Source organism: Streptomyces fulvoviolaceus, assembly GCF_000718165.1.
GTDB lineage: Bacteria > Actinomycetota > Actinomycetes > Streptomycetales > Streptomycetaceae > Streptomyces > Streptomyces fulvoviolaceus.
Window position 1 is genome coordinate 1 of sequence record NZ_JOEY01000047.1, and the last position, 56,005, is coordinate 56,005.

A 56,005-nucleotide genomic window follows, 5' to 3' on the forward strand; every position below is an offset into this window, starting at 1 on the left:
GGCGATCAGGTCGTCCTTGTCCTTGAAGTGCCAGTAGATGGAGCTGGCGGGCAGGCCGCACTTGGCGCTGACCGCGGCGATGGAGGTGCCGTCGTAGCCGCGCTCGCCCGCGATCTCCACGGCGGCGTCGAGGATGCGCTGGCGCGATTCCACCCCGTTCGCCCGCTTCCTGCGCGGCGCCTGCGGACTGCTCATGGAGGTGCCCTTCCTGTTGCGCCGGCTCTTGACCGTCTCCGACACCGACCTTACCGTAGCGTCTATTCCAATTGGAGTAAACGCTACAGCAAGAGCCGTGTAACAGGGACGACAGTGAGGTGGTCCAGTGAGTGAGAACAGCGCCGAGCGCAGAGCCGAGGACGGCGCCGAAGACCTTGCTTGTGACGTGGCGGTGATCGGTTATGGGCCGACGGGTGTGACCGCGGCGAACCTGCTCGGTGCGATGGGCCTCAAGGTGGTCGTGCTGGAGCGCGACGCTGAGGTCTTCGCCCGGGCGCGTGCGATCTCCACGGACGAGGAGGTCGTCCGGATCTGGCAGCGCGTCGGCCTGGCCGAGCGGTTGAAGCTGGACATGCTGGCCGAGCGGCCCTGCGACTTCGTGGACGCCAAGGGCCGTGCCTTCATCAGCGCGCATCCCACCTCGCGCGGACACGGGCATCCGCCGCAGATGTTCATCTACCAGCCGGCGCTGGAGAAGGTGCTGCGCGAGGGCGTCGACCGCTATCCGAACGTGCGGGTGTGGCTGCGGCACGAGTGCCTGCGGCTGCGCCAGGATGCCGACGGGGTGGAACTCACGGTGGTGGGCACCGCCGACGACTCCGTACGACGCCTACGCGCCGCGTATGTCATCGCGGCCGACGGCGGCTCCAGCCTCACCCGCGGCCAGCTGAACATCGGCTACGAGGGCAAGACGTACGAGGACCGCTGGGTCGTCATCGACACCGAGATGCTCAAGCCCTGGCCGGACCACGACCGGCTGCGCTTCCGCTGCGATCCCACGCGGCCCGCCGTGGACTGTCCGACCCCGCTCGGTCATCACCGCTGGGAGTTCCCGATCCTGCCGGGCGACGACGAGGAGTACCTGACCACCGACGACGCGATCTACGCCTTGGTGGCCCGGTACGGGATCAGCCGGGACAGCATCAAGATCCTTCGGGCCACGATCTACAGCCACCACGTCCGCTTCGCCGCCCGCTTCCGGGTGGGCCGGGTCTTTCTCGCGGGCGACGCCGCCCACGCCATGCCGCCGTGGATCGGTCAGGGCATGGCCGCCGGGGTGCGCGACGTGGCCAACCTGTGCTGGAAGCTCCATGCCGTGCTGCGGGGCGAGTTGCCGGAGGCGGTGCTCGACTCGTACGAGGCCGAGCGCAAACCCCACGTCAAGGAGGTCACCAAGCGGGCGGAGTTCGTCGGGCGGATCATCACCGAGCGGCGCCGGTCGGTGGCGACGGCCCGCAACGTCGTGCTGCGTACCCTCGACCGCATCCCGGGTTTCAGCCAGTGGCTGCAGGACGCCAACTGGATACCCTGCGCCCACTACGCCGCCGGCTTCCAGGCCCGCCCGCGCACCAAGTCGTCCGGGCACCAGATCCCCCAGCCCTGGGTGACCGGCCCGGACGGAGCCCGCGTACCGCTGGACGACGCGCTCGGCAGCCGGTGGCTGCTCCTGCACGCCCGGGCTGCGACACCGCAGCCGGAGTGGGACCGCCTCGGCGTCCCCTCGCTCACCGTGACGCCCGCCGGATCCCGGCCGGCCGAGGGCACGCTCGTCGACAGCGACGGAGTCCTGCTGCCCTGGATGGGCGAACACCGCGCGGCCACCCTCGCCCTGCGCCCCGACGCCTACGTCTACACGGCCGCGCCCACGGGCGACCGACTCCCGCCGCCACCGAACGGCTTCGCGCCAACGATCACGCCCCGCCCTGCCGTGACCACCGCCCACTGAGGAACACCACCATGACCACACAGACCGGCCTGCCGACGATGCACGAGACGACGTACGACATCGGCGGCAAGCACATCTTCGTCGCCGAGACCGGGGACGGCCCGGCCGTCCTGCTGCTGCACGGCGGCGGCCCCGGCGCCTCCGGCGTCGCGAACTACTCCCGCAACATCGCCGAGCTCGCCAAGGAGTACCGGGTCATCGTCCCGGACCTGCCCGGCTACGGCCGCAGCACCAAGGGCGTCGACGGTGCCGACCCCTTCGGGTACCTCGCCGACGCGATCCGCGGTCTGCTCGACCAACTCGGCCTGGACAAGGCGCACTTCGTCGGCAACTCCTACGGTGGCGCCTGCGCCCTGCGCCTCGCCCTGGACACCCCCGACCGGGTCGACCGCATGGTCCTCATGGGCCCCGGCGGCATCGGCACCACCCGCGCGCTGCCCACGCCCGGCCTCAATAGCCTGCTCAACTACTACAAGGGCGAGGGCCCCACGCGGTTGAAGCTGGAGAAGTTCATCCGCAACTACCTCGTCTTCAACGCCGCCGACGTGCCCGACAGCATCATCGACGCCCGCTACCGGGACAGCATCGACCCCGAGGTGATCGCCGACCCGCCGCTGCGCCGCCCGTCCGGCCCGAACGCGCTGCGCACCCTGTGGAAGATGGACTTCACCCGCGACGACCGCCTGTCCCGGCTGCCCGTGCCGACCCTGGTGCTGTGGGGCGCGGCGGACAAGGTCAACCGGCCGTCCGGCGGCCCCATGCTGGCCGACCGCATGCCCAACTGCGATCTCTACATGGTCGCCAACACCGGCCACTGGGTGCAGTTCGAGCGCGCCGAGCTGTTCAACCGGCTGTGCGCCGACTTCCTGGCGGGCCGCCGATGAATCCCGCCGCCTCGGTCTTCGGTTCGGTCCACCTCGGCTACATAGTCATTGAGACCAACCGCTTCGCCGACTGGCGCCGCTTCGGCACTGACGCCATCGGCATGCACCGCGACGACCTCGACGCCGGGCTGATGCGGTTCCGCCTCGACGACCAGGAGTGCCGCTTCCTGCTCCGGCGCGGCCCCGCCGAGGACGTCGTCGCCACCGGCTGGCACATCGACGACCACGCGACCTTCGAGCAGATCGAGGCCCGTGTACGCGCCCACGGCGTACCTGTCGTCGAAGGCACCAAGGAGGAGGCGGAGTTGCGCGGCGTCGAACGCCTTCTGCGCTTCCCCGGCCCCAAGGGCATCACCCAGGAGATCTACACCACGCCCGTCCTGACGCCCGAGCCGCTGCGGATGCTCGCCTCCGGGTTCGTCACCGGCGACTCGGGCATGGGCCACGTCGCGATCACGTCCACCAAGCCGGCTCAGCTGCGTGGCTACTTCAACACGGTCTTCGACGCCCGGCTGACCGACTACATCGACGAGACGATCAGCGGCGTCAAGCTCAAGATCCGCTTCCTGCGGGTCAACGAACGCCACCACTCCATCGCCATCGCCGCCGTCCGCGGCCTGCCCATCGACCCGATCCGCACCCGGGTGCAACACCTCAACATCCAGACGGCCACCCTCGACGACGTGGCCCAGAGCTACCAGCGGGTGCACGAACTCGGCTTCGACATGGCTCTGTCCGTCGGCCAACACACCAACGACAAGGAACTCTCCTACTACGCCCGCACCCCCTCGGGCTTCGAGTGGGAGGTCGGCTGGAACCCGATCGTCATCGACGAGACGACGTGGGAACCCAGTACCCACCAGGGAATCAGCATCTGGGGCCACACCCGGGTCGGTGAGACCATCGTCGACAAACTCGACCACTTCCGCCTCGGCGCTCGCTCCCTGGCCCGCCCGGAGAGGACCGTCCCGGCCCTCAGCGGGGCCGGCATCCCCGACGACTGACGCGACACGTCGGTCACCCCGCCCGTCGACGGGCGGGGTGACCGACGTGTCGGAGGATCAGGACGACTCGGCGCCGATCCTCGCCGCCAGGGCCGGGAACTGGGCCAGGGCGTTGAACCGTTCGACGGTCAGCCGCTCGGCGGGGGTGAACGTCTCGGCCAACTGCGGTGCGGGGTCGCCGGCCGCCAGGTACAGGGTGTTGGTGAACGGCCAGTCGGTGGCGAACAGGATGTGCTTCGGGCCGGCCAGTTCCCGTACCGACTTCATCGCCTGCGGTGCCGGTGACAGCGCGGTGTCGTAGAAGAGCTGGCGGAAGTGCGGGCTGCTGTCGTCGAGTCCCGCGATACCCAGTTGCTGGGCGACTGCCGGCGTCACGGTCAGCAGGCTGGTGCGGTAGGAGATGTACGGCAGAGTGCCGCCGGCGTGCGCGGCGAGCCAGCGGATGTGCGGATAGCGCCGGAGTACGCCCTTGTAGAGCAGGTTGACCAGCGCGCGGGTGGTGTCGAAGGTGAACTCGTACAGAAAGGGTGGCAGTCCCAGGTCCGGGAAGTGCTGGGGCGTCACCGGGTGTATGAAGACCATGGCCTTCAGCTCGTTCAACGTCTTCATGAGCGGTTCGAAGACTGGGTCGCCCAGGTACGTCCCGCCGTAGCTGCTGAAGATGCCCACACCGTCCAGCTTCAGCTCCCGCACGGCCCGCTTGGCCTCCGTCACGGCGTTGTCCACGTCCCGCTCGTCGGCGGGGCCGCCCAGCGGCAGGACGGCGAAACCGCCGAAGCGGCCCTTCAGGCGTGCTGACGCGGTGTGGACCAGGTCCCGGCTCATATAGGTGTTCAGGCGTTGCGCCATCGTCACCCTGTCCTCGGCGGCGGACAGGTACGTGACTCCTGGCTCGGAGACGGAGACCACCTGGGTCTGGATGCCGTACCGGTTCATGAAGCCCACCGCGAGCGTCGGGCTCCAGGCCGGTACCGGAACGCCGCCGATCTCGGTGATGTCGTGCTCTGTCAGCGACTGCCGGTAGAAGTCCGGGATCAGATGGCAGTGCACGTCGATGCGGTCCCGGCCGCGAGGTGCGGGGGCGTCGGAGGCCGAGTCGCCGGTGGCGATCGCACGTGCCCCGCCGAGGGCCGTCGCGGCGGCTCCCACCGGCAGGGCCGCCTTGAGCAGGCCGCGTCGCCTCACAGCGTGTCGGGCACTTCGTTCAGTACTGGCCATGGAACACCTCACCGGGGGGAGTGAGCGGAGGGGGGAGGTACGACTGTGCCACGACGAGCCCGCATTCCTGTAGTGCTCGCTACATGGTTGCCGTAATGGCCGCTACAGTAAGAGGAGCGCGTGTACGCGTCAAGGAGTGTCGCGTTCCGCTTCGCGGTCACGTGCCGGAGCGCAGGACCTTGACAGGCCCAGGGCTGCCGTCCGTACCGCCGGTGCAGGCTGCGCCGGCCGGAAGCGGCCGCGGGGTACGGCCACCGAGCGCGCCGCCACTGCCACCGGCCCGTCGAAGACGGGGGGTGCTCCGGTGCGGCGAGCAGGTGCATCGTGCGGCCCTTCGCTCTGGCCGCGCCGCGCAGGCCTTTGCCGTCCGCTGCGAGGCCGCGCAGCCCGGTCGTCTTCGGGCGTCGGTCGGCGAGCCGGCGGCCGACCGCCCGGTCCAGCGCATCGCCGTCGATGTGGGCCAGTAGCCGCCGGGCCATCGTTTCCGCCGGCAGGAACCGCTTCGGGAACAGTGGGTCGAGGCGTATGCCGAGGCGCCCCAGGATGTGTGGCGGGGCGGCCGCTCCAGCAGGCGCGGGACCTCGTCGGATACGGCCTCGGGATGCTCGCGGAGCTGGTCAAGGACGGGCGGGATCAGCGGTGATGCGTCGCCGAGCTGACAGAACGTCACGAACCGGGCATCACGCGACTGCACCGAAGCCCCGCGGTGCGATCTATCGAAAACTCTGATCTGAGCTATCGCGAATGTGAAACCACAAAAGCGCATGTTAGAAGTTTCAAGCGCATCGGAGTGAGTCACCCACATGGGGCTCCGACGTCGATCCCCCCACCGCTGGAGCTGTAGTGACTCAATATTTCGACATCCCGTTAACTTCCTGTGTGACAACGCTGTCTGTCGTGCTCGTCAGTCAACACGGTGTCACCCCGGCCTCTCTCTCCAAGGTTCCCGCCCGACTTGTCGAGGATCCGCGCGAGATTCGCCGGAGTGACGACGTTGTGCTGTTCTACGGCGCGAACATGGCGCGGGAGATGACGCGCTTCTTGGCAGAGGCGGAGAAGGGGCTGCCGCCCGCCATGGTCCTGGCGAACCGGCTCGACTGGGACGATGTCTCCCTGGCGTTCGATCGCGGGGCCATCAGCTATCTGCTGGAGAACCGGTATGCGTTCCTGCTCGACGAGGCGCTGCTGTGTACCGCCCGCGGCGCCAGCATCCTCGACCCCGCGATCGCCGCCGAGCGGCTCCGGAGGGCCTCACGGGCGAGGGCGGAGCCGTCGTGCATGGCGAACCTGTCCCCGCGGGAGCGGGAGGTCATGCACCTGCTCGCCTCCGGTCTCGGCGTCCGTGAGATTGCCGCCGAGACGTTCCTGGCCGAGAAGACGGTCAGGAACCACCTGAGTCGCATCTACGGAAAACTCCAGGTGCGCGGCCAGGCGGAGGCGATTCTGTGCTGGCTCGGGCACCTGGAGGCCCCCGCTGGCCCGTGACCCGCGGATACCGCGCGAGTCATGGATCGGGCCGGTTCCTGTGAACCGGCCCGATCCGTTCCCGTCAGGTGTTACCGACGAAGGGCCGGAGTCAGTTGACGTTCCAGACGCCGCCCGAGATGTCGCTCGGAACCTGGTGCCGGTCGTTGGCGAGGACACTCCTCGAGCAGCCGGAGTCGTACCAGTCGAAGTGCACGGTGTCGAGGGGCTCGACGTTGATGCCGCTGATCACGACGGTCGAGCCCGACGTGAACTGGACGGGGCCGACAATGCTTCCGGTGCTGCTGTCCGTCGCGTACACGCAGCCCGCTCCCGAGGGGACCACCTGGCTGGCGATGTTGATGTTGATCGTGGCGGCCGACGCCGGGGACGCGGCCAGGGCCACGGTGGCCGCCGCTGCGGCGATGGCCATGGGGAAGTGGAGCCGCTTGCGTGCGAGCTTCTTCATCGTCTTTCCGTTCTGTGTGGGGGGAGATTCCAGAGGGGGTGCTACGGCGGGGCTGCATCCTGTCCGGTCGACATGGAACATGGAGGACAGGAGAGGGAATTCGCCCGGCATGAGGAAACCTCTGCTTTTCTGCAGGGGCGGAGAATTCCAGGTTTGCTGAGCCGGACGTCCGCGGTCAGCTGGTGTAGAAGCCGTAGCGCTCCCTGTTGATGCCGAGGGCGACAATGGAGGCGTCCGTACCGATGACGGTCTTGTCGTAATCGACCGCGAAGAGGTAACTGATGCTACTGGCAAGGGACGTACCACTGCAGTCAGTGCTGGCGTAGGGGGTGAGCGTGACCGTGTTTCCGCCGTAGACGACACCCCCCGTCGGTGATGCGAACGCGCTTGTGTCGCGCCCGGAGACGTTCTGGCAGGCGCTCGCGCCGTTCGACTGGACCAACACGCTGTTGGTTCCCGCCGGAGTGTTCTCGTTGATGATGTAGAGCTGCCAGCTGGTCGAGGCATGGGCGGTGCCGACGCCCGCGATGGCGACCCCGGCGAACGTCACGCCGGCCAGACCGGCACCCATGGCGGTACGAAACGCCCGCCTCTTGGCAAGGCCGGTAATGAACGACATCAAGGAAATCCCTTCTGCGATGGAGGAATCCGCGGGTATCGGCTCTCACTCATAGCTGATGGACTTGTGCATGAGTGGTTTGGTCGACAAGCGGGTTCCTGGTCGGCTTTCTCGCCAACCGCTCATCCAGTATTGATGTCGCGGCTCGCGGAAAATAGAGTCAACTGACCCAATTTCGCTTCTCCCACCAAATGCGAGGTGCACTCGGGTCAGGGCCGATGCGTTCTTGCTCGGCGAGATGGGTGGATCGCCCGGAGATGTCGGCCTGTACGCAGTTTGCCTGGTTGGAAGCAATAGACGCGGCACCAGATGTTCAAGGAGCCTTGCCGGAATGAGGCGATGGAACAGGCCGCACCCGACGTACGGGCGGCGGTTGAGGAATTCCAGGAGCGGGAAGCGACACACGACGGTGGACCGGGAGCTGCATATTCCGCACTCTTGGACGTGCGACCCGGATCGCTGCCGGGCAGCGGGGCTCGGCGAGGACACCGTCTTCGCCACCAAAGCCGAAATTGGGCGATGTCGCCCGAGGATGTGGCGTCGGCAAGTCTGGCCGGGCTGCGCCTCGGTGAGACCGTCTGTGCCCCTGGTCTGGAGGCTCAAGACTCCGCCTCGGACGCCTTGCTCACCGCGGAGTGAACCGCCCCGGGTTCGGTAGAGATCTTGGTACGCCCCGGTTCTGATGGAGTCGGGTTGTTGGACAATTGACCGTCCAGCAGCCTTCGGAGGCCGTGATGCCCCGCAGCTATCCGCCCGAATTCCGCCGCAAGGTCCTCGATCTCGTCGCGTCCGGAAGGAAAGTCGCCGAGGTCGCCAGGCTCCTCGGCGTCAGCGACCAGACGATCTACGTCTGGCGTCGCCAGCACCTCATCGACACAGGTCAGTTGCCCGGCACGAACCAGCGACTTGTCCGAGCTCGCTACGGCCCGCAAACGTATCGCCGAGCTGGAGCCCGAGTTGGCCATCCACCGGCGGGCCGCCGAACTGCTGGGTGAGGTGACGTCCCCAAAAGGCGGTTCGAAGCCATCCGCGTGATGGCCCGTGAGCACCGGCCAGTGCAACTGGCCTGACGGGTGCTGCATGTTGCCGAGTCCGGGTACTACGCCTGGCGGGACCGTCCGTTGGCGAACTGCCTGGTCAAGCACGCCTGGCTGACCGAGGCCATCGTGGGCATCCACACCGCCTCCCGCGGCACCCGCGGGGTGCACGCCGAACTCCGTCTGGGCCTGAGCATCCATGTCAGCCGCCACACCGTGGAGCTGCTGATGCAGCGCGCCGGCCTGCACGGCCTGCCCGGCAACCGGCGCCCCGCGCCAAGCACGTCACACCCTCGGTTGCCGACTTGGTGGAGCGCAACTTCACTCGTCACGCCCGGACCAGTTACGGGTCACCGACATCACCGAGCACCCCACCTTTGAGGGCAAGGTGTACTGCGCGGTCGTCGCGTACACGTTCTCACGACGCGTTGTGGGCTGGTCAATTGACGCCTCGCCCACTGCGGCACTGACCACCAACGCCCTGGCCATGGCCATCGGCTGGCGACCTTGAACCAGTCGTAGGCGGACTGGCTGGTGACGTCGGCGTCCAGCAGCAGGGTGGGCAGGCCGAGGGCGACGGCGTAGCAAGGCGATGAACCAGGCCGAGGTGGTCTTGCCGGTACCGCCCCTGAGCATGCCGACGATGATGATGAAGGCGTCCCAGGCGTGGGCTGTGGCCGCAGTCAGGGTCTTGATACGGGTGTTCGTGTTCTCGGCGTCAGGTCCGCAGGAAACCTGTCATCTGTGCGCCGTTGGCCTCCGTCCTCGAGGGCACCGTGCGACGGCGGGCTGTTGACTGTCGGCTTGGTCTTACGGCGTGGCGCTCCTGTTGTGCTTCAACACGGGTGTATAGCAGGAAACCTGTGCGGGCAGTGCCGCCCGCGGGGCGAGGCCGGGGTGATCAATGGCGGGCGGGGCGCATGAGGAGTTGGCGCAGTACGGCCAGCTCGGTGATCTCGGTCTTGAACTGCTGCGTCGCGTGGGTCGACAGGTGGCACGGACTCAGGGATTCCCTCCGCCCGACGGCCATGCGGCGTGGACGGATGAGGCTGTCGATGAGCTCCTCTTCGAGATGATCAGTAGAAAGGGCGAGAAGTTCCTTCTGAACTGCTTCTTGAAGACGGTCGACGACACATCCCTGGAGAAGATGTTCTTCACATCGATCAGGAACTTCCTGATCGACCAGGCGAAGGGCACCGAGCGGGGCAAGCTGCGGCGGCGAATCGCCAGACGCCTCCGTGAAGCCGACCGTTTTCGCTCAGTGGCCAGTACGTCACCTCGGTGGGCCTTGGCCTCTCATCCGCCCGGCGCAGCCTGGCACGGCGAGCTCGAGGAACTGATCAGAGCCGCCTGGGAGGTGCGCGGGGTCTGGATCACCGCCTGGAACACCTCCGGTCCGACGCCCAGGCAGACCGTGCACGCCCTGATGGGAGTGCTTACCGGAGTGCTTGAGGCGGCGGGCGGCGCGGTCCGGGAAGAGGACTTGGCCAAGGTTCTGGAAGCCCGCTTCGATCTGCTCACTCCTGCACAGTTCACTGCGCTCTACGCGGACGACGGAGCGCTCATCGACTCCGTCACCGACCGGGAGCAGGGCGACGCCCCCGTGGCGGCCGAGACCATGGCCGGGGAAATCTGGGATGAGATGTCCCCACAGGAACGGTCACTGCTGTCCCTCCTGGAAGACGATCCGGCGGAGGTCTCCGTCCTGCTGGGCGTCGGACGCAACCAGACATCCGCGATCATGGATGCGCTGCGCGAGAAACTCGTAAGGGCCCTCACCACCAACGGTGGCGATCCCCGCGAGGTAGCCGCAGCGCTGCTGCGCCGCAGCGGCGATCCACCCTGACGTCCCGTGAGTGACGTCGTTTGTCCATAGTGGAAGAAGACTGCCGCGAGGGAATGGGGGCCGCCCGATGAATCAAGCATCGAGCAGCGCATATGAGCGGCTGCGCGCTGCAGCCGCCCAGATGCATGTTCCCGCTGCGGTCCGTAGAGCAGCCGCGGCCACGCCGGGTGACCCCCTGCCCGGGCAGATCTGGCGCGCCGTCTGGAACGATGCCGTCGAGATCGTCGCCGTCACAGCGGTCGATGACACCACGGCCCATGCCCTTCCGGTCTCCTTGGAGACCCAGTTCTACGACTCCGACACGGTGCTTCTGCCCGCCGAGGCATCCACCCTGGAGCAGCCGCTCGCATTGTGGCGCGGTCTGGGCCGCCGCCTTCCCTGGTATGTGCTGGACCGGCAGGTCAGCCAGCTGTCCATCCCCCTGGGGGCCGACGGTTCCCCCACCCCGGCCGGCACCGAGTACTGCTACGGCAGCCCGCTCCACAGCTCTGCAGTTCAGGCAGCCGAGTTCCGCTCCGTCCTCGCCGACGCCATGGACCAGCTGGCAACAGCGCGGTGGGCGCCTCAAGGCAGTGGCGACCTGGCCGCCCTGCTGAAACGGCATGGTCTTGGCCCCACTGAACTGATTCAGCGCCTGAGTATTCAGGCCCCCCGTGCTCTCGCCCTCCTTCGTGGGCAGGCCCCCCTGACCCCGGACGAAGCTCGTCTCCTCTCACCTGACCTCGATATGCCCGCGGACAGAGTCCTGGCCTGTAATCCGCCGCTGCCCGACCGTTTGGTACACGAGCTGAGCCGACCCGCCCGGCGTGTACAGGTCCGTCGGCTCGCCCGCCTCACCGGAAGCGCTGAACAGGACGCCCGTCAGCAGGCGCTCTTTGCCACCCTCGCACTGGCAGCGCGTCAGGATCGTCCCGCAGAAGCGGACTGGACTGCCCGGGTGGACCGCTTCTTCGACGTCCACCTCGGCACAGAGGGCGATTAATGAACTATCTGCGCCGCGCCGCAGCCCGCGCCCAGGCCACGGCCATGCTCACTGTCTTGGAGCGTGAACACCCCGGCGCCGCCCAGCAGCTGGGCCGCAGCGCCCTCGATGAACTGCGGCAGTGGCCCGGCCTCGACGTCAGGGACGTACCCGACGATCGCTCCGGCAACGGCTGCAGCGTCTCCGGCGCCTATTTCGCCGGCACTCCCGCCGTCCTCGCGGTCGCCAGCTCTGCCAGCCTGGCCCGCCGCGACTTCACCGGCCTTCACGAGTTCGGCCACCACCTGCAGCAGACCATGGTGGAGCTGATGGACGTTCTGCTGGCCGAGCATGACGGCGGTACCGCGCTGGAGGACGCGGCCTGCGATGCCTTCGCGGCGGACATCCTCCTGCCCGACACACTTGTCGACCGCCACATCACGGCTGCCGGTCCCACAGCGGACGCCGCTGTCGAACTGTGGCGGGCGAGCAATGCCTCCCGTATGGCGACGTGCGTCAAGACCAGCGAGCGGCTCCCCGCGCCCGGCCATATCCTGCTCCTCGACCGCGACGGCACCCTCGCCTTCGGTGCCTCCCACGGCCTGCCCCCACTGCGGCGCGGCAGCGACCAGAGCCACATCCCGGTTCTACGCACCGCCCTGTCGGGCCAGGGGCATGCCGAGGGACGTGGCCGACTTGCCTATCGTGACGGCGCCATCGCCGGTGAGGAGCTGTACCTGCAGACCGCGGACGTGGGCGGCTACGTCCTCGCCGTCGCCGTCACCGACCTCGCGCCCTGGAAGACCTTCGCGCCTTCCGTTCGATACAACGGACCCGAGCCCACCGAATACACCTGCGCCCACTGCGGGGAGGACTACACCTCCTACGCCCGCGCTTGCGCCCGCTGCGAGTCCGCCCCGTGCCCCGACTGCGGCCGCTGCGGCTGTGACCGTAAGGTGTCCGAACGCCAGTGCACGTCCTGCTTCGTCGTCCATCCGACAGCGATGTTCGACGGCGCCAGCAGCCACTGTCGCGACTGCGACTGAACCCTCGTCACTCCCGTCCCGCTACCGCAGAGTTGCGTCGTCTGTCCCCAGTGAAGGCCCCCAACCCCGGGTGTGCCTCGCAACATACGGGACCCCGGAGCCGGCACCGGGCACCACGATCTATCCGGCCGGCAGAAATCGAGCACGACAGAACGATGAACGACAGCACCAAGGGCGCCTTCAGCGCCTTCGACGAGGAGCTGAACCTCGACCCCGTCGAGCGCGTGAGCGCCCAGGAGCGGCACAGCGAGATCACCGAGTACCTTGTGGATGCCGGCCTGGCCATCGCGACGTTCCTGCAGGGCAGCTTTGCGCGTAAGACGATGCTCAAGCCGCTCAAGGACGTCGACATGGTCATCCGCATGCACCCGCGCCTAGAGAAGATCTTGCGCCAGCCCGGCGGACCCGCCCACGCGATGCGCCTGATCCGCGAGGTCATCTCCGAGAAGTACCCCGACGCTCTGTTCGACGTGGACGACGCACCCGCCCACGCCCTCCAGGTGACGTTCGCCGACCTGGACTTCACCTTCGACCTGGTCCCGGCGCTCGACGCAGAAGACGGCGAGATCGTCTACATCGCCGACCGGGACAACGACACCTTGGAGTGGTCCAACACCCGCACGCTCAACCGGATCATCAGCACCCGCAACCAGGCCACCGGCGGACGGTTCGTCCATCAGGTCCGCATGCTGAAGTCCTACAAGAAGGACCACCCCCTCCTTGACGACACCTGCGGGCTGCTGTGGGAGGCCTTCGCCTACGAGGCCGTCATCGGAGTGCTCGACCACTCCCAGGCCCTCGCCGCCATCCTGGCTCACGCCGCCCAGGCGGTCACCGTTCCGGTGCTCGACCCCACCGGCGTCGACGACCTCACCTCCGACTGGACGACCGCCGAGCGCAGCGCTTACGCCACCACCCTGGCCGCCGCCGCCCGACGGGCGGCCGAGGCGCGGCGCCTGGAGGGGGACGGCCAGCACACCGCCGCCATCGAGATCTGGCACGACCTGATCGGAGACCCCTTCCCGGAAGCCGAGGCACAGAGCGCCGCGGAGGCGCTGCGCGCCCTGGCGTCCGGCAGCATCACCTCAACCGGACGCGCCGTCACCTCCCAGCGCGGGCTGCAGCCCGCCCGACCGGCCCGGTCATGGCGTACCCGCTGAGCCAGGTGCTCGCCGGCCCCCCTGCGGCCGCCGACCACCTGCTCCATTCCGAAGCCATCTACGGCGTGGAGCAGGCCAGCGGCCGCACTGGGCCCGGCGGAGCCGCGCTCCTCGAACTCACTCTCCGTCCGCTGCCCGCGCTGAAGCGCGAGAACTACCCCATCGAACGCGTCCGTCTTGTCATCCGGCCCGACCAGACGGTGCACGCTTTCCCGCTCGGCTTGGTCGACCGTCTCTTCAAGCATCGGAACCCGCCACCCCTGAAGGACTTGTGCCTGCAGTACCCCGGAGACGACACGGCCCTGCGGTGGATCCCCGAGGACGGACTCGAACCGCTGGTCACGCTCGTCCACCGGCATCTGCTATACGAAGAGGCATGGCGCCGCACTGGCACTTGGCCGGCCGAAGACGCTCCGCACGGTGAGCCCTCCCATGGCACCCACCCGCTGCGCACACCCGAGATGCAACAGGAGGCTCGCCGATGGACGAGGTCACGCTCACCGCACCGGCGGCGACGTCCACGTCGCTGATGACCATCCTTGTCCTCGTCCTGAGTTCCTCCGTGGTAGCTGGAGCCCTTGGTCATATCCTCACCGGCCTGCGCGCCGGCGCTACGACTCGCCGTGATTGCTACGCCGACGCCGTGAAACTTCTCGTCGCCCGCATCGAATACCCCTACCGGATACGACGTCGCACCAGCGACGACCCCGACGTCCTCAGCGCGCTCGCGACCGCCGGACACGACCTTCAAGAACGTCTCGTCGAAGCACAGGCCTGGATCACCACCGAGAGCACAGTGCTCAGCGAGGTGTTCTCCCAGTGCCTCATTAGCCTCGATGGTCCTTTCAAACAGGCCTGCAACGACGCTTGGAACGCCGCGCCGATCACCGCCGCCGCCCAGATGAACCTAGGCAGCTTCGGTATGGGGAACCGACAGCACGTCGTCACTACCATGGAGCGCACCCTCACCTACCGCTTCGGGTCCCGCCGACTGATTCCGGCATTTCTGCTCCGGCACCTCCTCAAAAGACGGGGGCTCCTCACCTAGACCACGAGGAGTTTCGCGAGTAGCTGGACATCGTGCCTTGTGAGAAGCGACCAAGGTGGACACATGCAAGATCACCAGATCGGGGGCGGACTTCCTGCTCGTCAGCTGCCGGATCGGCTCCGGGCGGTCGGGCCGGGCTGGCACACGTTGCTCCTGCGGCTGCACACCCAGCTGGTTGCCCTTGGGACGGGCTACTCGGTCGATGACCTGAAGGAAAAGCTCGGCGCGGTCCGTATCCACATCACCGTTTCCTCCGTCCCCGTACGCTCCGGGATACGGGGCCTTGTCACTGCAGCCGAGGAGAAGTCCGCGACGGTCTGCGAGTTCTGCGGAAGCACCGGCAGCCCCGAGACAGATAGGCATCGGCTGACAGGTGCCGAACTGTCTTTGCGTAACTGTCCGGATGACGAGGAAGAGGGCGCCGAGGCTGTCGGCCCGTGCACGAACAGTCCATGTAGGGATTGTTCACGGGGTTCGCGTAGGGGCAATGTTCACGTGCTTGGACTGGTGACGCGCGCCCCTGGTCACCACGCAGAGCGTGTTCATCTCCGCCTGGCCCCTACACCGTGAGCGTCACGTCGTCGAGCGCGGGGCGGGTCGCCTCACCCGGGTAGCTGAAGCCGACGTTCTCGAACCGGATCTCGCGCGGATCCTCCGGCAGTGCGGCCCCGCCCACCGGGATCGCCCGCTCGGCCGCCTCGGTGTAGAGCCGCTGCAGATCGCCGACGAACAGGGCCTCCTCGTGCAGGGCGTTGACCTCCACGACGAGCGTGTCGAGGCTCTGCGAACCGGTGCGGATGGCGATCACGGCCGTACCCGCCACCGACAGCGCCATCGCACCGGCCAGCAGCAGCCCGCCCAGCGTCGCGTACGTCGCCGACGTCGCCAGGCCTGTCCAGCCCGCCGCGATCAGTCCCGTACGGGCCGCCAACCGCGCCAGCCGGGTCTGCTCCGCCTCCGCCGTCTCGGACATCGACCGGAAGTGCCGCAGCAGGAACGGACCCACCCCGTGCACCCGGATCTCGGGCGCCGCCTGGGGCTCGATCAGCAGCGCCCCGAGCAGCCGGCCCGCGCGCTCGTGCTGCACCCAGGCGTGGAACGACTCGTACCGGCGGCGCGCCATCGTCAGCGCGCTCCACGCGCTCGGCAGGGTCATCGTGACCAGCAGCGGCAGCAGCGCCGGGTGCAGCACGGTCAGTACGCCCGCCGCCGCGATCAGCGAGATCGCCGCGTTCACCACGCGCGTGGCGTACGAGATCATCCGGCGGGCCGAGGCGGCACCGTACTGCGCGGTGTCCAGCAGCTTGTGGAAGGCGTGGTCCTCGATCGCGGCCAGCTCCACGGCCGCCGCCCGCTCCAGATACCGCTCCGTCGCCACCCGCTCCACCTTGGGCTCGAGGCGCCCGGTGGCGTACGTCGACGCGGCCCGCAGCAGCGCTCCTACGAGCATGACGGCGGCCATCGTGACCAGTGCGGGGACGGCACCGCGCAGCCGGTCCTCCAGGGCGCCGCCGCCGATCAGCCGGCCCAGCACGCTGTTGACCGCGAGGAGGCTCACCGCCTGGGCCAGACCCCGGGCCAGCTCGGCGGCCAGTACGGTCCGCGCCGCGCCCCGGTCGGCCTGCCAGGCGAGCCGGAAACTGGCCGTCAGCAGGGACGGCAGCCGCGTGACCATGGCCCGGAAGCTCAGCTCCAGAAACGCGTCCGCGTGCGAGTTCCACCCCATGTCGTAGCGCAACGGACCGCCGAAGAGCAGCTGCTCCGACTCGGATACTTCGGGTTTCTCGGGGTCGCGCTTCTTCCCCACCCTTGACCTCCCCCGACCGTGGCCGAACGGCCACTATCGCGGGGCGGACCGTCGGCGGGCAGGGCGCATGGGGGAGAGGGTGGAATGCGCGGGCGCACACCTGTGGACGCCGGGCCGGACGGTTTCCCTGGGGGCGCGGGGCTGTATCGATTTGCGGCTCCGCCGCGTGGGCGCGACCAACCCCCACCGGCCCGCACGCCAAGGACGACGCGCAGGCCCCGGACCGCTACGCGCTGACGGGCCGAGACCAGGAAGGAGTAGTCCCAGTAACCCGGCACAGCGCCAGATACAGCGGTATCGGCGGCGTGTACGGAAGCGTGCCGTCCGGCCGGTGGATCAGGTCAGGGACACACGGGGCGTCATGGACGACCGCTCCGGTCACGTACTGCACGGGGGTGGGCCACTCCAGCGCGTAGTCGGAGTCGGCGGGAACGATCCACCACCAGTGCGCCTCATCGGCGTAGACGCACCCCACCCTCGGCAGTCGTGGCATGACCAGCGGGCCGAGCAGGGCCGGCACCGCCACCGCGTCGCAGCCCAGCGGGGCCGTCATGCCCTCCGGCACGGACAGGCGCCGCGGGACTCCCGCCGCGCGCAGCCCGCGTCCGAGGCGGACCAGCGTGTCCAGGGTCAGTACCTGGCCGCCGGATCCGATCCTCACGCCCATGCGCCCCCCGTCCCGTGGCCGCGCGCTTCCACTTCCGGTGCGGCCGCCGTGCCGTGCTGGGCCTCCGCCTCGTCCTCTCCCCCCGAGCCGCCGGACGGCCCGGGCTTCGGGCGCGCCCCCCACCCCAGGTCGCCCCGCGCGCCGGCGTCCTCGCGAGGCTCGTCGGCCTGGCGGGGCAGCTCCGCCCAGACCAGCAGGCCGGGGCCGTGCTCGTGGGCGCCCCAGGCGTGGCTCAGGGACTCGACGAGGAGCAATCCCCTCCCGTGCTCCTCCTCGGGCCGCTGCGGGGACGGGCACGGCTCGCCCGGAGCCCAACCCTCGTCACGGACGGCTATACGCACCAGATCGTCATCGTCGTGGAGCTCGCAGACCACACGACGGCTGGCGGTGTGCACGATGGCGTTGGTGACGAGTTCGGAGACCACGAGGGCCGCCGTGTCACACGTGTCCTCGCAGACCGACCAGCCGGTCAGTCTGGCCCTCGTCAGGCGTCTGGCCTGCGCGGGAGAACCCGGATGCGCGGCCAGCTCGAATCGGAACCGGCGCGCAGCAGCGGCCCTGTCGGGGCCCACTCCCACGGCAGCGCCGAGACCGGTGGGGCGGTCCGCAGTGGCGTCTGTTCCTAAGGGCGGGGACGGAATCACGCTTGCCACTATCGCCCCGGCGTGAACACTTGGCAAGTGTCACTCTGAAAAATGCAGAGTGCTGTATGACGCGGTGAAGCGCCGTGGCACACTGCTCGCAACAGCACGTCGAGCGGCGCCAGTTGGGATCACCGGAGACCCGTACGTATCCGTACAGATCTTCGAATAGGTCTTCGAATGGCGCCGTAGGGCTGTCAGCATGCTTTTCGAGGATTTTGTGTTCGAGGATTTGGTGGAGGTGGAGGGTGAGCGAACCGCGGTCCGCGCCGACGGTCGGCCAGGTCGTGCTCGGCCGACGCCTGCTGGACCTGCGGGAACGCGCCGGGCTCAGGCGTGAGGAAGCCGCCCGTATCCTTCGCGTCGCCCCCGCCACGGTCCGCCGTATGGAAATGGCCGAGGTCGGGCTCAAGATCCCGTACCTCCAACTCCTGCTGAAGGCCTACGGAGTCTCCGACGAGGAGGCCGATGGCTTCGTCCAGCTCGCCGAGGACGCCAACCGGCCCGGCTGGTGGCAGCGGTTCCACGACGTCCTGCCCGGCTGGTTCTCGATGCACGTCAGCCTGGAGGGCGCGGCCGGCCTCATCCGCCAGTACGAGCCGCACTTCGTGCCCGGACTGCTGCAGACCGAGGACTACGCGCGTGGCGTACTGCAGTCGGGCGCCATCGGCCAGACCAGCCCCGACGACATCGAGCGCCATGTCGCCCTGCGCATGGAACGCCAGGGACTGCTCACCCGTCAGGACGCGCCCCGTTTGTGGGTCGTCATGGACGAGACCGTGCTGCGCCGCCCCGTCGGCGGCCCGGAGGTGATGCGTGCCCAGATCGACAAACTGCTCGAGGTCACGAAGCTGTCCAATGTGACGCTGCAGGTCGCCCCGTTCGCCAACGGACCGCACCCCGGCACGTACGGACCCTTCGTGCTCTTCCGATTTGCCGTGCCCGAACTTCCGGACATGGTCTACAGCGAGTACCTGACCGGCGCCGTCTACCTGGACGCGCGTGCCGAGGTGGCGACCCACCTCGAGGTCATGGACCGCATGGCGGCGCAGGCCGCTACAGCACATCGCACGAAGGAGATCCTCAAGGATCTCCGCAAGGAGCTGTGAATGGATCGCATCAAGCCGCGCATACCCGTCTACAACGGCATGCCCGCCCGGGAGTTGGGGAGCGAAGGCTGGCACAAGCCGTGGAGCGGCGGCAACGGCGGCAACTGCCTGGAGGCGATGAAGCTCGCCGACGGCCGCATCGCCGTCCGCCAGTCCACCGACCCGGACGGTCCGGCGCTGATCTACACCACGGACGAGATGACGGCCTTCATCCAAGGGGCGAAGGCGGGGGAGGCGGACTTCCTGCTGTCATGACCTGCTTGGTGCTGAATTGATGGGTACTGATTAATGGTTGAGATCGACACCGGCAAGCCGCATCCCGCGCGGATGTACGACTGGTACCTCGGCGGCAAGGACAACTACCCCGTCGACCAGGCGATGGGCCGTCAGATGCTCGCCCTCGACCCGCGCGTGCCGGTGATGGCGCGGGTCAACCGGGCGTTCATGCAGCGGGCCACGCGCCGGCTGGCGGAAGACGGCGTACGGCAGTTCCTGGACGTCGGCACCGGCATTCCCACCGAGCCCAACCTCCACCAGATCGCTCAGCAGGTCGCGCCGGGGGCGCGCGTCGTCTACTGCGACAACGACCCGATCGTCCTGGCCCAGGCCGCCGCCCTGCTGAGCGGCACGGCGGAAGGGGCGACCGAGTACCTCCAGGCCGACTTCCGGGACCCGGACGCCATCCTGGAGGGCGCGAGGAAGGTCCTGGACCTCAACCGTCCGATCGCGCTCTCGCTCGTCGCGCTGCTGCACTTCGTCTCCGACGAGGACGGCGCGCACGAGCTGGTCCGCCGGCTGCTCGCCGAACTGCCCTCCGGCAGTTACCTGGTGGCCAGTCACGCGACGGCCGACTTCACGCCCGAGGAGTCGAAGGCGGCCACCGAGAAGCTCAAGGCCGCCGGTGTCACGCTGGCCCTGCGCTCCCGCGAGGAGTTCACCCGCTTCTTCGACGGCCTGGAACTCGTCGAACCCGGCGTCGAGGTACCGCAGTTGTGGCACCCCGAGCTGGGGGAGCCGGTGCCCGGGCAGGACGACGGGGTGATTCCGGGGTACGGGGCGGTGGGGCGCAAGCCCTAGTTCCGCCGGGTGCTACACCCACGACCACATGCGCCGGGGAGCGTCCACCAGCCGGCTGACGGCCACCACCGGCAGGGGCGGCTGCTTCGCTTCTTGCCGGCCCAGGCTGAGCCCGTAGTAGATCTGCTCGATCGACGGCGGTCCGACCGCGAGGTTGCGCCGGACCGCCGCTGCGGACGACTCCTCACCGGTCTGCACGAGATACGCCGCCGCCATCGTGCCCGTACGCCCGACGCCCGCGCCGCAGTGCACGAACACCGGCCCGGACGACTTGGCGACGACGTCCAGGAAGCGCTGCACCTGCTCGGACTTCGGCGTCTGCCCGTCACGGATGGGCAGCCGTACGACGTTCAGGCCGGCCTCGCGCGGTCCTGCGAGCTGGGACGCGCTGAGGTCCTCGGCGCGCAGGTCGACGACCGTGGTGAAGCCCATGCTCGCCAGCGACCGGTACCCGGCGGGGGAGGGGGCGGCGCCGCGCCACAGCAGTCCGTCGGTGTCGACCGGCTGGAAGTTGTGGATGCCCTGCACGGTCCGGGTGCCCGCCGGGGCACCGGTCTCCTCGCGTACCCAGTACGACACGGCGAGGATGCCCAGCGCGCCGGTGGCCCACAGGGCGAGGTAACCGACGGCGAGGCCGAGGAGGATGCGCAGGGTGCGCCGTTGCAGCGGGCGCTTGTGGAAGGCAGGGCGGGGCAGAGTAGCGGTGAGGACAGCCATGGGCGACCAGGGGGACTAGGGGACGCGGACGCCTTCGCATGGTAACCCGGGACCCGATGGGCCGTCTTGTCCGTGTACGCCCGCATATGTGGCCCTTATGTACAGCTCTTGTGTGCAGCCCTTACGGCCGCTCAGTCGTCGTCGGTGTCCGCGTCACCGATGCCGACCACCGTGAGGTGGGCCCGCTCCAAGGTCGCGTCCTCCAGGCAGCCGCGCAGCCGCATCCGGTCGTGGTCGGTGAGCGGGGGCCGTACGACACCGGCGAACAGGCCGTTGCCCAGGTCGCCGAGGGTCGCGTGGCTCAGTGGAACGGAGGTCGAGTCCCGGCAGCGCTCCCAGATCTGCTCCGCGGCCAGGGAGCGCCGCGCGGCCGTCATGTCCGTGCCGCGCATGTCGACCTGGACGACCACGGAGGTCGCGGCGCTGTCGTTCCTGTCCTCGTCCCGGGTCTGGGTGAGGTCGGCGAGCCCCGCGACGAGCGCGCCGAGCAGGGCGACGCCCAGCACGCCGACGGCGGTCACGCGCGCGGTGCGGCCCCGGGAACGGGGAGCGATCAGCGGCGGCAGGTCCTCCAGATCGTCGTGCGCGGCGGGGTCGGGCGCGGTGAGGACGGCCAGCCGTCCGGCGAGCCGCCGCTCGGCGGGCTTGGCCGTCGCCGACGCGATCCGCTGCACCACCCAGGCGATCCCGGACAGCAGCACACCGGTGACCATGAGCACCGGCACGAACACGTAGGTGCGCTCCGCCGGGTCCTCCAGCCACCGGAACCGGCCGCTGATCTCCGGCTCGGGCGCGCCGCGCAGCCTGGCCAGCGCGTCCTCCTGCCGTGCCGCCATCTCCCGCTGCCGCCGGTCCGAGTCGCGCAGCCGGTCCTCGATCCGGGTCAGCCGCCCCAGCAGCACGATGCCGAGCAGCATCACCTCGACGACCAGCAGCAGCACCCCGCACAACAGGGCCCGCTGCCACTGCCACCGGTACAGATAGACGACGAGGTACGTCCCCGTCCCGGCCGCGGCCAGGCCTGCGAAGACGTAGGCGATCTTCCTCATGGCGCGTCCCCCGGCTGTACGTCACCGCTCGTCCCGTCGACGGTCAGACGGGAGCCGGCCGGGAAACGCCGCACGGCGTCCGTGGCACCGACGACCGCGGGCAGGCCGAACTCCCGGGCCAGCACGGCGAGATGGGACAAGGGGCTGCCGGTCTGGGCGACCAGGCCGGTGAGGCCGGGCAGCAGCGGGGCGAGTGCGGGGTCCAGGGTGCGCACGACGAGCACCGCGTCCGGCGGCCGGGCACCCGTCCCGTCCCAGACCGTCCCGACCGCGCGTCCACCGGACACGCCCCGCCCCTCGTCCCCGTCACTCCGCTCGGCCACGACCGTGCCGTCCGCGAGCCGGAAGGCGTCCGGCAGCGGCGGCGACTCGGCCGACGGCACCCGCTCGGCCAGACCGCCGGGCAGCGCCCCGTCGTCGAGGGCGGCGACGAGCTCCGGCCAGCGCAGCAGCCCCACGCGCCCGTCGTCCAACGCCAGCCGCCGCGCCGCCTCCCGCACAAGCCTGACCTGCAGCTCCTGCACCCAGCGAATCCGGAGACGGAGGGCCTCGCGGGGCGGGAGGGCGGGGATGGGGGAGCGGTGTGGGGTGGGGCGTTCGCCCGCGGCGACCGCGAGCGGTGCGGGGTGGCCCGTGGGTGTCTGTTCGTGGCCAAGCTGCTCCACGGTCGGTGTCCCCGGCTCCGGTACGGCCGCGCCGGAACTCGGGGGCAACCTCCTCCGCCCCCGCACGCTCGGCGCGGTCAGCGCAAGGACCACGGGCTCCTCGGCGACCACTTGGTCGTCGGGCACGCCCCGGGCGCGGGCCTCGGACAGGGCGGTCAGGGCCGTACCCGCCGCCGTGCGGTTCTTCGGCGGGTCGCGCAACAGGGCGCCCGCGAGGGTCTCCTGGGCGTGCAGGGACACCAGGACCGCGCGGGTCCAGCGAAGCTCCGTGGCCAGGGCGGGCAAGGGGAGTGCGGCGGGTGACGGGATCCGCGCCAGGCGGGCGTCGACGTCGGCCACCAGGTCCGTCGCGAGGCCGGGGAGCGCCGCGCTCAGGCGGCCCACCCGCCAGGCCGAGCCGAGCCTGCGCGCGCCCGGCGCAGGGTTGAGCAGCGCGAGCCACCGGTGCCGCGGAGGCACGGTACCGAGCAGACGCAGGTCGGCCGCGGCCCGCCCGCCGACCGTGGTGACCACCGGCACGGTCCGCAGCAGCCGGCGCGGTGCGCTGCCCCCGATGTCCAGTGCGGCGGCGAGCCCGCGGGCCATGGGCGCCACCCACAGGTCCTCCTCCAGCGGTGCCAGCTGCTCCGGCAGCGTCTCGGCGACCGGACCGGGCCCGAGCAGCCGTGCCCGGCGCGGCGGCCGCGCCGCCATCGCCGTGATGGGCCGGCTCTGGAACAGCCACAGCCGTCCGTCCGCGTCGAAGCCGAACTCGATGTCCTGCGGCCCACCGAAGACCCGCCGGGCCTGCCGCGCGAGCCGCGCCAGGTGGGCCAGTTCGGAGCGGGTGAGCAGTGCGTCGGCCCGCGGCGGGTCCGTCCGCAGGAGACGTCCGTGCCGGCTCAGCCAGTAGTCGGTCCCGGCCTGCTCACCGCTGACCAGGGTGTCCGGCCCGCCGCGTACCGCGCTCACCAGCATCCGGTCGGCCCGCCCCTCGACGGGGTCGGCACCGAACATCACCCCGCCGACACGGGCGGTGAGCATCGGCTGCACGAGCACCGCCATCGGTGCCGTGGACCCGTCGGGCCGGTGCGCCGAGTCGAGCACGGTCGCCACCGCCGTACGGAAGGCCCGCCAGCCCCGCACGTCCAGCACGGAGGCGAACTGGCCCGCCAGGGACGACTCCTCCGTGTCCTCCTGCGGCGACGAGGACCGGACGACGAGGGAGCGGGCGCCGCCGTCCGAGAGTTCATTCCAGGCGCGACGCAGAGCGGTCTCGTCGGTGCCCGCGCCGTCGGGTATCACGAAGCCGGGGAGCACCGGCAGTCCGGCACCGACCGCGCGGGCGAGGTTCGCGGCCTTGGAGCCTGCTGCTCGGGGGACTGCGGCGACGGGCTGCTCCAGCGGGACGGTGGCCGGGCCGTACGCCTCGACCGGGCCGGGCGCGACCTCGCCCCGGCGACCGTCCCCGTCGCGTGCACCCTCTCCGTGACGTTCATCGAGCGTCGTCATCGAACACCCTCCAGGACCGGCCGCCAACAGGGGGGACGCGCTGGGGTGGCCCTGCGCCTGACGGCAGAACGAAGGATGGGGACGGACCGCTGCCGGACCCGGACCTGGCACGACCTCAGGAACCGGGGGCGACGGCAGCACGCCTCCTGTTTCGATGATCCCACCGCTGTTTTGATTCATGTAGCCCGGAAGCCACTTTTCGGTCATATCGCCGGAGAAATCCGGAGGGGGCAGGAGGGCGCCCGGGCGGCTGGTCCAGCCGCAGCAGTCCTGGGGTCGTTCCTGGGCAGGAGGGGGCGCGGGGCAGGCTCATCCGGAGGCAGGATCCCGTGGCTCGGCGGGCGGCGGGTTCGCCCGGAGACAGGGCCGCGTGGCTCACTCCGGCGGCAGCGCCCCGCACAGTGCCTCCAGCGCCGCCCCGTACGCGTGCTCCGAGGGCGTCGCGTAGCCCACGACCAGCCCGTCGTGCGCCGTCATGTCCGTCTCCGGGTGCCGGAACCCGGCGAGTCCGTCGAGGGCGATGCCCTGCCAGGCGGCGGCCTTGACGGTCGACGGCTCGGTGCCCGGCGGCAGCCTCAGTACGGCGTGCAGCCCGGCCGCGACACCGGTGACCTCGACGTGCGGCGCGTGCGTGGCGAGCGCCGCGACGAGACGGTCCCGGCGACTCCGGTACCGCTGCCGCATACGCCGTACGTGACGGTCGTACGCCCCGGAGGAGATGAAATCCGCGAGGCTCAGCTGATCCGGCACGCTCGCCCACGCCTCGCGCTCGCCCTTCGCCGCGAGCACGTCGCCCACGTACCGCTCGGGGAGCACCATCCACCCCAGCCGCACCGCGGGCGACAGGCTCTTGCTGACCGAGCCGATGAGGATCACCCGCTCGGGGTCGAGGCTCTGGAGGGCCCCGACGGGCTTGCGGTCGTAACGGAACTCCCCGTCGTAGTCGTCCTCCAGCACGACCCCGCCACGCGCGCGTGCCCAGTCGATCACCGCGGCACGGCGCTCGGCGTGCAGCGGTCCGCCGGTCGGGAACTGATGCGCGGGCGTGAGCAGTACGGCCCGCTCCCGCCCCAATTCGCTGACGCGTGCCCCGTGTTCGTCGATCGGGAGGGGTACGGTCCGGACCCCCGCTGCCGCGAGCAACTCCCGGTGGAAGCTCAGCCCGTACGCCTCCACGGCCAGCGGGCCGCGCAGGACCGCCGCTCCGATTCCTCCGAAGAGCAGCCGCAGCCCGTGCGCGAAGCCGGAACAGACGACGATCCGGTCCGGCTCGGTGCGCACGCCACGCGCGCGTGCCAGGTACTCGGCGAGGGCTTCCCGCAGTTCGACGCGGCCGGCCGGGTCACCCGGCCCGAACACCTCGTTGGGAGCCTGCTGGAGGGCCCGCCGGTAGGAGGCGAGCCAGGCCGCGCGCGGGAACGCCGACGCGTCCGGGGTGCCCTGCCGGAGGTCGTGCCGCGGTCCACGCGCGCGTGGAGGTTGTTTCGCGGGTGTTCCTACGGCGCCTCGCAGCGGCTCCGCTCGCTCGGCGACCAGGGTCCCCGAGCCCTGGCGGGCGGTGAGCCAGCCCTCCGCGACGAGCTCCGCGTACGCGTCGGCCACCGTGTTGCGGGCGACGCCCAGGTCGGCGGCGAGCGAGCGGTACGGCGGCAGCCGGGTGCCGGGAGCGAGCCGCCCGCCGCGCACGGCCTCCCGCAGCGCCCGGATCAACGCGGCCCTGCGCCCGCCCGGCCCGGACAGCTCCAGGTGCAGGTCGGCCCCGAGCCGCTCCGCGTAATTGACCCACGAATCCGTCATGGAAATGCACCCTACAGCCGGTCTTTCCGGCCCATAGATTGATCCACATGACAACGAACACGAACACGGTGACCCGGACCCGCCTGGACTTCGCGAAGACCGCCCCGAAGGTCTTCCGCGCCCTCATCGGCTTCGACGCCGCCGCCCGCGAGGGCCTGGACCCGGCCCTCGTCGAACTGATCCAGATCCGCGCCTCGCACCTCAACCACTGCGCCTACTGCCTGCACATGCACACGAATGACGCCCGCAAGGCCGGCGAGAGCGAGGACCGGCTCCACATGGTCGCCGTCTGGCGCGAGGCCCGCCACTTCTTCACCGAGAAGGAACAGGCCGCCCTCGCCCTCACGGAGGCGGTGACCCTGGTGGCCGACGGGGGCGTCCCGGACGACGTCTACGCCGAGGCCGCGGCCCACTTCGACGAGCAGGAACTGGCCCACGTACTGGCCCTGATCCTCACCATCAACACCTGGAACCGGGTGGCCTTGTCGACAGCGAAGGCAGCGGGCACGGACGAGCGGCGCTGAGCCGGGGCGGGCGGGCGCGGGTGAGTGGCGCTGAGCCGGGTCACGCGGGCGCAGGTGAGTGGGGCTGAGTCGGGTCGCGCGGACGCGGCGAGTGGTGCTGTGCCCGGCTCACGCGGTGGACAGGGGCGAGCGGCGCTGAGCCCGGCTCACACCGTCATCGGGCGGTCGTACGGTCCGATGGGTGCCGGAAGCCGCGAACTCCCCGTCAGGTAACGGTCGACGGCCGCCGCCACCGCCCGCCCCTCCGCGATCGCCCACACGATCAGTGACTGCCCGCGCGCGGCGTCCCCGGCGGCGAACACGCCGCAGGCACTCGTCGCGAACTCGGGGTCCCGCGTGATCGTGCCGCGGGGGTCCATCGCCAGCCCCAGCTGGTCCACGAGCCCGTCCCTGCGGTCGGGCCCGGAGAAGCCGAGGGCGAGCAGCACCAGGTCGGCGGGGAGCGACCGCCCGGTCCCCGCCACCGGCTGCCGCCGCGTGTCCACCTCGGTCAGGTGCAACGACCGCACCTGCCCGTCCGCGTCCCCGGTGAAGCGGAGCGTGGACGCCGCGAACAGCCGCGCGTCCGCGTCCGCCGCCGGCGTGGTCTCCAGATCGCGGGCCTCCTCGTGCGCCGCCGACAGCCGGTAGATCTTCGGATACGTCGGCCAGGGCTCGACGTCCTCGTCGCGCTCGGCGTCCGGCTGGGCGTAGATGTCCAACTGCGTTACGGACGCGGCCCCTTCCCGCACCGCGGTACCGAGACAGTCGGCCCCCGTGTCACCACCGCCGACGATGACGACGTGCTTCCCGGCGGCGGACATCGGGGAGGTCTCCAGATCGCCCTCGCACACCCGGTTGGCCAGCGGCAGATACTCCATGGCCTGGTGGATCCCGGCCAACTCCCGCCCTGGTACGTCGAGTTCACGCCACGCTGTCGCTCCCGTGGCGATCACCACGGCGTCGTAGCGCGCCCGCAGTTCCGCGGCGCCGATGTCCCGCCCGACGGCGGTGGACGTACGGAACTTGGTGCCCTCGGCGCGCATCTGCTCGATCCGCCGCTCCAGATGGTGCTTCTCCATCTTGAACGCGGGGATGCCGTACCGCATCAGCCCGCCGAGCCGGTCGTCCTTCTCGTACACGGCGACGGTGTGCCCGGCCCGCGTGAGCTGCTGTGCCGCGGCAAGCCCGGTGGGCCCCGAGCCGATCACCGCGACGGTCCGTCCGGACAGCCGGTCCGGCGGACGCGGCGGCGCGAAACCGTCCGTCCACGCCCGGTCGGCGATCGCGACCTCGACGTTCTTGATGGTGACCGCGGGCTGGTTGATGGCGAGCACGCATCCCGCCTCGCACGGCGCCGGACACAACCGCCCGGTGAACTCGGGGAAGTTGTTGGTGGCGTGCAGCCGGTCCGCGGCCGCCCGCCAGTCGTCCCGGCTGACCAGGTCGTTCCACTCGGGGATCAGGTTCCCCAGCGGACAGGCGTCGTGGCAGAACGGTATGCCGCAGTCCATGCAGCGGTCGGCCTGCTTGTTGATGATGGGCAGCAGCGCTCGGGGGACGTAGACCTCGTCCCAGTCCCGGACCCGCTCCTCGACGGGCCTACGGGCCCAGTCCTGGCGAGGCGTGGTCATGAATCCCTTGGGATCGGCCATGGCCGTCTTCCTTGCGTACGCGTGTGACGCTTTCGCGTCCGACGTGGCCGTGCGTCATCGGGCGGCACTCTTACGGCACTTCTGTGGCGCTTCCGTGGCACTTCTTTCGGCCACGATACGTCTCATCGGCCACGGGTGCCGCCCCACGGGCTCCCTCAGGTGAGAGCCAGCACATACGCCACCGCGGCGGCGGCCGAGGCGCCCATGCGGACGTGGTTCCACATCGTCCACTCGCGCACATACGTCGGCCAGTACGCGGCCGCCTCCGGGGTGCCCGGGTCCAGCTTGAGCAGGGTGTCGTTGCGCGGCACGTTCGCCACCATGGTCAGCCCGAACGAGCCGAACAGGTACAGCGCGCTGCCCACCAGCAGCTCCGCCGTCCCCTCGTCCGGCCACAGCACGAACGTCACCACCGCGATCACCGCACACAGCACCGCCGACCCGGCGAACACGGCCATGAACGCCGGCCGCACCGCGGTCACGTTGATCGCGTTCATCGCGGCGACGCCCTGCGCCGGCGGCAGCGCGGCGAGCCCACGCATCACGAAGGTCGAGAAGGCGCAGAAGACCCCGGCGGTCAGCCCGGTGCCGAGCACGCCCAGCACGATCAGGACGAAGTACGGTCCATCGATCATCACAACATCAACTCCCCCATCCAGCCGAGATCCTTCCCGGCACCACCCGTCATCACAAGTGAATCTCCGGTCGAGAACACCTGCCATGGCCGAGTCGCGCGGGGGCATGCGCGAGCGTCCACGCCGGGGCGTGGGGCGGGTGTCCTGGGTGTCCGTCGATCGGCCCGGCACCTCATGGACCGCCGCTCTCCACGCGCTCCCTGCTCACTCCCGCCACCCCCGCAACACCGCCTCGACATCCCTCGCGATCCGACGCCGCGCCTCATGCCGGACCACCCCGCTCATCAGCAACTCGTCGTACGGCGTGTCCACATGCCGTACGGACGCCACGACCGCCGAGGTCACCGCCCCCTCCGACAGCGCCCGCCCCGGCGCACTCCGGCCGATCCGCCCACTGCCCCGCGCGGAAGCATGCGTGGCGATCCCTCGCGCCCGGTCCGCCGGGCACCCCGGAAACAGCCGTCGTACCTCCGCCGCGAACGCCTCGGCGAACCGCACGTCCTCGGCCGCCCGCCGTGCGGCATCCCGCGCCCGACGCCGCCGCCGCGCCTCCGCGTCCGCCAGGCAGCGCTCCTCGGCCCGCGCCAGCCCCGCCTCCTCGACGAGGACGCCCTGCCGCTCGTAACGCCCCTTGCGCCGGTTGAAGCGCACGACGACCGCCGACAGCCCGCTCTCCTCCCGCGACCGCCGCGTCAGCGCCGTGTCGCCGCGCGGCAGGAACACCAGGTGCCCGAGATCGGCACAGTCCAGGCAGCGCGGCGCCCCGCCCTCGACGACGAGCAGCGACAGCGGCCCGCCACGGCACTCGGCACAGTGCCGCCTCCGCAGGGGCTGGACGACGAGAAGCCCGGTGCGAGTCGGGATCGGGGGAGTCGCGAGACCTGCCATGAGTGATTCATTCCCCTGACGGACCGCACACCGACACCCGCGTACGGTGCCGCGTCGGCGTCTCGATCTCGTCGAGCACCGCCACCGCGAGATCCGCGTACGACAGGACGGCCGCACCGTCGGGAACCCGCTCACCGCCGAGCCGGTACCGTCCGGTGCGCGCGGCGGCCTGCTCCAGCCCGCCGCCCGGCGTGAGCATCAGCCAGTCGACAGGGCCGTCGGCCGCCTCCCGCAGCCGCCGCAGACCTGCCGTGTGCGCCAGCGCGAACGGCCGTATCTCCGGCGGAAACACCGCGGGATCGTCCATCACCGGCCGCCCGTCCGCGCCCAGAAGGTTCGCGAACAGCCCGACGGCGACAAGCCGCCGTACCCCCGAGGCGGCGAGCCCGCCCAGCAGCGCGTCCGCCGCCTTGACGAAGAACTCCGGATCGAGCGAGTCGAAGCCCTGCTCCGGGCCGCTGAACGGCGACACGGCGTGTACGGCCGCGACATGTCCGCCCACCACGGCACCCACCGAACCGGGATCCGTCACATCGCCGCGCACGACGGCCACGCCGTTCGCCCTGAGGTCCGGATGCCGCCCCGGATCGCGCACCACTGCCGTCACCTCGTATCCCCTCCCGCGCGCCTCGCCCGTCACCGCCCGCCCGGCCCGTCCGCCGGCTCCGAACACCACGATCCCGCCCATGCCCAACCTCCTTGCCCAGCACCGCACTTCACGGCCCGAGCTGGACGTTAGGCGCGGGATGGCCGGTTACCGCAACGGAACCGGCGCTAGCCTCGGCCGATGACCGACTCCACCTCCACGTCCACCTCCATTCCCACTTCCACGGTCGGTGCCCGGCTCGCTCCCCTCGCCCCCGACATGTTCGACGCCGTCTGTCCCTCCTCCGTGATGCCGTTCCGGGTCGGTGACAAGTGGACCGGCATGGTCGTCCGCTGCCTCGAAGGCGGCCCGCGCCGCTTCACCGAACTCCGGGTCCCGCTCAGGGCCGTGACCCCGAAGGTCCTCAGCGAGACCCTGCGCGCGATGGAACGCGACGGCCTCCTGACCCGCACCGCGTACGACGAGAACCCGCCCCGCGTCGAGTACGCCCTCACCCCTCTCGGCCGCACCCTGATCCCCCTCCTCGACGCGGCCCGCGCCTGGAGCGCAACCCACCTCCCACAGCTGCTCGCCGCTCGCCGAGCCCACGAGCGCGACGCATCCTGACCGTGGCCTGACGCATCATGGGCCGTGTGCGACTCGAAGCGATCACTTGGGACCGGCTCGGCGACCTGCTGGCCGAGCGGCTGCTCGACCTGAAGCCGGCCGACGGCAGCCCCTGGCCCCGCGTCGCCTTCGACGGCGCCCCGGCGGCCCGCCCGGGAGACCTCGCCGAGCGCGTCGGCGAGGCCCTGCGCATACGGGGCCGCCCTTCGCTCGTCGTCGGCATGGAGGGCTTCCTGCGCCCCGCCTCGCTCCGCCTGGAGTACGGCCACCAGGACCCGGAGGCCTACTACGACGGTTGGTTCGACACCGGCGCCCTCTGGCGCGAGGTCTTCGGCCCCCTCGAACCCGGCGGCGACGGCCGCGTCCTGCCCGACCTGTGGGATCCTGCCACCGACCGCGCCACCCGCAGCCCCTACGTCCAACTCCCGCCCGGCGGCGTCCTGTTGCTCCACGGCCCCCTCCTGCTGCGCCACTGGTTCCCCTTCGACCTGACCGCGCACGTCCTCCTCTCCACCGGAGCGCTGCGCCGCCGTACCCCCGAGGCCGAGCACTGGACTCTCCCCGCCTTCGAGCGGTACGCAGACGAATCCGACCCGGCCGGCACGGCCGACGTCCTGGTGCGCGCCGACGATCCGCGTCATCCGGCGTGGAGCGGCTGATTCGATCAAACCCCTTTTCCATCGAACGCCTTTTATATGCGCGTGCATATAGTTACTGTGGCTCCATGACGACCTCCACAAGTGATTCCGTCTCCTTCGACGACTCGGTCCGTGCTCTCCTCGACGGCAAGAACTTCGCCAGCGTGGCCACCCTCGGCCGCGACGGCGGCCCGCAGAACTCGGTGGTCTGGATCAAGCGTGAGGGCGACACCGTGCTCTTCTCCTCCACCGACGGACGCCAGAAGGTGCGCAACCTCCGGCGCGACCCCCGCATCAGCCTCTCGGTCTTCGACCTCGCCAACCCCTACAGCTCGGTCGAGATCCGTGGCACCGCCGAGATCCTCGCGGACGAGGGCAAGCGCCTCCCGCACGAGCTCTCGCACAAGTACCTCGGCATCGACCCGCCCGCCGAGAAGGACGACGAGGTCCGCGTGATCATCCGCGTGGTCCCGCGGAAGATCGTGGGCTTCTCGGCCTGAGTGCCGTCGGCTCCGGGTTCTGGCCCCACCCGTTCCGGCGACGGTTACCGCACGGTTCCGGGTGCGGGGGCCCGACCGCGCGGCGAGAATGTAGGGCGCCGGTATCAGCGGTGCGTCCCGTGCCGCGCCGGCCGCCCGGCACCGGGAGGTACTCCATGACCACCGCCGGAGACATCATGCACCGGGGCGCCCAGTGGATCCCCGCCCACGAAACCCTGGACCGCGCCGCCCAGCTGATGCGTGAGCTGGGCGTCGGGGCCCTGCCCATCAGCGACGAGAACGAACGGCTCTGCGGGATTCTCACCGACCGCGACATCGTCATCGGCTGTGTGGCCATGGGCCACGACCCGGCCAAGGTGACCGCGGGCGAGATGGCCCAGGGCACACCACGCTGGATCGACGCGGGCGCCGACGTGGGCGAGGTGCTGTACGAGATGCAGGAGCACCAGATCCGCCGGCTTCCCGTCATCGAGAACAAGCGCCTGGTGGGCATGATCAGCGAGGCCGACCTGGCCCAGCACCTGACGGAGGACCAGATCGCCGGCTGGGCCGAGAGCGTCTACGCGAGGACCTCGGGCCGCCTCTGACTCGTGTTCCGGACAGTGATCAGAGCCAGCCGTTGCGCCGGAAACCGCGGTACAGCACCAGACACGCGACGGATATCACGCCGATGATCAGGCCGTAGCCGTATCGCCAGTGCAGCTCCGGCATGTGGTCGAAGTTCATGCCGTACACACCGCAGACCATCGTCGGCACGGCGATCACCGCGGCCCACGCCGTGATCTTCCGCATGTCCTCGTTCTGCGCGACCGTCACCTGTGCGAGGTGCGCCTGCAGGATCGAGTTGAGCAGTTCGTCGAAGGCGGCGATCTGCTCCTTGGCGCGCAGCAGATGGTCGGAGACGTCGCGGAAGTAGGCCTGTATCTCCGGATCGACCACGCGGATCGGCCGGGTCGAGAGCTCCTCGATCGGGCGGGCGAGCGGGACCACGGCCCGCTTCAGCTCGAGGAGCTCGCGCTTGAGCTGGTAGATGCGCCCCGGGTCGGCCCGCGCGCCGTTCTCCGCGAACACGTCCATCTCGACCTGGTCGATGTCGGCCTGAACAGCGTCGGTGACGTTCAGATAGTCGTCGACCACATGGTCCGCGATCGCGTGCAGCACCGCGGCCGGACCCTTGGAGAGCTGCTGGGGGTCGGACTCCAGCTCCTCGCGCAACGGGCCCAGTGATCCATGCCGTCCGTGCCGCACGGTGATGACGAAGTCGCGGCCGACGAACACCATGATCTCGCCGGTGTTGACCACCTCGCTCGTGGCCGTGAGTTCCTCGTGCTCGACATAGCAGACCGTCTTGAACACCGCGAACAGCGTCTCGCCGTAGCGCTCCAGCTTCGGACGCTGGTGGGCCTCGATCGCGTCCTCGACCGCGAGCGGATGCAGGTCGAAGAGCTCCGCGATGCCCGCGAACTCCTGGTCCGTCGGCTCATGGAGACCGAGCCAGACGAAACCGTCACGGCTCTTGCGTACTTGCTCCACGGCGTCGACCAGGTCGTTGCCGGTGGGGCCCCGCACGCCCTCCCGGTAGGTCACGCAGTTGACCACGGAACTGCCCAGCGGGGAGCGAGCGTGGTGGCTCAGGTCGACGCGCGGGCGCCGCCGGGCCAGCCGTGCCACCTTGCGGAGGCCGCCGACCCTGCCGAGGCCCGTGACCTTCCGCAGATTCCCTGCCATGGACATCTGGATCTCCCTGCATGGATCTCCGTGCGACGCGTTTCTGCGCCCTGGCGGGCCAGTTTGCCAGGTCCGGGCAAGAGGCGGGTGAGCCTGTGGGTAGGGATCATTCCGTTTGGTTCCCGGCTGTGGACAACGGGTCCGCACGGTACGGCGTCGGTCGTCTCGGCGCAGTCGTCGCGTCGCCCCCTCCCGACAAGCCGGGCAACTGGGATGATCGAGGCATGACGCGAACCGACGGGTATCTCCTCGCCAACCGGCAGACCGAGGCGGGCGAGCGTTTCGACGCCTTCGCCACCCTCTTCGACCCCACGACCTTCCGGCACCTCGAAGGATTCGGCATCGGATCCGGCTGGCGCTGCTGGGAGGTCGGCGCCGGCGGCACCTCCGTGGTGTCCTGGCTGGCCAAGAAGGTCGGCCCGACCGGCAAGGTCGTCGCGACCGACATCGACACCTCACAGGTCACCGCGGCCGCCCGCCCGCCCATCGAGGTACGCGTCCACGACGTGGGCGCCGAGGAGCCGCCGGGCGAGGGGTTCGACCTGGTGCACGCCCGCCTCGTCCTCGTTCATGTGCCGGACCGGGAACGGGCGTTGCACTCGATGATCAAGGCCCTGCGCCCCGGCGGACGGCTCCTGATCGAGGACGCCGACCCCGCCCTGCAGCCCCTGCTCTGCCCCGACGAGCACGGCCCCGAGCAGCAGCTGGCCAACCGGCTGAGGCAGGGCTTCCGTCAGCTGCTCGCCGACCGCGGCGCCGACCTCGCCTACGGCCGCAGGCTCCCGGGCCTGCTCCGCGAGGCCGGCCTGCGCGGGGTGGAGGCCGACGCGTACTTCCCCGTCACCTCGCCCGCCTGCGCGGCCCTGGAGGCCGCCACGATCCGCCAGATCCGCGCCCAGCTGGTCACCGCGGGCCTTGCCACGGACCAGGACATCGACCGCCACCTCGCGAACGTCGCCACCGGTGCGATGGATCTGGCCACGGCTCCGATGATCTCGGCGTGGGGGCGCAAGGCGTAGGAGGGAAGCGGGGGTTGGCCTTGGCCGGGTGCCCTTCCGGATCGGTGGGACGTCGGCGGGTGTTGTTCAGGGCGCTCGGCGCGGGCGCGGTGGCGTTACTCCGGCACCGTCCGGGTGTCAGCGGGTGTTGCTCCGGCACTGTCCGGGTGCCAGCGGGTCACTCCGTCACCGTCCGGGCATCAGCCGCCGTCACTCCGGGGCAGGCGGCCTGCCGCCCACCCCTTCCACCGCGAGGGCACCCGCCCGACACCCCTCGGCCGCCGCGTCCTCGGGCTCGGCGCCCGCGAGCAGGGAGGCGAGGAACGCCCCCGTGAACGCGTCGCCGGCCCCGGTGGTGTCACGCGGCTTCGCCGGTACGGCGGGCACGCGGGCGCACACGGCGCCGGACCGCGCGACCAGCGCACCGTCCGCCCCCTGCTTGGCGACCACCAGCGGGACGTGGCGGCTCAGCTTGGCCGCCGCGTCCGCCGCATCGGGCAACCCGGTGAGCAGACACGCCTCGTCACGGCTGGGCAGCAGGACGTCCACCCCTTCGACGAGCGCCAGGAATCGGTCGACGCCCAGCCCCACGAGGAAGCCTGCCGACGCCGGGTCCAGGCTCACCGGCACGCCACGCGCGCGTGCCGCCTTCAGGGCCACCTCCACCAGCGCCCGGTTCGGCTCCGAGAACAGGAGGTAGCCCGACAGGTGCAGCCGCGCGACGCCGTCGAGCAGCGCGTCCGACCAGTCGTCCGGCTCCAGCCGCGACGACGCGCCGCTGTCCGTGAGGAACGTCCGCTCGGCGGCGGCCCCCGAGTCGACGAGGCAGATCACCGTCCCGGTCGGCGCCTCGGGGTCGACGACCAGATGGGGTCGTACTCCGCACGCGATCAGCTCCCGCTCGTGCCAGGCGGCCGCCTCCGCGCCCACCCGCCCGAGCAGCCGCACCTCGGCGTGGCCCTCGCGCGCGGCCCAGCAGGCCACATTGGCGCCCGCGCCGCCCGGCACCGTGCGGATCGTGGCGGCCGTGTCCGTGCCGCCGGCGAGCGGTCCCCGATGCCGGGCCACCACGTCCGTGATGACGTCCCCGACGACCAGCAGCGCGCCGTCGGGACGCACCGGGCCGGGCCGGTCGACAGCCGCACCCGGCCGGGGCAGCCCCGCTGTCACGCCCCGGCCCAGGCCGCCGCGATCCGTCCCGCCAGCCGTACGTTGCCGCGCACCGCCGCCAGATTGGCGTCCAGCGAGGCGCCGTCGGTGTGCCGGACCAGGTAGTCGAGCAGGAACGGCGTGACGCCCTGACCGGTGACACCCTCCTCCTCGCACGCCTGCAGCGCGGCGGCGAGCACACGCGCGTGCAGCTCGGGATCCAGCTGCTCCCGCTCGGGCACGGGGTTGGCGACGATCAGCGACGACTCGGGGCCGTCGAGCGTGTCCTGCGCCCGCATGACGTCCGCCACCTGCTGCGGGCTGTCCAGCCGCCACTCCACGGGGTGCCCCGAGTCGGACAAGTAGAAGCCGGGGAACCGGTCCGTGCCGTACCCGGCCACCGCGACGCCCAGGGTCTCGAGCCGCTGCAGGGTCGCGGGCACGTCCAGGATCGACTTCACCCCCGCGCACACCACGGTGATCCGCGTGCGCGCCAGCAGCCCGAGGTCGGCCGACTCGTCCTGGGTGACCGTCCACTCCCGGTGCACCCCGCCGAGCCCGCCCGTCGCGAACACCCGTACGCCCGCCAGGGCCGCCAGCAGCGCGGTCGCCGACACCGTGGTCGCCCCGCTCGCTCCCGAGGCCACCGCGAGCGGCAGGTCACGGTGACCCAGCTTGCGGATCCCGTCCTCGTTCGCGACCCGCTCCAACTGCTCCTTGTCCAGGCCGACATGGGGCCGCCCGTCCAGCACGGCGATCGTCGCGGGTACGGCCCCCTCCTGCCGTACGACGTCCTCCAGCTCCAGGGCCACCTGCAGATTGCGCGGGCGCGGCAGCCCGTGCGCGATGATCGTGGACTCCAGGGCCACCACGGGTCGACGCGCGTCGATCGCGTCGCGCACTTCTTCGGACATCACCAGCACCACGTGCCTGCCTCCTGTCGTTCGGTCTTCCCTCATCTCTGGCAGGCGGCACACCTGGTCAAACACAGGCGGCCTGTGGGGGAGGCCACTTGCGGCAGCCATGGACAGGGGCGCCCACCTGCGTGAGCACCCCTGTCCCGCCGGCTTTTTCAGTACCTCAGACCGGCTGTACGCCCTTCAGCGCCCCGTGCGGATCGAGCACGTACTTGCGGCTGGCGCCCTGGTCGAACTCGGCGTAGCCGCGCGGTGCGTCCTCCAGTCCGATCACCGTCGCGTTGACGGCCTTGGCGATGTGCACACGGCCGTGCAGGATCGCCATCATCAAGCTCCGGTTGTACGTCATCACCGGGCACTGTCCGGTCGTGAAGCGGTGGCTCTTGGCCCAGCCGAGCCCGAGCCGCACCTTCAGCGTGCCGCTCCTCGCGTCCTCGTCGACCCCGCCGGGGTCGGCCGTGACATACAGACCGGGGATGCCCAGCGCACCGCCCGCGCGCGTGATGCCCATCAGCGAGTTGAGGACGGTCGCAGGCGCCTCGGGGGCCTCCTTCCCGTGCGCCCGTGCCTCGAAGCCGACCGCGTCGACCGCGGCGTCCACCTCGGGCTCCCCGAGGATCTGCGCGATCTGGTCCTCCACGCTGCCCTGCGACACGTCGACGGTCTCGCAGCCGAAACTCCTTGCCTGCGCGAGACGTTCGGCATTGAGGTCGCCGACGATGACCACGGCGGCGCCCAGCAGCTGCGCCGAAGCGGCCGCCGCCAGACCCACCGGGCCCGCCCCGGCGACGTACACCGTCGACCCGACACCGGCACCCGAGCTGACCACGCCGTGGAAGCCGGTCGGGAAGATGTCCGACAGCATGGTCAGGTCGAGCAGCTTCGCGCGGGCCTCGTCCCGGTCCGGGAACTTCAGCAGGTTGAAGTCCGCGTACGGGACCATGGCGAACTCGGCCTGGCCGCCGACCCAGCCGCCCATGTCGACATAGCCGTAGGCCGCGCCCGGACGGGCCGGGTTGACGTTCAGGCAGATGCCGGTCTTGCGCTCCTTGCAGTTGCGACACCGCCCGCAGGCGATGTTGAACGGTACGGAGACGATGTCGCCGACGTCGATGAACTCGACGTCCGGACCCCGTTCGACGACCTCGCCGGTGATCTCGTGTCCGAGGACCAGCCCCTCGGGCGCGGTCGTCCGCCCGCGCACCATGTGCTGGTCACTGCCGCAGATGTTGCTGGCGAGCACCTTGAGGATCACACCGTGCCGGCACTTGCGGCCGACGTTGTCGGGTGCGACCCCCGGCCCGTCCTGGAGTTCAAGCGTCGGGCGGTCGATGGTCCTGACTTCCACCGCGCCCGGCTTGAGATACGCGACTGCCCTGTTTGCGCTCATGTCTGATCGCCGTCCCTTCGGCTCCGATCGGCTCCGAGCCCATGGATGCCAGTGGCTGTGCGCATGGCGGAGTCTGCTACCGCGTCGGCATTCCGACCAGCCGTCGCGCGCGGACCTTCGCGAAGGGATGCGGGTCAGAACGATGAAGGGATACGAGGACGAGGGACACGAGGACGAGGGACACGAGTCAGAACAGCGGCTCGGGCAGCACGCCCTCCAGGGCGAGCAGCTTGCGCTTGGTCTCCAGGCCGCCGCCGAACCCACCGATGCCGCCGTCGCTCTCGACGACCCGGTGGCAGGGCACGACGACCGGCAGCGGGTTGGAGCCCATCGCCGCCCCCACCGCCTGGGCGGCGCCCGGCTGACCGACCCGCCCGGCCAGGTCGCCGTAGCCGACGACCGAGCCGTACGGCACGCCGGAGGCCAGCTCGCGCAGCACCTGCCGGTTGAAGCCCGAGATCAGCGACCAGTCCAGCGGCAGCTCGAAGTCGTGCCGCTCACCCGCGAAGTACGCGTCGACCTGGCGTATCGCCTCGGCCAGCAGTGGGGATTCGGGTGCCTCCACGGGCTCGGTGCCCAGCCGGGACGCGAGCCGGTCCAGCGTCTTGTCGCGTACCGCCTCGTCGGCGTGGAAAACGACGTTGACCAGCCCCTCACCGGTGGCGGCCAGCAGAAGCGGGCCGATGTCGGTGTTGACGACGGCCCACACGATCTGCTGCTCGTCCTGCCCATGGCTGTTCATGCGATCCACCGTACGACCCGCCACTGACAACGCCCGGGGAGCGGGCGGCGGGCTCCCCGGGCCGGGCGGTGCTCAGGCCGTGCGCAGCGCCTTGAGCACCACGTCGGGCTTGTTGGTGATGATGCCGTCGACGCCGTGCCCCGCGACCCGCCGGGCGGTGGCCGTGCTGTTGACGGTCCAGGTGAAGACCTCCAGCGGCCTGCCGTGCGGCCCCGTGAAGGCGTGGACGGCGGAGACGTACCCCGCGGAGATCGAACTGTGGGAGGGATTGATCTGGTCGGCGAAGGTCGCGTACACGGGCAGGTCCGCCACGGCCGGCGTGCCGAGGAAGCCCGTCTTGACGGCGGGCTTCAGCTGGTGCACGGTCCGTAGGCTGGCAGCACTGAAGCTCTGCACGATCAGCCGCTTCGCGTGCAGCCGGTCCAGCCAGCCCTCGTTGCCGAGGACCTTGAGGGTCTGGCCCTCGATGCCCGGGTACAGCTCCGGGTTCTTGATTTCCAGGAGCAGCTTCTGGTGGTGGCGGTCGACACGGGCCACGTACCGCTCGAGCGTCGGCACGCGCGCGTTCGCGTACGCGGGGCCGAACCAGCTCCCCGCGTCCAGGCGCGCGATCTCGGCGGCGGTGAAGTCCTTCACCTTCCAGGGCGCACGGCCGGGGAAGACCTCCTCGACGTCGGTGGTGCGCTGCAGGCTGTCGTCGTGGACGACGACGAGCTCGCCGTCCCTGGTGCGCTGGACGTCGTTCTCGACCCAGCCGATGCCCAGCTCGTCCGCCTTGTCGACGGCGGCCAGGGTGTTCTCGGGCGCGTAGGCGGACGCCCCACGGTGAGCGATGACCGTGGGGCGTGCACTGTCCTGGGCCCGGACGTCGGAGGTGGGAATCAGGAGAGCGGCGGTCCCCAGGAGTGCGGTGGTCGTGGCGACAGCAGCGCGCGCGTGCATGCGTACTCCTCGCGTCGAGCGATCACAGACAGCTCAACTGTGACAGCAGAGGGTCAATGGCGGAGGGGTGCAGAATGGCCACAACCTGAATGGGGTTGCCCCAAGTCCGCACACCGGTGCCGCACAACTGGGGCAAGGCCGTGTTTCTTTGCCGGAAAATCGTTCGACCATTCTGGTGGGAGTCATACTCTCTGCCTCAGCCCTGACCGCTCGGGCGGTCCTGGGGAGGGGCGCATTTCAGGGAATTCCGGGACGTAAGAGGGCGGAAGGGTTGCCGCGCATGCAAGGCACGGTCGACGGATTCAGCTACGGACTCGTCACACCGCTGGTGGCCTACCTCATGGCGTGCCTGGGCGGTGCTCTCGGCCTGCGCTGCACCACCAGGGCGATGCTCGTCAGACAGTCCTGGCGCCCCGGCTGGCTCGCCCTCGGATCGGCCGCGATCGGCTCCGGCATCTGGACCATGCACTTCATCGCGATGATGGGATTCAAGGTCCAGCAGGCTCCGATCCACTACGACAAGCCGATCACGTTCGCGAGCCTGGGTGTCGCCATCGTCATGGTCGGCATCGGGATCTTCATCGTCGGCTACAAGGGCGCGACCGGAACGGCCCTGATGACCGGGGGTGCCATCACCGGTCTGGGCGTCGCCTCGATGCACTACCTGGGCATGGCCGGCATGCGCTTCAACGGAAAGCTGGAGTACAACACGCTGACCGTCTCCGCCTCCGTCGTCATAGCCGTCGTCGCGGCCACCGCCGCCCTGTGGGCCGCCGGACAGGTCAGAGGCTTCCTGTGGAGCGTGGGTGCGAGCCTCGTCATGGGGCTCGCCGTCACCGGCATGCACTACACCGGCATGGCCGCCCTCAGCGTCCACCTCCACGGCGCGACCTCTCCCACCGGGGGCGACTCGCCCGCCTCGCTGCTCGCGCCCATGATGATCGGTCCGCTCGCCTTCCTGCTGCTCGCCGGCGTTGTCGTGATGTTCGATCCGCTGATGGTCATGGGCAAGCCCGACTGGACCCCCACCGAGAACAAGCCGGGAATACCGGCTCGCGAGCTCGTCCCCCACCCCACCCGTCGGACCGCGCTGCGTCCCCGTCGGCAGTCGGGGCACCGGAGCTCCCGCACCCCGCAGAACCGCTGATCCGGCCACGTTGTCAGTGGCGGGTCGTACGGTGGACTCCATGCGGCCCGTTTCCCACATCGAACGCACGGTGGCGCCCTTCGAGGTCGTCAGCCCCTACCAGCCCAGCGGCGACCAGCCGGCGGCCATCGCCGAGCTGGCCAAGCGCATCGAGGCCGGTGAGAAGGACGTCGTCCTGCTCGGCGCGACCGGCACCGGCAAGTCCGCCACCACCGCGTGGATGATCGAGAAGCTCCAGCGCCCCACGCTCGTGATGGCCCCGAACAAGACGCTGGCCGCCCAGCTGGCGAACGAGTTCCGCGAGCTGCTGCCGAACAACGCCGTCGAGTACTTCGTCTCGTACTACGACTACTACCAGCCCGAGGCGTACGTCCCCCAGTCGGACACCTACATCGAGAAGGACTCCTCGATCAACGAGGAGGTCGAACGCCTGCGGCACTCCGCGACCAACTCGCTGCTCACCCGCCGCGACGTCATCGTGGTCGCCTCGGTCTCTTGCATCTACGGCCTCGGTACCCCGCAGGAGTACGTGGACCGGATGGTCCCCCTCAAGGTCGGCGACGAGATCGACCGGGACCAGCTGCTGCGTCGCTTCGTGGACATCCAGTACACGCGCAACGACCTCGCCTTCACCCGCGGCACCTTCCGCGTCCGCGGCGACACCATTGAGATCTTCCCGGTCTACGAGGAGCTCGCCGTCCGGATCGAGATGTTCGGCGACGAGATCGAAGCCCTCTCCACGCTGCACCCGCTCACCGGCGAGATCATCAGCGACGACCAGCAGGTGTACGTCTTCCCGGCCTCCCACTACATCGCCGGCCCCGAGCGCATGGAGCGGGCCGTCAACGCCATCGAGAAGGAGCTGGGGGAGCGCCTGGCCGAGCTGGAGAAGCAGAGCAAGCTCCTGGAGGCCCAGCGGCTGCGCATGCGCACGACGTACGACCTCGAGATGCTCCGCCAGATCGGCTCCTGCTCCGGCGTCGAGAACTACTCGATGCACTTCGACGGCCGCTCGCCCGGCTCCGCGCCGAACACCCTGATCGACTACTTTCCGGACGACTTCCTGCTCGTCATCGACGAGTCGCACGTCACGGTCCCGCAGATCGGCGCCATGTACGAGGGCGACGCCTCCCGCAAGCGCACCCTCGTCGACCACGGCTTCCGGCTGCCCTCCGCCCTGGACAACCGCCCCCTGAAGTGGGAGGAGTTCCAAGGGCGCATCGGCCAGACCGTCTACCTGTCGGCGACACCGGGCAAGTACGAGCTCTCGCGCTCGGACGGCTTCGTCGAGCAGATCATCCGGCCCACCGGCCTCATCGACCCCGAGGTCGTCGTCAAGCCCACCGAGGGCCAGATCGACGACCTGGTGCACGAGATCCGTAAGCGCACCGAGAAGGACGAGCGCGTCCTGGTCACCACGCTCACCAAGAAGATGGCCGAGGACCTCACCGACTACTTCCTGGAGCTCGGCATCCAGGTGCGCTATCTGCACAGCGACGTCGACACGCTGCGGCGCGTGGAGCTGCTGCGTGAACTGCGCGCCGGCGAGTTCGACGTCCTGGTCGGCATCAACCTCCTCCGCGAGGGCCTCGACCTGCCCGAGGTGTCCCTGGTGGCCATCCTCGACGCCGACAAGGAGGGCTTCCTGCGCTCCGGCACCTCCCTGATCCAGACCATCGGCCGCGCGGCGCGCAATGTCTCCGGCCAGGTCCACATGTACGCCGACAAGATCACCGCGGCGATGGAGAAGGCCATCGAGGAGACCAACCGGCGCAGGGAGAAGCAGGTCGCGTACAACACGGAGCGGGGCATCGACCCCCAGCCGCTCCGCAAGAAGATCAACGACATCGTCGCCCAGATCGCCCGCGAGGACGTCGACACCGAGCAGCTTCTCGGCTCCGGCTACCGCAAGGGGAAGGACGGCAAGGGCGCCAAGGCCCCTGTGCCCTCCCTCGGCAACAAGGCGGCAGGGGGCGGCAAGGCCGCCAAGGGCAAGGCCAAGGAGACGGTCCCGACCGACCGCCCCGCGGCCCAGCTCACCGAGCAGATCGAGGAGATGACGGAGCGCATGCGCGCCGCCGCCGCCGACCTCCAGTTCGAGATCGCGGCCCGGCTGCGCGACGAGGTCTCCGAGATGAAGAAGGAGCTCCGCCAGATGAAGGAGGCGGGCCTCGCCTGACCCGCGTCGAGCGGCCCGGCCGACGGTCCGGGCCGCTCCGCACGCGCTGTGTTGCAAGACCGACACAAAGTGCGGACCGACGTGCGTCACTGTCAGTGGCCCTGCGTAGGGTTCTGGTCAACCGCGGATGCCGCGGCAACAGGGGACGTTCGAGAGGGGATCAGCGCGTGACCGTCAACATGACCAAGGGTCAGGCCATCAGTCTGCAGAAGAGCGACGGAGGCAGCCTGACCGCGGTGCGTATGGGTCTCGGCTGGCAGGCGGCTCCCCGGCGCGGCCTGTTCGGCTCGCGCACCCGGGAGGTCGATCTCGACGCCTCCGCCGTCCTGTTCGCGGACAAGCAGCCGGTCGACGTCGTCTTCTTCCGCCACCTGGTGAGTGACGACGGCTCGGTGCGCCACACCGGTGACAACCTCGTCGGCGGCGTCGGCCAGGGCGGGGACGACGAGGCGATCCTCGTCGACCTGGCGCGTATCCCGGTCCACATCGACCAGATCGTCTTCACCGTGAACTCCTTCACGGGCCAGACCTTCCAAGAAGTGCAGAACGCGTTCTGCCGCCTGGTCGACGAGACCAACGGCCAGGAGCTTGCCCGCTACACGCTCGCGGGCGGCGGCCAGTACACGGCCCAGATCATGGCGAAGGTGCACCGCACGGGCCCGGGCTGGACGATGACCGCCCTCGGCACCCCGGCCAACGGCCGTACCTTCCAGGACCTGATGCCGGCGATCCTGCCGCACCTGTAGCCGACCACCGCGCGGCACACGACATCACACAACGACACAGGGGGAGAAGGCGATGACGGCCGAGCTGGTGCGGGGGCAGAACCACCCGCTCTCCCAGGCCCGTCTCGAGATCCGGGTCTCGGCCGGCACACCGATCGTGGCCGCGGCCTCGATCGGCGACGAGCACGGCAAGGTGCACGGCGTCGAGTGGGTGGCACACCCGGGCGCGCCCACACTGCCGGGTCTCGAGGTCTCCCGACAGGCGGCCGCCGACCATCGCCTCGCGGTCGACCTCGGCGCCGTACCCGAGTCCGTCCACCGGGTCAGCGTGCTGCTCGCCCTGCCCACCGGGGCGGGGCCGGTGCGCTTCGGCACGGTCGCCGCCCCGTTCGTCGCGGTGGCGGGTCTCGACGGCGACGAGGTCGCCAGTTACACCATCACCGGTCTGGAAGCCGAGTCGGCCGTCGTGGCCCTGGAGCTCTACCGCCGCCAGGACGCCTGGAAGGTGCGTGCCGTGGGCCAGGGCTACACGGGCGGCCTCGCCGAGCTCCTCACCGACCAGGGCGTGCCCCAGGCGCACCAGCTCGCGAGCGGCATCAACGACGCGGTGACCCAGGGCCTGGCCCGCTCGGTGCAGGCGCCCCCGCGACCGGCGGACGGCGACCGCTCCCGGCAGGCGGCCGCGGCACAGAGCCCGGACCAGGGCGGCCCCGCGGCCCAGGGCGTCACCGGCCCCGTACCGCCGCACCCGATGTCTCCGTACGGCACCCAGGCACCGGGCGTACCGCCGCAGCCGACGTCCCCGGACGGCGGCCCCGCCCCCGGCGGATCGCCGCAGCCCACCACGCCCTACGGCGGGCAAGGCACCCCGGCAGCCGGCTCGGCGCAGCCCGGATACACCCAAGAGCCCACGCCCGCACCAGAGCCCTCCGCGGCCACTCAGCCGTCACCCACCACCGGCGGCCCGATCGACTACAGCCACCCACGCCGGCAGAACGCGGCCCCGCCGCCGCCCCCGCCGAGCGCGCCACCGGCCCAGCCCGGACAGCCCGCGCGGCCCGTCGCCGGCGACGCGACCGGCTGGTCCATGGACGAGCGGCTCTACAACCAGGTGTGGGGGATGTTCGAGGACCTGGCCCGCAGCACGGCCGCCTACCGCAGCGCCGTCGACTTCGCCGACTCGCGCATGGAGAAGGAGATCGACCAGGCCCTGTCCGACCCGCGCAGCCGGATCGGCGGACAGGGCGACGCCGCGCGCGAGGCGGCCCAAGCCAAACACGCCCAGCTGGTCGATCAGGCCCGGGCGGCCTTCGACCGGGACCTCACCCAGCTCACCGCCGAGGTCGAGGTCGTCGAGCCCGCACTGCCCCTGGCGTTCGCCCGCTGGGACAACCCCGTCTGGCACGGCTATCGGGTCCCGATGGAGATCCCCATGGCCCTGCGTGTGGGCGACCTGCATCTGCCCGAGTGCGCCGAGCTGCGCATCCCGATGCTGGTGCGGTTGCCGTTGGAGCGCGGTCTGTGGATCGACAGCGGAGCCGCCGGATCGCTCGACGGCTCGTTCTTCGACTCCCACGAGCTGAAGCGCCTCGCCATGGACACGGCGGTGGCCCACGCGGCCCGGCTCCTCGCCGTCCATCCCGCCGGTGAGTTCACGGTGCACGTCATCGACCCGGCCGGTTCGGGTGCGCAGGCGCTCGCTCCGCTGGTGCGAACCGGTGTGCTCGCGAGCCCGCCCGCCGCCGGCGCCGCGGGTGTGGCGGACGTTCTGGCGCGGCTGACCGAGCGCGTCGACCTGGTGCAGATGGCGGTGCGCGCCGGCGCGGCCGATGCCCTCCCGCCCGGCCTCGACACCGCCGAGCAGCTGCTCATCGTCAACGACTTCCCGCACGGCTTCGACGACCGTGCCGTGACCCAGCTGCGCTATCTCGCGGACGAGGGCCCGGCCGTCGGCGTCCACCTGATGATGGTCGCGGACCGTGAGGAGGCCGCCGGTTACGGCCCCTTGCTCGACCCGCTGTGGCGTGCGCTTCTGCGGCTCACCCCGGTGCCCGACGACCACCTCGCCGACCCGTGGGTCGGGCACGCCTGGACGTACGAGCCCGCGCTCGTGCCGCCCGGCAGCCAGGTGCTCCAGCAGGTGCTCACCCAGGTCGCAGCCGCTCGTACCAAGTACACGTAAAGTCGCCTGACCAGCTTATTTGACCTTTATTTTGCCAATCGCTTTACCTTTCCTTGGTGATTGGGGTACCGTCTTCCTTACGGAGGGGAGTACTCCCTGTCGACTGCGGCGTACCCGTCAATACGGATCAGGCCTGATCCCGGGGCGCCGGCCCACCGTGGGTGGAAGAGACCTCCGGCAGCGCGACGACGCTGGTTACTTGCCGTTACGTATTGCCGGAGGAACAGTGGATGTTTCCGTGACCCTGTGGGTCCTGACGATCGTGGGCCTCGCCGCCCTCATCGCGGTCGACTTCTTCATCGGCCGCAAGCCGCACGACGTATCCATCAAGGAAGCCGGGATCTGGACGGTCGTCTGGATCGCCCTGGCCGGCCTCTTCGGGCTCGGCCTGCTGATCTTCAGCGGTGGCCAGCCCGCCGGTGAGTTCTTCGCCGGCTTCATCACCGAGAAGTCGCTGAGTGTCGACAACCTCTTCGTCTTCGTCCTGATCATGGCGAAGTTCGCCGTGCCCTCGCAGTACCAGCAGCGGGTGCTCCTGGTCGGTGTGCTCATCGCCCTCGTGCTGCGCGCGATATTCATCGCCGCGGGTGCCGCGATCCTCGCGAGCTTCGCGTGGGTCTTCTACATCTTCGGCGCGTTCCTCATCTACACCGCCTGGAAGCTCATCCAGGAGGCCCGGGCCGACGAGGAGGACGAGGAGTTCGAGGAGAACAAGCTGCTCAAGGCCGCCGAGCGCAGGTTCGGTGTGGCCGACCGCTACCACGGCACCAAGCTGTGGATCGAGCAGAACGGCAAGCGGGTCATGACCCCGATGCTCGTCGTGATGCTCGCGATCGGCACCACCGACGTGCTCTTCGCGCTCGACTCGATCCCCGCGATCTTCGGCCTGACGCAGGACCCGTACATCGTCTTCACGGCCAACGCGTTCGCCCTGATGGGTCTGAGGCAGCTGTACTTCCTCATCGGCGGCCTGCTCAGGAAGCTGGTCCACCTCAGCTACGGCCTGTCGGTGATCCTCGGCTTCATCGGCGTCAAGCTGGTGCTGCACGCCCTGCACGAGTCCGGGGTCCATGTCCCCGAGATCAGCATCCCGGTCTCGCTCGGCGTGATCTGCGCGGTTCTGATCGTCACCACGATCACCAGCCTCATGGCCTCCAAGAAGCAGGCGGCGGCCGAGGCGGCGCAGGCGCAGAGCGAAGGCGCTCCGAAGGACAGCATCGAGGCCTGACCCCGTCGGACGTAGGAAGAACCACCATCGGGAGCGGTGCGCGGCGAATTGCCGACCACCGCTCCCGGTGCTTGGTTGTCTTCAGAGCGCGTTCCCCGCCTCGGGGCGCCACGGCCGGCTGGAGACACCCATGAAGTTCGTACAGATCATCGACTTTGAGACCGAGCGCCTGGAAGACATGCAGAAGGTGCTGCAGGAGGCGGGGCAGCGCAACGCGGGCAAGGCGGGCGGCCCGACATACCGGATGCTCCTGAAGGACCGCGACAAGCCCAACCGCTATGTGGCGTTGCTCGAATTCGAGTCGTACGACGAGGCCATGCGTAACAGCGACGACCCCGAGACGAGCAAGCTGGCGGAGCAACTGGGTGCGCTGTCCATCGGCGAGCGTGTCTACACCAACCTCGACGTCCTGGAGTCGGGCGAGCTCAAGTAACCCCGGCGGAGTGCGGAGCCCGTTCGCCTCTGCGACGATCGCTGCATGATCGCTCGGCTCAGGTCGCTCACGACGCGGTGGACGTCCGTCGTGCCGGTGCTCGCGGTCGTCCTGCTGGTGTTCACCTGGGGGCGCGACCTGCCCGGCGCCATCGTCGGGGTCGTGACGCTGGTCCTCGCGGGGGCCGTCCTCGCCGCCGTGCACCACGCCGAAGTGGTGGCCCACCGGGTCGGTGAACCCTTCGGCTCGCTCGTCCTCGCCGTCGCCGTCACGATCATCGAGGTCGCCCTGATCGTCACCCTGATGGCGGACGGCGGCGAGAAGGGCTCGACCCTGGCCAGGGACACGGTCTTCGCGGCCGTGATGATCACCTGCAACGGCATCGTCGGCATCTGCCTCCTGGTCGCCTCGCTACGCCATGGCACGGCGGTCTTCAACCCCGAGGGCACCGGCGCCGCCCTCGCCACGGTCGCCACCCTGGCCACGCTGAGCCTGGTGCTGCCGACGTTCACCACGAGCAAGCCGGGCCCGGAGTTCTCCACCACGCAGCTCACCTTCGCTGCGCTCTCCTCGCTGATCCTGTACGGCCTCTTCGTGGCGACCCAGACCGTACGGCACCGCGACTACTTCCTCCCGATCACCCGGCAGGGCGAGGTGATCACCTCGGACGACCACGCCGACGCTCCGTCCGACCGCACCGCCTGGATCAGCGTCGGCATGCTCGGCCTGGCCCTGATCGGCGTGGTCGGCCTGGCCAAGGGTGTGTCACCGACCATCGAGTCCGGGGTCGAGGCGGCCGGTCTCCCGCATGCCGTCGTCGGCGTGATCATCGCCCTGTTGGTGCTGCTCCCCGAGACCATCGCCGCCCTGCGCTCCGCACGCCGCGACCGGGTGCAGACCAGCCTGAACCTCGCGCTCGGCTCGGCGATGGCCAGCATCGGCCTCACCATCCCCGCCGTGGCCCTGGCGACCGTCTGGCTCTCCGGCCCGCTCGTGCTCGGCCTCGGCTCCACCCACATGGTGCTGCTGGCCCTGACCGTGGTGGTGAGCTCGCTGACGGTGGTGCCCGGGCGGGCCACGCCGCTCCAGGGTGGGGTCCACCTGGTGCTGTTCGCGGCCTACCTGGAACTCGCGATCAATCCATAGCCGGCTCCGCCCGCACCACGGGCACGGGCCGCGTCTCGGGCAGCAGCGCGAAACACCCCAGACTGAGCAGCGCGATCCCCGTCAGATACGCGCCCACGCCCCACGGCACGCGCCCATCGCTCTGTTCGACGAGCGCCGTCGCGATGATCGGAGTGAGTGCGCCCCCGACGACCCCGCCGAGGTTGTAGCCGACCGCGGCGCCCGTGCAGCGCACCCGCGGCTCGTACAACTCCGGCAGATACGCGGCGATCACCGCGAACATCGTGATGAACGCGAGCATCGCCCCCAGGAACCCGAGGAACATCAACAGCGGCGCCCCGGTCGCGAGCAGTGCGACCATCGGGAACATCCACAGGGCGGCAGCCGCGCACCCGGCCAGACACAGCGGACGCCGCCCGTACCGGTCGCCCAGCAGGGCCGCCACCGGGGTGAGCGAGCCCTTCACCACCACCGCGGCCATGATGCAGGTCAGCATGACCGTACGGCTCACCCCGAGCCGCTCCGTCCCGTACGCCAGGGACCAGGTCGTCACGGCGTAGAAGATCGCGTATCCGACCGCGAGCGCCCCGGCCGTCAGCAGGACGAGCCGCCAGTGGTCGCGCGCGACCTCGACGAGCGGCACGCGCGCGTGGTCGTCGATGCCGAGGAAGCTGGGGCTCTCCGCGAGCGACGAGCGCAGCCACAGCCCCACCACGGCCAGCACCCCCGCCGCCCAGAACGGCACCCGCCATCCCCACTGCGCGAACTGCGCCTCGGACAGCGTGGCCGACAGCGCCAGCACCACGCCGTTGGCGAGCAGGAAGCCCACCGCGGGCCCCACTTGGGGGAAGCTCGACCACAGCCCGCGCCGTTCGGCCGGCGCGTGCTCCGCGGTCAGCAGGACGGCCCCGCCCCACTCCCCACCGAGCCCCAGTCCCTGCAGAAACCGCAGCACGAGAAGCAGTACGGGCGCGGCCACCCCGATCGTGTCGTACGTCGGCACACATCCGACCGCGACCGTGGCGCCGCCGGTCAGCAGCAACGAGCCGACGAGAACCGGCCGTCGACCGTGCCGGTCCCCGATATGCCCGAACAGCACCGACCCCAGCGGCCGCGCGACGAAGCCCACACCGAAGGTCCCGAAGGCGGCCAGTGTCCCCGCCACCGGCGAGAACGTCGGGAAGAACAGGGGCCCCAGGATCAGCGCCGCCGCCGTCCCGTAGACGAAGAAGTCGTAGAACTCGATGGCCGTTCCGGCGAGCGAGGCGGCCGCGAGCCGCAGCATGGAGGGTGCCCTTACGGTGCGTACGTCTTGCATGCCGCGTCAACTACCCACGGTGACCACGGGTTACGGGGGCGCGTGGGTGCGTCAGTAGGTGACCGTGATGCGCCGGGCCGGACCGTCGACGCGGACGAGACCGCCGTAGGGGATGACCAGTTGAGGGTCGGTGTGCCCGTAGTCCACGTCGAAGACGATCGTGGTGTCGGGGGCGTACGTCCGCATGGCGCGCAGCACCGCCTCGCGCTGCTCGGCCGCGTAACGGGCGCCTTCCTCGGGGCTGTTGGGCTGCTCGAAGGACCAGGTCTTGGCGCGGGCCATCAGGAGCGCGGAGAAGCGCTGGAGCAGGCCGCGCTCGCCCATGTTGCGCAGGATGCGGAAGACCTCCTCGCCGCTCGGCATCTCCTCGGAGGTCTCCAGGAGCAGCACGCCGCCGTCGTACTCGCTCAGGTCGTGCGAGATCTCACGGTCGGCCATCAGCAGCCATGCCACGATCTCCAGACAGCCGCCCCAACTCCTGCCTTCGACCACGCGGTCGGCGTTCACCCAGGTCCAGCCGGTGCCCGGCTTGGTCTCCGGCTTCGCCTCGAAGGTCGCCGGGTCCGCCCAGTCGCGGTTGACGTCGTTCCAGCGGTCGGCGGGCCCCAGCTCGTACTCGCCCGAGGTGAACAGCGCTGCCCGCAGCGACTCGGCGGTCAGCTGGTCCATGGCGACCGGCCGGCCCAGCGCGGTCATCACCGTCGCGCCGTGGTAGCCCACGATCCCCGTGTTGCGCAGATACATGAGCAGGTTCGTGTTGTCGCTCATCCCGAAGAACGGCTTCGGGTTCGCGCGGATCAACTCCCGGTCCAGCAGCGGCAGCACGGTGATCTGGTCGTCGCCGCCGATCGACGCGATGACCGCCTTGATGCCCGGGTCGGCGAAGGCGGCGTGGATGTCGTCGGCGCGCTCCTGCGGGGTCGCGCCCATCTTGCGGGTCGTCGGGTACTCGACCGGGACGAGGCCGTAGTCCTCGCGCAGCCGCTCCAGGCCCAGTTCGAAGGGCCGTGGGAACAGCTCGGGCAGGCCGACGCCGGGCGAGATGACCGCTATACGGTCACCGGGAGAGGGTTTCGGAGGGTACGAGATCGTCGTCATCCGAGGAGGGTAGGGCTCGCCACCGCGTCGGTGCACCGTGATAAACCGGGTCTGAGCAGCGGTCTTCAACGGATCGCCCCCTTACCCGGACCGGAGGAACCGTGCCCCGCACCCTGGCCAACGCCCCGATCATGATCCTCAATGGACCCAACCTGAACCTGCTCGGCCAGCGCCAGCCGGAGATCTACGGCAAGGACACCCTGGCGGATGTCGAGGCCCTGTGCGCCAAGGCGGCGGCTGCGCACGGCGGCACGGTGGACTTCCGTCAGTCCAACCACGAGGGTGAGCTGGTCGACTGGATCCACGAGGCGCGGCTGAACCACAGCGGGATCGTGATCAACCCGGGCGCCTACTCGCACACGTCAGTCGCGATTCTGGACGCACTCAACACCTGCGACGGACTGCCGGTGCTGGAGGTCCACATCTCCAACATCCACAAGCGCGAGACCTTCCGGCACCACTCGTACGTCTCGCTGCGCGCCGACGGCGTCATCGCGGGCTGCGGCGTGCAGGGATACGTGTTCGGCGTCGAGCGGGTCGCGGCGCTCGCGGGGGCGGCGCAGGCCGAGGCGTAAGTACCGCCCACCTGGCGGGCGCACCTTACAAGCGCCCCGCCTCCACGATCCGCCGCAGGAAGCGCTGCGTGCGCTCCTGCTGCGGATCGCCGAAGACCTGCTCGGCCGTCCCGCGCTCCAGGACCACACCTCCGTCCAGAAAACAAACCTGGTCGGCGACGTCGCGGGCGAACCCCATCTCGTGCGTGGCCAGCACCATGGTCATGCCCTCGTCCTTGAGGCCGCGGACGACGGCGAGCACTTCGCCGACGAGCTCCGGGTCGAGGGCGGCGGTGATCTCGTCGAGCAGCAGCAGCCGGGGGCGTACGGCCAGCGCGCGGACGATCGCGACCCGCTGCTGCTGTCCGCCGCTCAGCCGGTCCGGGTACTCGCCGGCCTTCCCGCCGAGCCCGAGCCGCTCCAGCAGCTCCCGGGCGTGCTCCTCGGCCTCCGCGCGGGCCACGCCGTGCACACGGCGAGGAGCGAGCGTGATGTTCTCCAGGACGGTCATGTGCGGAAAGAGGTTGTACGCCTGGAACACCACGCCGATTCGGCGGCGTACCGCGTCCTGGTCGACGCGCGGATCGGTGATCTCCTCGTCGTCCAGCCAGATCGCCCCGTCGTCGATCTCCTCCAGGAGGTTCGCGCACCGCAGCAGCGTGGACTTGCCGGAGCCGGAGGCGCCGATCAGGGCGGTCACCGTGTGCGGGGCGACCTCCAGGTCGACGTCCCGCAACACGACCGAGTCGCCGAAGGTCTTGCGGACCGATTCCATCCGCAGCACCGGTGCGTCGCTCATGTGGTCCCTCCCTGGGCCCGCTGACGGTCCATCCGTGCCGTCACCCAGTCCGTGAAGCGGGTCATCGGGATGGTCAGCGCCACGAAAACCAGGCCCGCGACGATGTAAGGCGTGTAGTTGAGGCTGCGGCCCACGATGATGTCGGCCGCCCGTACGGCGTCGATGGCGCCGCCGATCGACACGAGCCCGGTGTCCTTCTGCAGCGACACCAGATCGTTCAGCAGGGGCGGCACCTGGCGGCGCACCGCCTGCGGCAGCACCACGTGGCGCAGCGCCTGCCGGTTGGACAGACCGAGCGAGCGGGCCGCGGCGCGCTGGGAGGGGTGGATCGACTCGATGCCGGCGCGGAACACCTCGGCGACGTACGCCGAGTACGTCAGCGTCAGTGCCGTGCCGCCCAGCAGCACCGGGTCGACCGTCACGCCCTGCAACCGCAGCGCCGGAACGCCCAGGACGACGATCATGAGGTTAATGATGAGCGGAAGCCCGCGGAAGAAGTCCGTGTAGGCGGCGGCCAGGAAGCGGAGCGGGAAGAACACAGGACCGCGCAGCGTGCGCGCGATGGCGATGAGCATCCCGAGGACCAGTACGGCGACACCGCAGATCAGCAGCAGCCGGACGTTGAGCCACAGTCCTTCGAGGACCTTGGGGAACGCCTCGCGCGCGTACTGCCCGTTGAAGAACGTCTCCTTGGTGCGCGGCCAGCCGGGCGCGTTGACGACGACCAGGTAGAGGACGACGCCGGTGACCAGGGTCGAGAGCGCCGCGATCGCGGTGGCACGGCGGGCGCGGGAACGCTTGCGACGCTCCCGCTCGATCCGCCGTTGCGAGGGCGTGTACGCGTCCTCCTGGCCGGACTGGTCCTTCGTCACGGTCACTTGAGCACCGGGGCGTCGACGGCGTCCGACAGCCACTCCTGCTCGAGCTTGGCGAGCGTTCCGTCCTTGCGCAGCGCGTCCACGGCGGCCGTCACGCACGAGGTGAGCGCGCTGCCCTTGTCGAGCACGAGTCCGAACTGCTCCGGCGTACCGCCCTGGTTCTCGAACTGCCCGGCGATCGTCCCGTCCGTCACCTCGGCCGCGGTGATGTAGAAGGCGGTCGGCAGGTCGACGACGATGGCGTCGACCTGGCCGTTCTTCAGCGCGGACTTGGCCTGGTCGTTCTTGGCGTACGCGGCGGCCTCCTGCGTCGGCTTCACCACGTCCTCGATGTAGTTGAGGCTGGTCGTGCCGACCTGGGCGCCGAGCTTGAGGCCCTTCAGGTCCGCGATGCTCGTCGCCTTCGCGGCCTTGCTGCCCTTGAGCGCGATGACGGCCTGGCGCACGTCGTAGTAGCCGGACGAGAAGTCGACGGCCTTCTTGCGCTCGGCGCTGATCGACACCTGGTTGATGTCGAAGTCGAACGTCTTCTCACCGGGCGCGAAGGCCTTGTTGAAGGGGACGCTCTGCCAGACGACGGCACTCTTGTCGTAGCCGAGCTGCTTCGCCACGGCGTACGCGACCGCCGACTCGAAGCCCTTGCCGTTGGCCGGCTTGTCGTCCTTGAACCACGGCTCGTACGCGGGCTCGTCGGTGGCGATGGTCAGCTTGCCGGAGGTCTCGGTGGCCAACTTGCCCTTGGCGCACGTGGTCCCGGTCGACCCGGAAGCCTCGTCGGACGCCTTCTCCTCCGGCTGGGGAGCACAGCCTACGGCGGTGGCGAGCAGGGCTATGGTGGCGGCGGCAACAGCGCGGCGCAGCGCGTGCGGGGCAAGGTGCATGGCGGGAGAGTGACAGTCCACCATCCCGTTTGTCCAGGTCACAGCGGGACTTGTCCGCATAGTGGGAACGGGTGTTGCGTTCTTGTGAACACTTCCTGTGGCCGCGGGAATCTGCCCTCACGAGTCGCCGGGGCCGCCGGTCGAGGGCGGGGATCGAAAGACCGGCGGCCCGTACCGCGCAGGAGCCGTCATCCTGTGCGGGGCTGCCTCCAGTTGACTGCGCAACCACGTGCGCCGGGAGCGCGCGCGTGACACCGGCGTGTGCGAAGGGTTCACACGGGGCGCGTGCGTGGAGCTTGCGCAGGGCGCGCGTTGGGGGGTTCGCGCGGGGCGTGCGTCAGGGTGTTCATGCCGAGCGTGCACAGGGAGGTGCGCGCGGGGTGTGCGCAACGGTGCATGCGCGGGGCGTAAGTTCACCACGCCCGCACCAGCGGCGGGCCGCGCGCCCCCTGAGCGACCAGGCGCCCTTGAGCTCAACGCCCAGCGCCCGCGCTCACCACCCCCGTGCTCACCACCCCCGCGCGCGCCACTCCGGCAGATGCGGCCGTTCCGTGCCCAGCGTCGTGTCGTTGCCGTGGCCCGGGTAGACCCAGGTCTCGTCCGGGAGCGCGTCAAAGATCTTCGTCTCGACGTCGTGGATCAGGCTGGCGAAGGCCTTCGGGTCCTTGCGGGTGTTGCCCACGCCTCCCGGGAAGAGGCAGTCCCCGGTGAACACATGGGGATGCCCGTGCGGGTCGTCGTAGACGAGGGCGATCGACCCCGGTGTGTGCCCGACCAGGTGGCGCGCGGTGAGTTCCACGCGCCCCACCTTGACGACGTCGCCGTCGTCGACCAGGACGTCGGTGGGCACGGGGATGCCGTCGGCGTCGTGCCGGCCTGCGTACGTACGCGCGCGCGTGCCCGCGACGACCTCGGCGAGCGCCTGCCAGTGGTCGCCGTGCTGGTGTGTGGTGACGACGGACGCGATGCCGTCGTCACCGATCATGCCGAGCAGGGTCTCCGCCTCGTTGGCCGCGTCGATCAGCAGTTGCTCGTCCGTGGCCCGGCAGCGCAGCAGATAGGCGTTGTTCTCCATCGGGCCGACCGCGATCTTCGTGATCATGAGGTCTTTGAGTTCGTGCACGTCGGCAGGGCCGCCGACCGTCACCTGTCCGCTGTACGTCATGGCTGTCAGCCTATAGCGGGGGAGCGCACCGGGAACTGTCCACGTGCTACAGCGGAGGAAGCGCCGGCAGCGCACCGTCGTTCACCGACAGGCGGGAGCCGTCTCGGCGCCCGGCGAGCCAGCCGAGCAGGTCTGCCTGACGGCCGGTGACGGTGATCGCGGCTCCTTCCGAACGGCCGGTCGCGCTCCGGCGGCCGTCGTCCTCCTCGATCAGCAGGGCGGGCACATCGGGATGGCCCCGGAACCGCGCGGTGAGGAAGTCGATCTCGCGCCGGGTGAACTCCGCCGGGAGGTCCTCCAGCTCGTACCCGATGCCGAGGTCCACGTGGTGCAGCTCCACCTCGACCCAGCGCCGGAACGGCACCCGGGACGCCGAGTCGGTGACCCCGTTGCGCAGCTCGACCGTGCGGGACCAGTCCGCAGGCTCGGCCCCCGCGGCCTGGAAACGGGCCGCGCTGTCGCGCAGGTCGGCTAGGTGCGCGGCGAGAGGGCGCGGGGCGTCCCGCTCGATGTCGGCGTCACGCGCGTGTGCGGAGGCGTACATGGGGCGGCCCTCCAGAACGTTCACGAGCGCTTCGGCGTTCCGGGAGAGGTGGGCGAGGACATGGCCGCGGGTCCAGCCGGGCAGCCGTGACGACTGGGTCACGGAAGCGTTGTCCAGTTTGGCGGCTGCGATG

At 70.2% G+C, this 56,005-nt stretch carries 57 protein-coding genes and 1 pseudogene (1 of these 58 cut by a window edge); 29 read left to right on the top strand and 29 right to left on the bottom strand.

Annotated features, from left to right (window positions below; all coding sequences use genetic code 11):
- On the bottom strand, nt 1–195 hold a 195-nt coding region (locus IG08_RS0139840), incomplete at its 3' end, for a TetR/AcrR family transcriptional regulator (RefSeq protein ID WP_158812324.1).
- 127 nt (nt 196–322) lie between these two features.
- On the opposite strand from IG08_RS0139840, the gene IG08_RS0139845 reads away from it, so the two are divergent.
- The 3 genes from IG08_RS0139845 to IG08_RS0139855 are packed head-to-tail and all read left to right on the top strand — an operon-like array spanning nt 323 to nt 3,830.
- The gene (locus IG08_RS0139845) at nt 323–1,942 is read left to right on the top strand and encodes a bifunctional 3-(3-hydroxy-phenyl)propionate/3-hydroxycinnamic acid hydroxylase (RefSeq protein WP_030614833.1); all 1,620 of its coding nucleotides are present in this window, start codon (nt 323–325) and stop codon (nt 1,940–1,942) included.
- An 11-nt stretch (nt 1,943–1,953) separates the two neighbouring features.
- Complete coding sequence (locus tag IG08_RS0139850; RefSeq protein ID WP_030614836.1) at nt 1,954–2,826, top strand: alpha/beta fold hydrolase; 873 nt, start codon at nt 1,954–1,956, stop codon at nt 2,824–2,826.
- Nucleotides 2,823–3,830, top strand: coding sequence for a VOC family protein (locus IG08_RS0139855; protein ID WP_030614839.1), 1,008 nt, complete (start codon nt 2,823–2,825; stop codon nt 3,828–3,830). The genes IG08_RS0139850 and IG08_RS0139855 overlap by 4 nt, the downstream gene beginning before the upstream one ends.
- A gap of 57 nt (nt 3,831–3,887) precedes the next feature.
- Here IG08_RS0139855 and IG08_RS0139860 read toward each other — a convergent pair whose 3' ends face one another.
- A complete protein-coding gene (locus IG08_RS0139860; protein WP_052425056.1) occupies nt 3,888–5,015 on the bottom strand; it encodes an amidohydrolase family protein in 1,128 nt (375 codons plus the stop codon).
- Nucleotides 5,016–5,891: 876 nt separating this feature from the next.
- Here IG08_RS0139860 and IG08_RS0139875 point away from each other — a divergent pair.
- Nucleotides 5,892–6,533: a helix-turn-helix transcriptional regulator gene (locus tag IG08_RS0139875; RefSeq protein WP_234343083.1), complete on the top strand. Its 642-nt coding sequence runs from the start codon at nt 5,892–5,894 to the stop codon at nt 6,531–6,533.
- A gap of 91 nt (nt 6,534–6,624) precedes the next feature.
- On the opposite strand, the gene IG08_RS0139880 is transcribed toward IG08_RS0139875, so the two are convergent.
- The 3 genes from IG08_RS0139880 to IG08_RS63390 form a co-directional block, all read right to left on the bottom strand.
- Nucleotides 6,625–6,981: a hypothetical protein gene (locus IG08_RS0139880; protein WP_030614848.1), complete on the bottom strand. Its 357-nt coding sequence runs from the start codon at nt 6,979–6,981 to the stop codon at nt 6,625–6,627.
- 175 nt (nt 6,982–7,156) lie between these two features.
- Nucleotides 7,157–7,600, bottom strand: a complete 444-nt coding sequence (locus IG08_RS0139885) for a hypothetical protein (RefSeq protein WP_158812323.1) — start codon at nt 7,598–7,600, stop codon at nt 7,157–7,159.
- A gap of 599 nt (nt 7,601–8,199) precedes the next feature.
- Complete coding sequence (locus IG08_RS63390) at nt 8,200–8,682, bottom strand: hypothetical protein (protein ID WP_476713215.1); 483 nt, start codon at nt 8,680–8,682, stop codon at nt 8,200–8,202.
- Here IG08_RS63390 and IG08_RS59450 point away from each other — a divergent pair.
- From IG08_RS59450 to IG08_RS0139920, 8 genes are all read left to right on the top strand, one after another.
- Entirely contained in the window at nt 8,674–9,018 is a 345-nt protein-coding gene (locus tag IG08_RS59450) for an IS3 family transposase (RefSeq protein WP_106981116.1), read from the top strand. The two genes, IG08_RS63390 and IG08_RS59450, sit on opposite strands and share 9 nt — an antisense overlap.
- A gap of 7 nt (nt 9,019–9,025) precedes the next feature.
- Nucleotides 9,026–9,148 (top strand): hypothetical protein, encoded by a 123-nt coding sequence (locus IG08_RS63160; RefSeq protein WP_420823309.1) that lies wholly within the window; start codon nt 9,026–9,028, stop codon nt 9,146–9,148.
- A gap of 417 nt (nt 9,149–9,565) precedes the next feature.
- Nucleotides 9,566–10,483, top strand: a complete 918-nt coding sequence (locus IG08_RS0139895; protein WP_234343084.1) for a hypothetical protein — start codon at nt 9,566–9,568, stop codon at nt 10,481–10,483.
- Nucleotides 10,484–10,550: 67 nt separating this feature from the next.
- Nucleotides 10,551–11,465: a hypothetical protein gene (locus IG08_RS0139900; protein ID WP_030614856.1), complete on the top strand. Its 915-nt coding sequence runs from the start codon at nt 10,551–10,553 to the stop codon at nt 11,463–11,465.
- On the top strand, nt 11,465–12,490 hold the full coding sequence (locus IG08_RS0139905) for an ImmA/IrrE family metallo-endopeptidase (RefSeq protein WP_030614859.1): 1,026 nt from the start codon (nt 11,465–11,467) through the stop codon (nt 12,488–12,490). Before IG08_RS0139900 ends, IG08_RS0139905 begins: the two co-directional genes overlap by 1 nt.
- A 155-nt stretch (nt 12,491–12,645) precedes the next feature.
- Nucleotides 12,646–13,650, top strand: a complete 1,005-nt coding sequence (locus tag IG08_RS0139910; RefSeq protein ID WP_030614861.1) for a nucleotidyltransferase domain-containing protein — start codon at nt 12,646–12,648, stop codon at nt 13,648–13,650.
- On the top strand, nt 13,635–14,180 hold the full coding sequence (locus IG08_RS60815; protein WP_199820991.1) for a hypothetical protein: 546 nt from the start codon (nt 13,635–13,637) through the stop codon (nt 14,178–14,180). The genes IG08_RS0139910 and IG08_RS60815 overlap by 16 nt, the downstream gene beginning before the upstream one ends.
- On the top strand, nt 14,132–14,698 hold the full coding sequence (locus tag IG08_RS0139920; RefSeq protein ID WP_052425058.1) for a hypothetical protein: 567 nt from the start codon (nt 14,132–14,134) through the stop codon (nt 14,696–14,698). Before IG08_RS60815 ends, IG08_RS0139920 begins: the two co-directional genes overlap by 49 nt.
- Nucleotides 14,699–15,260: 562 nt before the next feature.
- Here the strand turns inward: IG08_RS0139920 and IG08_RS54870 are convergent.
- The 3 genes and pseudogenes from IG08_RS54870 to IG08_RS0139935 all read right to left on the bottom strand — a co-directional run.
- Nucleotides 15,261–16,505, bottom strand: a pseudogene (locus tag IG08_RS54870) (ABC transporter ATP-binding protein); the annotation flags it as partial.
- 226 nt (nt 16,506–16,731) lie between these two features.
- Nucleotides 16,732–17,172, bottom strand: a complete 441-nt coding sequence (locus IG08_RS0139930) for a hypothetical protein (protein WP_030614866.1) — start codon at nt 17,170–17,172, stop codon at nt 16,732–16,734.
- Entirely contained in the window at nt 17,163–17,852 is a 690-nt protein-coding gene (locus tag IG08_RS0139935; RefSeq protein ID WP_030614867.1) for an ATP-binding protein, read from the bottom strand. The genes IG08_RS0139930 and IG08_RS0139935 overlap by 10 nt, the downstream gene beginning before the upstream one ends.
- Before the next feature lie 209 nt (nt 17,853–18,061).
- On the opposite strand from IG08_RS0139935, the gene IG08_RS0139940 reads away from it, so the two are divergent.
- From IG08_RS0139940 to IG08_RS0139950, 3 genes are read left to right on the top strand one after another with little or no spacing between them, the layout of a single operon-like run.
- Nucleotides 18,062–18,922, top strand: a complete 861-nt coding sequence (locus tag IG08_RS0139940; protein WP_030614870.1) for a helix-turn-helix domain-containing protein — start codon at nt 18,062–18,064, stop codon at nt 18,920–18,922.
- The gene (locus IG08_RS0139945) at nt 18,923–19,177 is read left to right on the top strand and encodes a DUF397 domain-containing protein (RefSeq protein WP_030614873.1); all 255 of its coding nucleotides are present in this window, start codon (nt 18,923–18,925) and stop codon (nt 19,175–19,177) included.
- Between the two features lie 33 nt (nt 19,178–19,210).
- Complete coding sequence (locus tag IG08_RS0139950) at nt 19,211–19,999, top strand: SAM-dependent methyltransferase (RefSeq protein ID WP_030614880.1); 789 nt, start codon at nt 19,211–19,213, stop codon at nt 19,997–19,999.
- Nucleotides 20,000–20,011: 12 nt separating this feature from the next.
- Here IG08_RS0139950 and IG08_RS0139955 read toward each other — a convergent pair whose 3' ends face one another.
- From IG08_RS0139955 to pdxR, 4 genes are all read right to left on the bottom strand, one after another.
- Nucleotides 20,012–20,716 carry a protein-tyrosine phosphatase family protein gene (locus tag IG08_RS0139955; protein ID WP_030614883.1) on the bottom strand — a complete coding sequence of 235 codons (705 nt, stop codon included), beginning with the start codon at nt 20,714–20,716 and terminating at the stop codon, nt 20,012–20,014.
- A 131-nt stretch (nt 20,717–20,847) separates the two neighbouring features.
- A complete protein-coding gene (locus IG08_RS0139960; RefSeq protein ID WP_030614887.1) occupies nt 20,848–21,765 on the bottom strand; it encodes a hypothetical protein in 918 nt (305 codons plus the stop codon).
- On the bottom strand, nt 21,762–23,921 hold the full coding sequence (locus IG08_RS0139965; RefSeq protein WP_030614890.1) for a PEP/pyruvate-binding domain-containing protein: 2,160 nt from the start codon (nt 23,919–23,921) through the stop codon (nt 21,762–21,764). Before IG08_RS0139965 ends, IG08_RS0139960 begins: the two co-directional genes overlap by 4 nt.
- Nucleotides 23,922–24,296: 375 nt before the next feature.
- Nucleotides 24,297–25,718: a MocR-like pyridoxine biosynthesis transcription factor PdxR gene (gene pdxR / locus IG08_RS0139970; RefSeq protein ID WP_030614893.1), complete on the bottom strand. Its 1,422-nt coding sequence runs from the start codon at nt 25,716–25,718 to the stop codon at nt 24,297–24,299.
- Nucleotides 25,719–25,765: 47 nt separating this feature from the next.
- On the opposite strand from pdxR, the gene IG08_RS0139975 reads away from it, so the two are divergent.
- Nucleotides 25,766–26,242, top strand: coding sequence for a carboxymuconolactone decarboxylase family protein (locus tag IG08_RS0139975; protein WP_030614896.1), 477 nt, complete (start codon nt 25,766–25,768; stop codon nt 26,240–26,242).
- 146 nt (nt 26,243–26,388) lie between these two features.
- Here the strand turns inward: IG08_RS0139975 and IG08_RS0139980 are convergent, their stop codons facing one another.
- The 4 genes from IG08_RS0139980 to IG08_RS0139995 form a co-directional block, all read right to left on the bottom strand.
- Nucleotides 26,389–27,876 carry a glutamate synthase subunit beta gene (locus tag IG08_RS0139980; RefSeq protein ID WP_030614901.1) on the bottom strand — a complete coding sequence of 496 codons (1,488 nt, stop codon included), beginning with the start codon at nt 27,874–27,876 and terminating at the stop codon, nt 26,389–26,391.
- A 155-nt stretch (nt 27,877–28,031) separates the two neighbouring features.
- Nucleotides 28,032–28,511: an anthrone oxygenase family protein gene (locus IG08_RS0139985; RefSeq protein ID WP_030614903.1), complete on the bottom strand. Its 480-nt coding sequence runs from the start codon at nt 28,509–28,511 to the stop codon at nt 28,032–28,034.
- A 204-nt stretch (nt 28,512–28,715) separates the two neighbouring features.
- The gene (locus IG08_RS0139990; RefSeq protein ID WP_030614906.1) at nt 28,716–29,399 is read right to left on the bottom strand and encodes a DUF2293 domain-containing protein; all 684 of its coding nucleotides are present in this window, start codon (nt 29,397–29,399) and stop codon (nt 28,716–28,718) included.
- 7 nt (nt 29,400–29,406) lie between these two features.
- On the bottom strand, nt 29,407–30,087 hold the full coding sequence (locus IG08_RS0139995; RefSeq protein ID WP_030614909.1) for an NAD(P)-dependent oxidoreductase: 681 nt from the start codon (nt 30,085–30,087) through the stop codon (nt 29,407–29,409).
- Nucleotides 30,088–30,264: 177 nt separating this feature from the next.
- Here IG08_RS0139995 and IG08_RS0140000 point away from each other — a divergent pair, with 177 nt between their 5' ends.
- From IG08_RS0140000 to IG08_RS0140015, 4 genes are all read left to right on the top strand, one after another.
- Nucleotides 30,265–30,612, top strand: a complete 348-nt coding sequence (locus IG08_RS0140000) for a winged helix-turn-helix transcriptional regulator (RefSeq protein WP_043456394.1) — start codon at nt 30,265–30,267, stop codon at nt 30,610–30,612.
- A gap of 17 nt (nt 30,613–30,629) precedes the next feature.
- Complete coding sequence (locus IG08_RS0140005) at nt 30,630–31,271, top strand: nucleoside/nucleotide kinase family protein (RefSeq protein WP_030614916.1); 642 nt, start codon at nt 30,630–30,632, stop codon at nt 31,269–31,271.
- 65 nt (nt 31,272–31,336) lie between these two features.
- Entirely contained in the window at nt 31,337–31,750 is a 414-nt protein-coding gene (locus IG08_RS0140010) for a PPOX class F420-dependent oxidoreductase (protein ID WP_030614918.1), read from the top strand.
- A gap of 155 nt (nt 31,751–31,905) precedes the next feature.
- Nucleotides 31,906–32,337: a CBS domain-containing protein gene (locus IG08_RS0140015; protein ID WP_030614921.1), complete on the top strand. Its 432-nt coding sequence runs from the start codon at nt 31,906–31,908 to the stop codon at nt 32,335–32,337.
- Between the two features lie 19 nt (nt 32,338–32,356).
- On the opposite strand, the gene IG08_RS0140020 is transcribed toward IG08_RS0140015, so the two are convergent.
- Complete coding sequence (locus tag IG08_RS0140020) at nt 32,357–33,484, bottom strand: magnesium and cobalt transport protein CorA (RefSeq protein WP_030614924.1); 1,128 nt, start codon at nt 33,482–33,484, stop codon at nt 32,357–32,359.
- A 218-nt stretch (nt 33,485–33,702) separates the two neighbouring features.
- Between IG08_RS0140020 and IG08_RS0140025 the strand changes: the two genes are divergently transcribed.
- Nucleotides 33,703–34,497 carry a methyltransferase gene (locus tag IG08_RS0140025; protein ID WP_030614927.1) on the top strand — a complete coding sequence of 265 codons (795 nt, stop codon included), beginning with the start codon at nt 33,703–33,705 and terminating at the stop codon, nt 34,495–34,497.
- Nucleotides 34,498–34,686: 189 nt separating this feature from the next.
- On the opposite strand, the gene IG08_RS0140030 is transcribed toward IG08_RS0140025, so the two are convergent.
- From IG08_RS0140030 to IG08_RS0140050, 5 genes are all read right to left on the bottom strand, one after another.
- A complete protein-coding gene (locus IG08_RS0140030) occupies nt 34,687–35,634 on the bottom strand; it encodes a carbohydrate kinase family protein (protein WP_052425062.1) in 948 nt (315 codons plus the stop codon).
- 8 nt (nt 35,635–35,642) lie between these two features.
- Nucleotides 35,643–36,551 (bottom strand): pseudouridine-5'-phosphate glycosidase, encoded by a 909-nt coding sequence (locus tag IG08_RS0140035; RefSeq protein ID WP_030614933.1) that lies wholly within the window; start codon nt 36,549–36,551, stop codon nt 35,643–35,645.
- 154 nt (nt 36,552–36,705) lie between these two features.
- The gene (gene fdhA, locus IG08_RS0140040; protein ID WP_030614937.1) at nt 36,706–37,932 is read right to left on the bottom strand and encodes a formaldehyde dehydrogenase, glutathione-independent; all 1,227 of its coding nucleotides are present in this window, start codon (nt 37,930–37,932) and stop codon (nt 36,706–36,708) included.
- A gap of 187 nt (nt 37,933–38,119) precedes the next feature.
- On the bottom strand, nt 38,120–38,674 hold the full coding sequence (locus IG08_RS0140045; protein WP_030614939.1) for a methylated-DNA--[protein]-cysteine S-methyltransferase: 555 nt from the start codon (nt 38,672–38,674) through the stop codon (nt 38,120–38,122).
- Between the two features lie 72 nt (nt 38,675–38,746).
- The gene (locus IG08_RS0140050; protein ID WP_030614941.1) at nt 38,747–39,616 is read right to left on the bottom strand and encodes a glycerophosphodiester phosphodiesterase; all 870 of its coding nucleotides are present in this window, start codon (nt 39,614–39,616) and stop codon (nt 38,747–38,749) included.
- Between the two features lie 280 nt (nt 39,617–39,896).
- Between IG08_RS0140050 and IG08_RS0140055 the strand changes: the two genes are divergently transcribed.
- The 7 genes from IG08_RS0140055 (at nt 39,897) to IG08_RS0140085 (ending at nt 48,656) form a co-directional block, all read left to right on the top strand.
- On the top strand, nt 39,897–40,763 hold the full coding sequence (locus IG08_RS0140055; RefSeq protein ID WP_030614943.1) for an MHYT domain-containing protein: 867 nt from the start codon (nt 39,897–39,899) through the stop codon (nt 40,761–40,763).
- A gap of 40 nt (nt 40,764–40,803) precedes the next feature.
- Entirely contained in the window at nt 40,804–42,942 is a 2,139-nt protein-coding gene (gene uvrB / locus IG08_RS0140060) for an excinuclease ABC subunit UvrB (protein WP_030614945.1), read from the top strand.
- A 167-nt stretch (nt 42,943–43,109) separates the two neighbouring features.
- Nucleotides 43,110–43,688: a TerD family protein gene (locus tag IG08_RS0140065; protein ID WP_030614947.1), complete on the top strand. Its 579-nt coding sequence runs from the start codon at nt 43,110–43,112 to the stop codon at nt 43,686–43,688.
- A 52-nt stretch (nt 43,689–43,740) separates the two neighbouring features.
- Nucleotides 43,741–45,849 carry a TerD family protein gene (locus IG08_RS0140070; protein WP_030614949.1) on the top strand — a complete coding sequence of 703 codons (2,109 nt, stop codon included), beginning with the start codon at nt 43,741–43,743 and terminating at the stop codon, nt 45,847–45,849.
- 226 nt (nt 45,850–46,075) lie between these two features.
- Nucleotides 46,076–47,077 carry a TerC/Alx family metal homeostasis membrane protein gene (locus tag IG08_RS0140075; protein ID WP_030614953.1) on the top strand — a complete coding sequence of 334 codons (1,002 nt, stop codon included), beginning with the start codon at nt 46,076–46,078 and terminating at the stop codon, nt 47,075–47,077.
- 130 nt (nt 47,078–47,207) lie between these two features.
- A complete protein-coding gene (locus tag IG08_RS0140080; protein ID WP_030614956.1) occupies nt 47,208–47,510 on the top strand; it encodes a hypothetical protein in 303 nt (100 codons plus the stop codon).
- A 45-nt stretch (nt 47,511–47,555) separates the two neighbouring features.
- Complete coding sequence (locus IG08_RS0140085; protein WP_030614959.1) at nt 47,556–48,656, top strand: calcium:cation antiporter; 1,101 nt, start codon at nt 47,556–47,558, stop codon at nt 48,654–48,656.
- Here the strand turns inward: IG08_RS0140085 and IG08_RS0140090 are convergent.
- Complete coding sequence (locus tag IG08_RS0140090; protein ID WP_234343085.1) at nt 48,646–49,953, bottom strand: MFS transporter; 1,308 nt, start codon at nt 49,951–49,953, stop codon at nt 48,646–48,648. The genes IG08_RS0140085 and IG08_RS0140090 overlap by 11 nt on opposite strands.
- Nucleotides 49,954–50,004: 51 nt before the next feature.
- Nucleotides 50,005–51,051, bottom strand: coding sequence for a S66 family peptidase (locus IG08_RS0140095; protein WP_030614964.1), 1,047 nt, complete (start codon nt 51,049–51,051; stop codon nt 50,005–50,007).
- A gap of 101 nt (nt 51,052–51,152) precedes the next feature.
- On the opposite strand from IG08_RS0140095, the gene aroQ reads away from it, so the two are divergent.
- Entirely contained in the window at nt 51,153–51,626 is a 474-nt protein-coding gene (gene aroQ, locus IG08_RS0140100) for a type II 3-dehydroquinate dehydratase (protein ID WP_030614967.1), read from the top strand.
- 25 nt (nt 51,627–51,651) lie between these two features.
- Here the strand turns inward: aroQ and IG08_RS0140105 are convergent, their stop codons facing one another.
- The 5 genes from IG08_RS0140105 to IG08_RS0140125 all read right to left on the bottom strand — a co-directional run.
- A complete protein-coding gene (locus IG08_RS0140105; RefSeq protein WP_030614970.1) occupies nt 51,652–52,404 on the bottom strand; it encodes an amino acid ABC transporter ATP-binding protein in 753 nt (250 codons plus the stop codon).
- A complete protein-coding gene (locus IG08_RS0140110; RefSeq protein WP_030614973.1) occupies nt 52,401–53,282 on the bottom strand; it encodes an amino acid ABC transporter permease in 882 nt (293 codons plus the stop codon). The genes IG08_RS0140105 and IG08_RS0140110 overlap by 4 nt, the downstream gene beginning before the upstream one ends.
- On the bottom strand, nt 53,279–54,163 hold the full coding sequence (locus tag IG08_RS0140115) for an ABC transporter substrate-binding protein (RefSeq protein ID WP_030614977.1): 885 nt from the start codon (nt 54,161–54,163) through the stop codon (nt 53,279–53,281). Before IG08_RS0140115 ends, IG08_RS0140110 begins: the two co-directional genes overlap by 4 nt.
- Before the next feature lie 508 nt (nt 54,164–54,671).
- The gene (locus IG08_RS0140120; RefSeq protein ID WP_030614979.1) at nt 54,672–55,328 is read right to left on the bottom strand and encodes an MBL fold metallo-hydrolase; all 657 of its coding nucleotides are present in this window, start codon (nt 55,326–55,328) and stop codon (nt 54,672–54,674) included.
- Nucleotides 55,329–55,374: 46 nt separating this feature from the next.
- On the bottom strand, nt 55,375–56,005 hold the 3' portion of the coding sequence (locus IG08_RS0140125; RefSeq protein WP_030614982.1) for a maleylpyruvate isomerase family mycothiol-dependent enzyme. 56 nt of this gene lie beyond the right edge of the window; 631 of the gene's 687 nt are visible here — the last part of the coding sequence; the start codon falls outside the window, past its right edge; its stop codon occupies nt 55,375–55,377.

Coding starts and splice junctions, on each gene's coding strand:
- IG08_RS0140115 (WP_030614977.1), bottom strand. CDS start 54,163: ATGCACCTTGCCCCGCACGCGCTGCGCCGCGCTGTTGCCGCCGCCACC.
- IG08_RS0140105 (WP_030614970.1), bottom strand. CDS start 52,404: ATGAGCGACGCACCGGTGCTGCGGATGGAATCGGTCCGCAAGACCTTC.
- IG08_RS0139975 (WP_030614896.1), top strand. CDS start 25,766: ATGACAACGAACACGAACACGGTGACCCGGACCCGCCTGGACTTCGCG.
- IG08_RS0140095 (WP_030614964.1), bottom strand. CDS start 51,051: ATGACGACGATCTCGTACCCTCCGAAACCCTCTCCCGGTGACCGTATA.
- IG08_RS63390 (WP_476713215.1), bottom strand. CDS start 8,682: ATGCAGCACCCGTCAGGCCAGTTGCACTGGCCGGTGCTCACGGGCCAT.
- IG08_RS0139965 (WP_030614890.1), bottom strand. CDS start 23,921: ATGACGACGCTCGATGAACGTCACGGAGAGGGTGCACGCGACGGGGAC.
- IG08_RS0140085 (WP_030614959.1), top strand. CDS start 47,556: ATGATCGCTCGGCTCAGGTCGCTCACGACGCGGTGGACGTCCGTCGTG.
- IG08_RS0139985 (WP_030614903.1), bottom strand. CDS start 28,511: ATGATCGATGGACCGTACTTCGTCCTGATCGTGCTGGGCGTGCTCGGC.
- IG08_RS0139920 (WP_052425058.1), top strand. CDS start 14,132: ATGGACGAGGTCACGCTCACCGCACCGGCGGCGACGTCCACGTCGCTG.
- IG08_RS0139980 (WP_030614901.1), bottom strand. CDS start 27,876: ATGGCCGATCCCAAGGGATTCATGACCACGCCTCGCCAGGACTGGGCC.
- IG08_RS0139900 (WP_030614856.1), top strand. CDS start 10,551: ATGAATCAAGCATCGAGCAGCGCATATGAGCGGCTGCGCGCTGCAGCC.
- IG08_RS0140020 (WP_030614924.1), bottom strand. CDS start 33,484: ATGTCCATGGCAGGGAATCTGCGGAAGGTCACGGGCCTCGGCAGGGTC.
- fdhA (WP_030614937.1), bottom strand. CDS start 37,932: ATGAGCGCAAACAGGGCAGTCGCGTATCTCAAGCCGGGCGCGGTGGAA.
- IG08_RS0140000 (WP_043456394.1), top strand. CDS start 30,265: ATGTTCGACGCCGTCTGTCCCTCCTCCGTGATGCCGTTCCGGGTCGGT.
- IG08_RS0140010 (WP_030614918.1), top strand. CDS start 31,337: ATGACGACCTCCACAAGTGATTCCGTCTCCTTCGACGACTCGGTCCGT.
- IG08_RS0139990 (WP_030614906.1), bottom strand. CDS start 29,399: ATGGCAGGTCTCGCGACTCCCCCGATCCCGACTCGCACCGGGCTTCTC.
- IG08_RS0140080 (WP_030614956.1), top strand. CDS start 47,208: ATGAAGTTCGTACAGATCATCGACTTTGAGACCGAGCGCCTGGAAGAC.
- IG08_RS0140070 (WP_030614949.1), top strand. CDS start 43,741: ATGACGGCCGAGCTGGTGCGGGGGCAGAACCACCCGCTCTCCCAGGCC.
- IG08_RS0139910 (WP_030614861.1), top strand. CDS start 12,646: ATGAACGACAGCACCAAGGGCGCCTTCAGCGCCTTCGACGAGGAGCTG.
- IG08_RS0140025 (WP_030614927.1), top strand. CDS start 33,703: ATGACGCGAACCGACGGGTATCTCCTCGCCAACCGGCAGACCGAGGCG.
- IG08_RS0139930 (WP_030614866.1), bottom strand. CDS start 17,172: ATGGGCGTGAGGATCGGATCCGGCGGCCAGGTACTGACCCTGGACACG.
- IG08_RS0139855 (WP_030614839.1), top strand. CDS start 2,823: ATGAATCCCGCCGCCTCGGTCTTCGGTTCGGTCCACCTCGGCTACATA.
- IG08_RS0139960 (WP_030614887.1), bottom strand. CDS start 21,765: ATGAGGAAGATCGCCTACGTCTTCGCAGGCCTGGCCGCGGCCGGGACG.
- IG08_RS0140120 (WP_030614979.1), bottom strand. CDS start 55,328: ATGACGTACAGCGGACAGGTGACGGTCGGCGGCCCTGCCGACGTGCAC.
- IG08_RS0140015 (WP_030614921.1), top strand. CDS start 31,906: ATGACCACCGCCGGAGACATCATGCACCGGGGCGCCCAGTGGATCCCC.
- pdxR (WP_030614893.1), bottom strand. CDS start 25,718: ATGACGGATTCGTGGGTCAATTACGCGGAGCGGCTCGGGGCCGACCTG.
- IG08_RS0140090 (WP_234343085.1), bottom strand. CDS start 49,953: ATGCAAGACGTACGCACCGTAAGGGCACCCTCCATGCTGCGGCTCGCG.
- IG08_RS0139880 (WP_030614848.1), bottom strand. CDS start 6,981: ATGAAGAAGCTCGCACGCAAGCGGCTCCACTTCCCCATGGCCATCGCC.
- IG08_RS0139950 (WP_030614880.1), top strand. CDS start 19,211: ATGGTTGAGATCGACACCGGCAAGCCGCATCCCGCGCGGATGTACGAC.
- IG08_RS0140005 (WP_030614916.1), top strand. CDS start 30,630: ATGGGCCGTGTGCGACTCGAAGCGATCACTTGGGACCGGCTCGGCGAC.
- uvrB (WP_030614945.1), top strand. CDS start 40,804: ATGCGGCCCGTTTCCCACATCGAACGCACGGTGGCGCCCTTCGAGGTC.
- IG08_RS0140055 (WP_030614943.1), top strand. CDS start 39,897: ATGCAAGGCACGGTCGACGGATTCAGCTACGGACTCGTCACACCGCTG.
- IG08_RS0140045 (WP_030614939.1), bottom strand. CDS start 38,674: ATGAACAGCCATGGGCAGGACGAGCAGCAGATCGTGTGGGCCGTCGTC.
- IG08_RS0139885 (WP_158812323.1), bottom strand. CDS start 7,600: ATGTCGTTCATTACCGGCCTTGCCAAGAGGCGGGCGTTTCGTACCGCC.
- IG08_RS0139905 (WP_030614859.1), top strand. CDS start 11,465: ATGAACTATCTGCGCCGCGCCGCAGCCCGCGCCCAGGCCACGGCCATG.
- IG08_RS0139995 (WP_030614909.1), bottom strand. CDS start 30,087: ATGGGCGGGATCGTGGTGTTCGGAGCCGGCGGACGGGCCGGGCGGGCG.
- IG08_RS60815 (WP_199820991.1), top strand. CDS start 13,635: ATGGCGTACCCGCTGAGCCAGGTGCTCGCCGGCCCCCCTGCGGCCGCC.
- IG08_RS0139850 (WP_030614836.1), top strand. CDS start 1,954: ATGACCACACAGACCGGCCTGCCGACGATGCACGAGACGACGTACGAC.
- IG08_RS0140050 (WP_030614941.1), bottom strand. CDS start 39,616: ATGCACGCGCGCGCTGCTGTCGCCACGACCACCGCACTCCTGGGGACC.
- IG08_RS0139955 (WP_030614883.1), bottom strand. CDS start 20,716: ATGGCTGTCCTCACCGCTACTCTGCCCCGCCCTGCCTTCCACAAGCGC.
- IG08_RS0139945 (WP_030614873.1), top strand. CDS start 18,923: ATGGATCGCATCAAGCCGCGCATACCCGTCTACAACGGCATGCCCGCC.